The following is a 57,671-nucleotide window of genomic DNA, read 5'->3' as shown; positions in this document are numbered from 1 at the left end:
GCAGATTAGCGGCAAGGTCTTCGTTGTACAGCACCGATTCGCAAGAGGGACACTTTACCCAAAGTCCTTCGGGGACACGTTTGCTGACGGTTTCCTGTGCAGGAGCCTTGTTGATGCGAGGGGGAAGGAGCTTGCCAAGCCAGCTCATTTCGCATGCTCCGCAGATCTAGCCACATCCAATGCTTGGCGAATACCCGCCAACCAACCCGCTCCCGCATCAATCGCGGCCTGAGATTGTTGAGCCACAGGAAGACCTGCAGCGGCTTTGGTCATTGTATCGATCAGTTTGCTACCAATCACGACTGCATCAGCCACGAGACTGATACTCTGCGCACTTTTTGCGTCACTAATACCAAAACCCACACCGACTGGCAGAGCGACATGCTGGCGTATCCCCTTGAGGCGCATCGCCACATCCGCGGTATCAAGGTGACCCGCACCCGTCACGCCATTCAGTGAGACATAATAAACATAACCTCGCGCGATTTTGCCAACAGCGCGAATACGCGTCTCGGTCGAGGTCGGCGCCAACAAGAAAATCGGCGCGATATGGTGTTTGTTTAGCAAGCCCACAAAGTCATCAATTTCTTCGGGCGGGTAGTCCACCGTCAACAAGCCATCGACACCTACTTTTTCAGCCTGTTCGGCAAACGCTTGTTGGCCGATATTTTCGATCGGATTGGCATAACCCATCAACACAATCGGTGTGACTTGGTCTTGTTTGCGAAACTCTCCAACCATACCCAGCACATGCTTGAGTCCAATGCCTTGGGCGATTGCATGCTCTGCAGCGCGCTGGATCACGGGGCCATCGGCCATCGGGTCCGAAAAAGGAATACCGAGTTCGATGACATCGGCCCCCGCCTTGACCAACGCATGCATTAAAGGCACGGTGGTTTCGGGCAGTGGGTTACCCGCTGCAATATAAGGGATCAGCGCAGCGCGTTTCTGTTGCGTCGCGCGGGCAAACGCGGCGGCGATGCGATCTGTTTGTTGAGCCATATGATTTGAAAGCCTTTAAAACCTTAGAGCACCATGCCCGCACGTTGCGCGACTGTGTTGATATCCTTGTCACCACGTCCAGACAAGTTGACCAGAATGACTTGGTCCTTGGGCAGCGTGGGAGCGAGTTTGGCGGCATAGGCCAGCGCATGCGAAGTTTCAAGCGCGGGAATAATGCCTTCGATCAGGCAGCAATGATGAAAACTCGCCAAGGCTTCTTCGTCGGTCACACTCACATAGGATGCGCGTCCGGTATCTTTGAGCCAAGCGTGCTCAGGGCCGACGCCTGGATAATCCAGTCCCGCCGATACCGAGTGTGTCTCGGCAACCTGACCGTTTTCATCCTGCAAAACGTAGGTGCGGTTGCCATGCAACACGCCAACGCGCCCAGCAGTCAATGAAGCGGAGTGTTTGCCCGTTTCAACGCCCTCACCTGCGGCTTCGACGCCCACGAGCTTGGTGTTTTCATACGGAATATAAGGATGGAAAATACCCATGGCGTTTGAGCCACCGCCCACGCAAGCCAACACGTAGTCGGGTTGACGCCCGGCGTACAAAGGCATCTGCTCGATCGACTCTTGACCAATCACAGAATGAAAATTACGGACCATCATTGGATAGGGGTGCGGTCCTGCCACGGTGCCAATGATGTAAAACGTGTCATCGACGTTCGTGACCCAGTCACGCATCGCTTCGTTTAAAGCGTCCTTGAGGGTCTTGGAGCCAGACTCAACGGGCACAACCGTAGCACCGAGTAGTTTCATCCGAAAGACGTTGGGCGACTGACGCTTGACGTCCTCGCTACCCATATAAACCACGCATTCCATGCCGTAGCGCGCACACACTGTGGCTGTCGCGACTCCATGCTGCCCGGCGCCAGTTTCGGCAATGATGCGGCGCTTGCCCATCCGGCGTGCGAGCAGAGCCTGACCCAAGCTGTTGTTGATCTTGTGGGCACCCGTGTGGTTCAAGTCTTCGCGTTTGAACCAGATCTGCGCGCCACCAAGCTCTTCGGACCAGCGGCGCGCATGATAAACCGGCGTCGGGCGACCAACAAAGTGCTTGAGCTCGTATTCGAACTCCGCCAAGAAATCGGGATCGTTGCGGTATTTGTCATAGGACAAACGCAAATCCTCGATCGCCTGCATGAGGGTTTCTGCTGCGAACACACCACCGTAGGGACCAAAATGCCCTTTGGCATCGGGAAAGTCATAGGGTTTCAAGACCGGATCTCCAGATCAGACCGAGCTACACCGGCAACAATATGCCAAGCGCGTAAAGCTATCTAATACTTTGATTTTACCAGTGTGTCGCCAGAAAAGCCGAACCCAATCCCTCAATTCACGCGCTATTAACGCGCTTGGACTCGCAAAAGCTGGATGGTCAGGTTAAACGCCTTTCCGCAGTCAATACACCGCCTACCTCTCGCAACGCCAACAAAACACGCTGCAATTCACCGCCATCGCGGATTTCAACCGTGAAGGACATGTACGCCATCGATGCCTTACTGTGCGTATTGACCCCCACTACATTCAAACGGAGTCGGGCAAAGACCTCGGACAAATCCCTTAGCAAGCCGGCACGGTCCTGAGCTTGAACATATACGTCGACAGGATAAAGAGCGAGTGCCTCTGCTTGACCCCAAGTCACGTCAATCACACGCTCAGCTTGCCGGGCTTTTAGCGCCAAAAAGCTCGCGCAATCGGCTCGGTGAATCGACACTCCCCGCCCCCGCGTCACAAAACCCGAAATGGCATCGGGTGGCGCAGGTCGGCAGCACCTCGCCAACTGCGTCATCAGAGAATCAACGCCAACCACCAACACGCCACTTTTTGTACCCGCACCGCCACGCTCAGCCCTTGAGCCATGCACAATCAGCGACTCTAGGCTGGGCTCGGCCACAGCCGCGATCGGCTGAAACACGGCGTCGATTTGTCGCAAACTGAATTCTTCTTTGGCAACCGCAACATACAAATCGTCGGCCTGGGCAAAACCCAGCTGCTGTGCGAGATGCTCTAAATTGATGGCTGTTTTACCCAGACGCTGAAGCTCTTTTTCCACCAACATCTGACCTTGAGTGATACGTTGCTGCAGCTCAATGGCGTTGAACCATGCACGTACTTTGGCCCGAGACCTAGGACTGGCCAAAAAACCGAGCTGCGGATTGATCCAATCGCGCGAAGGACCTCCCGACTTGGTGGTGACGATCTCCACAGTCTGACCGGTTTGTAACTGCGTTTGCAAAGGCACCATCTGGCCATCGATGCGAGCACCGCGGCAGCGATGACCCAAATCCGTATGCAAGTAATAAGCGAAATCAACCGGCGTCGCGCCCGCGGGCAACTCAATCACGCGCGCCTGAGGCGACAAGACGTAAATACGCTCTTCGGCTGGTTTGGACACGGGCTCGAAAGAGTGCCTGTTAGTCGCGGCCCCACCTTCAGGTCGAGTGGCGGCTTCTGTATTCCAGGCTAACAACTGTCTCATCCACGCCAACTGGCGATCATATTGACCCGTCGCCGCGGTCGCCTCGTTCACGCCAGGGCGTGGACTTTCTTTGTATCGCCAATGGGCGGCCATCCCGAACTCTGCAAATTCATGCATGGCGCGTGTACGTATTTGTACTTCAAACGGTCGACCACTCTCATCCGCGACAACCGTATGCAGTGAGCGATAGCCGTTGGGCTTAGGACGCGAGATATAGTCATCGAATTCGTCAGCCATTGGCACCCAGAGCTCGTGAACCAGCCCTAACGCGCCATAACAGTCCCTCTCAGTTTGCACGATGATCCGCATCGCACGCACATCGAACAATTGACTAAAGTCGAGTTCTTTCTGACGCATCTTGTTGTAGATGCTGTAAATGTGTTTAGGTCGCCCCGTGATGTCAGCAACGATCTCCATTTTCTTGAGGGCGGCAGACAATTGACGCACTGTTTGCGCAATAAACTGCTCACGTTCTGTTCGCTTTTCCTCAAGCAACCCGGCAATTTCTTTGTAACGTACTGGTTCCGTAAAGCGGAACGCCAAATCTTCCATTTCCCACTTGATCTGCCAAATACCCAGACGGTTGGCCAAAGGCGTATAAAGATCCAACGTTTCCCGCGCAAAATCAGGCGTGCAAGGGACTTTGGCACTCGCATGCCAACGAAGTGTCTGAAGTCGTGAGGCGAGCCTCAACAGCACGATGCGCAAGTCAGCAGCCATCGCCAACAGCATTTTGCGCAACATTTCTTTTTGTAAAGGGGCGTCTTCAGAACCATCGCTCGCTCCACTCGCAATACCGCTGAGCCGCAACAATTCGCGGGCGCCTTGCACTAGACGACCAACTTCGGCGCCAAATTGCTCCTTGATAGGATCGGTATGTCGACCTCGATTCAAGTCGGGCTGCAAAATTTCAGAGGACGACACTAAGAGCGCAGCAGTGCGCGTCGCAGGATCAGTCTGTATCCCGGACAAAATACTGGCCGAACCAAGCGCATGATCCATCAGCCGCTCACCCGTGGGTGTGCACCGATCGCCAAGCGCCTGGCTGGCCCACTGTACCGCTCGGCGAAACAAAGCCTGATCGTCTTCTGTCATGTCGACGGTCAAGGTGTCTACATCAAATTTTTGCTCAGGCGATACCAAGTTTGCAGAATAAAAAGGGACGTGATTTAAACAGCGGCGGTCACGACGATTTCAACTTTATAGTCGGGACCGGCGAGACGCGCTTCGATCGTGGCGCGCGGTGGCGCATTGCCGGCAGGCACCCAAGCTTCCCACGCCTTGTTCATACCATCGTACTCGGCGATATTGGCAACAAATACTTGGGCCATCAAAATTCGGGTTTTATCCGTACCCGCTTCTGCGAGCAAAGCATCAATCGCAGCCAGCACTTGAGCCGTTTGTCCGGTCACGTCTTGCTTGGTATCGTTGGCAACCTGCCCAGCCAAATACGCCACGCCGTTGTAGACCGCCATGTCGGAAAGTCGCTTGCCTACATTTACACGCTTGATGTGACTCATTGTTTTTCCTTAAATTAAAAATGGCGCTTTGTGCACCAAAGGGTTGGACTGATTAGGCGGGCGGGAGTTCAAAGACCTGTCGTAAGTATGCAAGATAGGCTTTGTCATCACACATGGTTTTTTCAGGTGCGTCTGAAACTTTGGCTACGGGCTGTCCGTTACAGCGCACCATCTTCATCACAATCTGCAGCGGGTCATGACCTAAATCATTGGTCAAATTCGTACCAATACCAAACGCAGTTTTACAGCGCCCGGCAAAGCGACGGGTCAATTCAATCGCGCGTGGAAATGTTAACGCATCTGAAAAAATCAAGGTCTTGGTCCGGGGATCGACACGATTGACTTTGTAATGCGCGATCATGCGCTCGCCCCAATCGAACGGATCACCAGAGTCATGACGCGCACCGTCGAACAACTTGCAAAAATACATATCGAAATCGCGTAAAAATGCGGCTACACCATACACATCGGAGAGGGCGATCCCTAAGTCTCCCCGATACTCCTTGGCCCATGTATCCAAAGCAAATACCTGCGAATCACGCAACCGTGGGCCGAGTGCCTGACACGCCTGCAAATACTCATGCGCCATCGTACCCAAGGGGAGCACACCATGACGCATCGCGAACCAGACATTACTGGTACCGGCAAAATGCTTGCCCATCTGGGCTTTCATGGTGACAACGACCTCCTCGTGCCACTCGCGCGAAAACCGGCGTCGCGTGCCATACTCGGCTACCCTAAAATCATCGAGATCCGTCGCGTCGAGCACGAGCTTCATTTTTGTTTGAAGTCGCTGACGTCCTTCTTCCCAGTCTGGATTCGTACAAGTCCGGCGGAAATACACCTCATTGACAATCGCCAGTACCGGGATCTCAAATAAAATCGTGTGCAGCCAGGATCCTTTGACTTGAATGTCAATTTCTCCCGGTAAGGCACCCTCCGAGACTGTGATGCACTTTTCTGGCAAATGGAATAAACCCAGAAAGTCAATGAAATCGCTTTTGATAAAGCGCAATTCCCCAAGATAGACGAGCTCGTCTTCGCTAAAGCGCAGCTGACACAAGCGATGGATCTCCGAGCGAATTTCGTCTAGATAGGGGCGCAAATTGATCCCAGGTGTACGGCACTTGTAGCGATACTCGACCTGCGCCGCGGGGAAGTGGTGCAACACCACCTGCATCATGGTGAACTTGTAGAGGTCAGTATCCAGCAGGGATTTAATGATCATGGGGTATTTTTAGGAATTTTTTTGAACATTAGCACAGCCATCTCACATCCTAGGGGTATCCCGAACATGCGACATCGCTTTAGGTAAAATATAACCATCTTATTTGCACTCTGGTGAAACACATGACGCATGTTGTGACCGAAAACTGTATTAAATGTAAGTTCACAGACTGTGTGGACGTGTGTCCTGTAGATTGTTTTCGCGAAGGACCCAACTTTCTGGTTATCGACCCGGACGAATGCATCGACTGTGCCGTCTGTATTCCCGAATGCCCGGCCAATGCGATTTTTGCCGAAGAAGACGTGCCACAGGACCAAATGAAATTCATCGCCCTCAATGCCGAGCTTTCCCCAAGCTTCAAGAGTATCAGTCGCTCCAAAAAGCCTCTCGAAGACTCGGACAACTGGAACGGCATTCCCGACAAGCTCAAGTATCTCGAACGCTGAGTGCTTCTCCCGAGCGCATCGCCCCCCAATGACTGATCCAGTAACCAAGCCCAGCGAACCGCGCTATACGCTACAAACTCTTCTCGCCAAAACCCATTGGCTAGAGGACAAGCTGTTTTCCATCACCGTCACGCGCCCCTCGGGATTTGCATTTCTCCCCGGACAGTTTGCCCGCTTAGGCTTGTGTGTCGGCTCGACTGAATCAGTTGCCCCCGTCGCTACGCCCACACCGAACGAATGGCGCGCTTATTCGATGGTGTCTAAACCCGATGCAGACGAGCTTGAGTTTTTCTCAGTGGTCGTGCCTGACGGCAAGTTCAGCCCAGCTTTGGCACGCCTACTACCCGGCGATGCCCTTTGGATCGACAAGTCTGTTTTTGGTTTCTTAACGCTCGAACGTTTTGTCGATGGCGAGGATCTCTGGCTTGTGGCCACGGGTACCGGGCTCTCCGCCTACCTCTCCATGTTGCGGGACCCAGCCACATGGCATCGTTTTAAACGTATCATTTTGCTGCACGGCGTCAGAAAATCCGACGAACTCGCCTACCGCCAAGAACTCTTGGCGCTCGCAAACCTCACCGACCCTCAGCGGGCTCAATTGATTTACCTGCCCGTGACATCTCAGGAGGTCTTGAGTTGCGGGCTCTCCCCTTCGATCCGGCCTCATTGGCTGCACCCAGCCCGCCTCACCACACTATTGACCAACGGCGAACTCGAACAACGCGTAGGGGTTGCCCTTGAACCCACCCGCTCGCGCATCATGCTTTGCGGCAATCCCGCGATGGTGACGGAAATGCGTGGTTTGCTCGCCGAGCGTGGTTTTGCCCCCGGGCGACGCGGGGTTGCAGGCAATCTTGCCGTCGAAAACTACTGGTAAACCCTCGCGGGCGTGGCGACTAAACGACATTTTGCTGCGTCGCAACAAATAACCTGTACTCAGTCGCTCAATACGATTCAGATCGGGCGCATAATGCGTTATCACATGACCTTTTTGGAATGACGCATGCTCTATGACTTGCATGAAATGCACCGGGCCCTCATGTCGCCTCTTGCACACTTCACCGAAGTGGGTTCCAAACTCTTCTCTCACCCCGCTAGTCCTCTTGCCTACTCGCCCATGGCGCGACAAATGGCTGCTGGCTACGAGTTCATTCATCGCCTTGGAAAAAAGTACGAAAAGCCTGCTTGGGGCTTACCCTTGACTGAGGTCAACGGCAAACCCGTCATCGTCAGCGAAGAGATTGTGTGCGCCAAGCCTTTCTGCAATCTGATTTATTTCAAACGCGATATTTCTGAAAAGCTTCGCAAAGCGACACCTAAAATACTGATGATCGCACCGATGTCTGGTCACCACGCCACGCTGTTGCGAGACACCGTGCGCGCCTTACTGCCTGAGCACGAGGTCTATGTCACCGACTGGATCGATGCCCGCATGGTGCCTTTATCCGATGGCGCTTTCGATTTAAACGACTACGTACGTTACGTTCAGGACTTCATCCGCCACCTCGGCCCAGATGTGCACGTGATGTCCGTATGTCAGCCCACTGTACCCGCCCTCGCCGCGATCTCACTGATGGCAACCAACAAAGATCCCTGCTTGCCACGCAGTATGGTGATGATGGGCGGACCGATCGATCCACGCTGCTCCCCCACTCAGGTCAACCGACTGGCTACGACCAAGCCATTCGAATGGTTCGAAGAAAAGCTCATCCATACCGTTCCTGCCCAATACCCGGGAGCCGGTCGTCGCGTTTATCCTGGCTTTTTGCAACACGCCGGCTTTTTATCGATGAATCCGGATCGTCATCTCAAATCACACTACGATTTTTACTTGGACTTATTGCGTGGCGATGACGATGATGCCGAGGCGCATCGCCGTTTTTATAACGAGTACAACGCCGTACTCGATATGTCCGCCGATTTTTATCTTGATACGATTCGCGTTGTGTTTCAGGATTTTGATTTACCAAATGGCACTTGGGAAATCGATGGACAGATCGTTCGCCCAGCCGACATCAAAACTGTCGCCTTGTTCACCATCGAAGGTGAGCTCGACGACATCTCTGGCGAAGGTCAAACACGTGCGGCTCAAACCCTCTGCTCAGGGATTCCAGCCAAGCGCAAGCAACACTTCACTGCGCCTGACTGCGGTCATTACGGCATTTTTTCGGGACGCCGCTGGCGCACGATGATTTGCCCGCAAATTTCGGAATTTATCCGTCGGGTCTAATGCTGGCTGAACGTATCAATCTTCTGCTGCCGCAGACTCAGTGCACGAAATGTGGGTTTGAGGGCTGCGCGCCCTACGCGCGCGCCATCGCCGAGGGTAGCGCCCCGATCAATCGCTGCCCTCCTGGCGGCGACGCCGGGATCGCCGCGTTGGCTCAACTGCTTGAGCGCCCCATACTGCCTCTTGATGTAAATTGCGGCACCCATGTGCCCCTTCAGGTTGCTGTGATCGATGAGCAATTTTGTATTGGCTGCACACTTTGCATTCAGGCCTGCCCTGTCGATGCTATTTTAGGTGCGTCAAAAGTCATGCATACCATCATCGCGTCTGACTGCACAGGTTGTGATTTATGTGTCGCGCCTTGCCCGGTGGACTGCATTGACATGATCAATGTCGAGCCAACACGGGCTTGGACCCAAGACGATGCCGATCTGGCGCGCGCGCGCTATGAACGCCGCACAACAAGGCTCAACAAAACACCCGCCAGTTTAAGAAGCACGGAGCAGCCCCCCCTTCAGGCCGCTCCCATTGCCAATACGACCGAAGAAAAACGCACAGCCGCCCAAGCCGCGCTTGCGCGCGCACGCGCTCGCCGCAATGCCAGCACGCCATGAACCCACAAAAACGCAAAGAAATTTTTACCCGCCTGCGTGCGGCCAATCCTAACCCGACGACCGAACTGGAATACGGCAGCGATTTTCAGCTGCTGATCGCCGTTCTGCTCTCGGCACAAGCGACCGACAAAGCCGTCAATATCGCCACCCGCAAGTTTTTCCCTCGCTACGGCACGCCTAAAGCACTCTTGGCGCTCGGCGAAGAAAAACTCATGGAATACATCAAGACCATTGGCCTGTTTAAAACCAAGGCGAAAAACGCGATTGCCACATGCAAAATATTGCTCGAGCAACATGGGGGCAAGGTTCCCCAGTCGCGAGAAGCGCTCGAAGCACTCCCTGGTGTGGGTCGCAAAACGGCCAACGTGGTGCTGAACACGGCGTTTGGCCAACCAACCATCGCCGTCGACACCCACATTTTCAGGGTATCCAATCGGACCAAAATCGCCCCTGGCAAAGATGTCGTTGCCGTCGAAAAAGGGCTAGAAAAGTTCGTTGCTGACGAATTCAAACTTGATGTGCATCACTGGCTCATTTTGCATGGACGTTACATTTGTGTCGCGCGTACGCCAAAATGTCCTCAGTGCGGCATTTCTGATCTGTGTGAGTACACGAAAAAAACCAAGGGTTAACAACCCTCAGGCAAACCCTCATTGAGCTTTGACGCTGATTTACGCCATACTTCGTCATTAAATCTTAAATTATTTGGGCGGGTTACTGCATGCAAGACATCATTCTTGAGACTAAAGGGCTCACAAAAGAATTTCGTGGTTTTGTAGCGGTCAATGAAGTGTCTCTTCGCGTACAGCGTGGTCAGATCCATGCTCTGATTGGCCCCAATGGTGCCGGCAAGACTACGTGCTTTAACCTACTCACCAAGTTTTTAACGCCAACGCGTGGCAGCATTACCTTTAACGGCCTCGACATCACCCGTGACACCCCAGCGCACATTGCCCGTCGGGGCATTATTCGCTCCTTTCAGATATCCGCTGTCTTTCCTCATCTTTCTGTACTCGAAAATGTCAGGATTGGACTACAACGCGAAACCGGTCTTTCCTTCAACTTTTGGCAGAGCGATCAAAGATTGAACGCCCTGAACGAGCGCGGCCGAGCACTGCTCGAACAAGTCGATCTCGGCGATTTTGCAGACGAAATGACGGTCAACCTTCCTTATGGACGAAAACGCGCCCTCGAGATCGCCACCACGCTCGCGATGGAGCCCGAACTCATGCTGCTCGATGAACCCACACAAGGCATGGGTCATGAAGATGTTGATCGCGTGACACAACTCATTAAGCGCGTCAGTGTCGGCCGCACGATTTTGATGGTTGAACACAATATGAATGTCGTGTCTTCGATCGCCGACACGATTACGGTACTCGCGCGCGGCTCGGTATTGGCTGAGGGCAACTACGCCCACGTTTCAAAAGATCCCGCCGTAATGGAGGCCTACATGGGCACGACTGAAGGCGAACTTGAGGGAGCACATGGATGAGCACGAGCGCACTCGAAATTACTGATCTGCAAGCTTGGTATGGCGAGTCTCATATTTTGCATGGCGTCAACTTAACGGTGAATAAAGGCGAAGTCGTCACCCTCCTAGGTCGTAATGGCGCGGGTCGGACCACGACTTTGCGCGCGATCTTGGGTCTGACGGGCTCTCGCAAAGGATCCGTCCGTATTCATGGGCAAGAAGCGATCAACATGCCCACCTTCAAGATCGCACATCTCGGGATCGGATATTGCCCAGAAGAGCGTGGCATCTTTGCCAGCTTGTCATGTGAGGAAAATCTCCTATTACCTCCCCCTGTGGGCGTCCCTGGCGGTGGCATGACGCTTGTCGAAATTTATGAAATATTCCCAAATCTATTAGAGCGACGCCACTCTCCCGGCACTCGGCTGTCAGGTGGCGAACAACAAATGTTGGCGGTCGCGCGCATTTTGCGAACGGGTGCCAATCTGCTCTTGCTTGATGAAATTTCCGAAGGGCTTGCGCCAGTCATTGTGCAAGCGTTGAGTCGCATGATCAAAATGCTCAAAGACAAAGGCTACACCATCGTCATGGTTGAGCAAAATTTCCGCTTTGCCGCGCCCTTGGCGGATCGATTTTATGTCATGGAACATGGTCAAATCGTCGAGCATTTCGATGCCAGCGAACTCAAGGAAAAGCAATCTGTACTCAATGAATTACTCGGTGTCTAATAATAAAATTTTAATCGCAGCAACCCCCCCCAGGAGAAATACATGAAACTTCGTACCCTAAGCGCTTCGCTCATGATCGCGGGCCTCGGACTTGTTGGCCACACTGCACAAGCCAATGTTTCCGACAACGTCATTCGGATCGGTTTCGTCACCGATATGGCCAGCGTCTACTCTGACATTGATGGTGCAGGCGGCGTTGAGGCTGTTCGCATGGCGATTGCCGATGCAGGCGGTCAGATCAACGGAAAAAAGGTTGAGCTTTTATTTGCGGATCACCAAAACAAAGCGGACGTCGCAGCTGCGCGTGCGCGCGAATGGTTCGATCAGCAAAAGATCGACATGCTGATTGGTGGTACGAACTCCGGCGTTAACCTCGCCTTGGCTGGCATTGCCGCTGAAAAGAAAAAGCCCTTTTTCGCCATCGGCGCCGCAGCCTCGGATCTCACAGGCTCACAATGCACGCCCTATACCGTCCACTGGGCCTATGACACCGTTGCCTTAGCCCGTGGCACAGGCTCCGCCGTTGTAAAGGCGGGTGGCAAAACTTGGTACTTCTTGACGGCTGACTATGCCTTTGGTCATGCGCTTGAGCGTGATACCGCCAAGGTCGTCCGAGAAGCAGGTGGTGAAATCAAAGGTCAGGTGCGCGCGCCACTGAACTCCTCAGACTTCTCATCCTTTTTATTACAAGCCCAAAGCTCCAAGGCACAGATTTTAGGCTTGGCAAATGCGGGGGGTGACACCATCAACTCGATCAAAGCCGCCAACGAGTTTGGCATTGGCAAGACCATGAAAATGGCCGGCCTGCTGATTTTCATCAACGACATTCACTCGCTTGGTCTTCAGGCCACACAAGGCATGCAGTTCACCGACGGTTGGTATTGGGATCAAAATGATGAAACTCGTGCCTGGTCTAAAAAATTCGAAGCACGTGTCAAGCGCAAGCCTTCGATGATTCAGGCGGGTGATTATTCAGCCGTATCCTTCTATCTGAATGCTGTCAAAGCCACGAATAGTGATGATGGCGACACCGTCATGAAATGGATGAAGTCCAACAAGGTCAACGATATGTTCGCCAAGAACGGTTACGTCCGCGAAGACGGTCGTATGGTGCATGACATGTTCCTGATGGAAGTTAAAAAACCAAGCGAGTCCAAAGGACCTTGGGACTACTACAAGCAAATCGCAGTCCTACCAGGTGAAGAGGTGTTTACCAAACTCTCCGAATCCACTTGCAAACTCATCAAGAAGTAAGCAGGCCCACCCCCTGGCGACGCTTCAGTCTGCCGGGGGGGTACGACACAGTAAGAGTAATTGGTTTCATGAAGTAGGCAGACGATGATCACTATTTTTGGTATTCCCTTGCAAGCGTTTCTCGGTCAGCTTCTGCTTGGCTTGGTGAACGGCTCCTTCTATGCCATCTTGTCGCTGGGCTTGGCCGTTATTTTCGGTTTACTCAACGTCATTAATTTCGCGCACGGCGCACTCTACATGCTGGGTGCTTTTCTAGCCTGGATGGGTCTGCACTACCTCGGTCTCAATTACTGGGTGATGCTCCTTGTCGCGCCTATTTTGGTCGGCTTATTTGGCATTCTCATTGAAAAATTTCTGCTCAAACATCTTTACAAGCTTGATCACCTCTATGGTCTCTTATTGACCTTCGGAATTACGCTCTTGATCGAGGGTTTATTTCGCAGTTTTTATGGTGCCTCCGGGCAGCCGTATTCGACTCCTGAGGCCTTGCGTGGTGCCACAAACCTCGGTTTCATGATGCTCCCGAATTATCGGGCTTGGGTTGTCGTGGCTTCCCTTACGGTGTGTCTAATCACGTGGTTTGTCATCGAGCGTACAAAACTCGGTGCGCTTTTGCGCGCGGGTACTGAAAATCCCAGACTCGTCGAGGCCTTTGGGGTCAACGTTCCACTCATGATCACCTTGACCTATGGTTTCGGTGTCGCCTTGGCGGGTTTTGCGGGCGTGTTAGCGGCTCCGATTATCCAAGTCTCTCCACTCATGGGCTCTAACCTCATTATTGTCGTGTTTGCAGTAGTGGTAATTGGCGGAATGGGTTCGATCCTGGGTGCCATCGTCACCGGTCTCGGACTCGGTGTCATCGAGGGGCTCACCAAGGTCTTTTGGCCCGAAGCATCGAGCACGGTTGTGTTCATCATCATGGCGATCGTCTTGCTACTTCGCCCCGCCGGCTTGTTCGGAAAAGAAAAATGAATCGTCAGAATCTCGGATATCTTGTTGCGCTGGTCCTTCTGGCCCTTGTGCCGCTGACGGGGATTTATCCCGTCTTTGTCATGAAAATCATGTGCTATGCGCTCTTTGCCTGCGCCTTCAATCTTTTGCTGGGCTTCACAGGACTGCTTTCGTTTGGGCACGCCGCCTTTCTCGGAAGCGCGGCCTATGCCTCAGGGCATGCCATTAAATTGTGGGGATTCCCGACCGAGGTCGGCCTGGCCTTTGGCGTGTTAGTGGCTGGGGGACTTGGCTTAGCGATGGGTGCGCTGGCGATTCGTCGAAGCGGCATCTACTTTGCGATGATCACGCTGGCGCTTTCTCAGATGGTCTACTTCTTTTTTCTTCAGGCCAAATTTACGGGTGGCGAAGATGGCCTTCAGGGGGTTCCTCGCGGCACGCTGTTCGGTTTGATTGATTTAAAAAGCGACTTCAATCTCTATTATGTCGTGATGGCTATTTTTGTCTTTGGCTACTTCATTGTCTGGCGAACCGTACATTCCCCTTTCGGGCAAGTCCTCAAGGCCATTCGCGAAAACGAAGCACGGACCACCTCGCTCGGTTATGACGTCGACCGCTTCAAACTTTTGGCCTTTGTTCTTTCAGCCATGCTGGCGGGTCTTGCGGGCTCCACCAAGATGCTGATCTTTGTCTCGGCGACCTTGACGGATGCGACCTGGCAAATGTCAGGACTTGTCATTTTGATGACCCTGATCGGCGGTCTAGGTACGCTGGTGGGTCCTGTGATCGGCGCCTTTATTGTCGTCCTACTTGAAAACAAAGTAGGCGATCTAGGTGCGACCCTCACAAAATGGACGGGGATTGAGTGGTTTCAACGACTTGGCGAATCGGTCACTATCGTGATCGGACTCATTTTCGTGATCTGCGTCTTGGCATTCCGACGCGGAATCGTAGGCGAATTAAGCGCTTGGTTCGAGCGCCGCAAAGCGCTCAAATCACCTCATTCAACCCGAGGTTAAATCAAACCGAGTCGTCGCACACGCTGTGCGACGATACTCGCGACGAGCGCTTTTAGTAAGTCACCAGGTAAGAACACGATGACGGCCCAGGCAGCCTTGTTCAGCCCCATCCCGGTGACCGTGGCCAACCAAGGAATCCCAACGGCATAGACAACAAGCAAACCGCCGATGACGCTCGCGACCCAGCAGCGAAGCACCTGAGGCGCAACAGCTTTCCATCCCTGCTGTGAATGCGCAATCTGGCCGCGGGGTAAAGCACCCGCGAGCCATCCGGTGATGACAGCCCCTGGGATCATTCCCAGCAAAAACCCGCCTGTCGGGCCGGCCAAGACGGCCAGACCGGCACGTCCTCCCGGAAGTACAGGGATGCCCAGCATAGCGATCAACACATAGGTCAACACCACCAAGCCGCCCCGCCAAGGCCCCAAGATCAAGCCTGCCAACATCACCCCAAAGGTCTGTAAGGTGATCGGCACGGGCACCCAAGGAACCGGGACGGGTGGAATGAGTCCCAGAACAATAATCATCGCGGTAAACAGCGCGACTAAGACAAGATCTTTTGTTTTCAACATCTACGTTCCATTTATGGGTGAAAATAGGTCCGCATTGCGCATGAAGGCGTGACGGATCGCACGCGCCCTACTGTCTTGCATCTAACGCATCTGCAATGTCTTGCGCTCGTTTGAGCGTACGCAACAACATCGGCACACCCATTGTAAAAGGATTCGCTTTTAGGCCTCGGGCAGCCTGTGCTTCGCGAATTTCTTGCCACTGCACGGTCAACTCCGGAATCAAGCGCAGGGTGAGCCCAAACACAAGCGCGACACGTTCGCTATTGACCCAGCCAAGCTGATGAAAAGGCTTTAAGAACCAGATTAAAACCTCCATCATCTGTGCGATCGACGTGGTCATCGACACTAACAGTGCGCCGAGTAACAAGGCATAAATACGTAATCCGACCTCCAGCGCGACCAGAGGTGTTTGCGCAAACGCAGTGAAGAGAACGAGAATGACCACAAGCCAACTCAAGGTCTTGAGATGCAGTAAAACCTGCTGGATACGTGCGCCAGATTGCTGAACGAATAACAATACTCCTAGCAACACCAGCAGAAGGACGCGCCAATCGTGCACCCACATCAAGCCCGCACCCGCCAACATCAACAGTACGAGTTTCACGCCAGCGGCCGTTCGGTGCAACCAACTATCGCCAGGAAAATAAAAAGAGCCCATTAGCCGCAGTGCGTCCTATACCAGGCCGTCGCTTCGACGGGCGCGCCATCAAAGGCGAGTCGACCCTCAACAATCACCAGCACGCGGTCCATCGTGCTCATGAGCTCAAGGTCGTGGCTCACAATCAAGGCAGGCTGAGGCAAGGCCGAGAGGTGTTGTTCAAAACGGTTGCGCAGACGCAAGTCAAGTTGCGTCGTAGGCTCGTCAAACACTAAAATATCAGGCTTTGTCGCCAATACGCCTGCTAATGCGACCAGCTGCCTTTCACCCCCTGAAAGGGTATGAATTGAGCGATCCTGCAAATGCAGCACACCGAGTTGGTCTAAAGCCTCCTGCATGCGTTGGTAGCGCATACTGGCCTCAGGGATCCGCCGTTTGAGACCGAACTCGATATCCTCGCTCACAATTGGGAAAACGATCTGGTTATCAGGGTTTTGAAACACAAACCCCACTTTTCTGCGTATCTTTTCAACCTCGAGACGCGTATCGAGTCCATCGACGCAAATTTGCCCTCTTTTTGGGAGCAACAAACCATTAATCAAGCGAATAAAGGTACTCTTGCCCGAGCCGTTGGGACCCATGATCCCAATCCGACGCTCAGACAGTCTTAAACTCAGGTCGCCCAGTATTTGGCGGCCCTCGCGTTCGACAAAGATATTTTTAAACTCGATTAACATGATGAATGATTATGCATGAGAACTTTTTCTAAATCTGTCACTCCAAGTGAATATGTCAAAAATCAATAAAACCGAAGCTGAATGGAAAGCCCAACTTTCATCTGAACAATATTACGTTGCCCGCCAAAAAGGAACAGAACGCGCCTTTACGGGTCAGTATTGGGATCATCGCGAATATGGCATTTATCGCTGCGTAGGTTGCGGTACGGCGTTATTTGCCTCCGACACGAAGTTTGACGCGGGTTGTGGCTGGCCTAGCTATTTTGAACCCCTCGATCCGAAAAACGTCAAAGAAGAAACCGACATGTCGCATGGTATGGTGCGTACCGAAGTCATGTGCAATGTCTGTGATAGTCACCTCGGACATGTTTTTCCCGATGGCCCTGCGCCTACAGGACTGCGCTATTGCATCAATTCCCTGTCGCTGACGTTCGAACCTGTTAAGCCATGAAAAAATTCCTCTTTGATCTTTTTCCACTCATTCTGTTTTTTGTCGCCTACCGATTCGCAGATATTTATGTTGCGACCGCTGTAGCCATTGCTGCCGCTGTCCTACAGATCCTCTGGATCAAACTCACGCGCAAACCCATTGAAACGATGCACTGGATCAACTTCGCCGTCATCGTCTTTTTTGGCGGTGCGACGCTTTGGCTACAAAACGAAGCCTTTATCAAGTGGAAACCCACTGTACTGTATTGGTTGTTTGGTGTTGTTTTGCTGGTCAGCAAATATCTGCTAGGTAAAAATTTGATGCAAAAATTACTGGGCACAAAGGTTTCTATGCCGGACCTTGCCTGGAACAAACTGAACCTGAGCTGGGCACTATTTTTCATGATTGCAGGCGGGTTAAATCTCTTTGTTGCCTTTTCCGGACTCTTCACCGAGAGCCAATGGGTCAACTTCAAGGTCTTCGGTCTGATGGCCTTGCTGATTGTTTTTGTCATCGCACAGTCCATCTGGCTTGGTAAGCATATGCAGCAGGACGAGGCGTTAGATGTGCTGCCTAAAACAGACACCAAGGACAACAAGCCATGAGCGTCACGACTAATCCGCATTTAAGCTTGTTGCGCGAGCGTCTTGCACCGCTCAACGCCATAGAACTCGACATCGTCGATGAATCCCACCTTCATACCGGACATTCCGGCAACCCAGGCAATGCCAGTCATTTTCGTGCCACGATTGTGGCGCAATGTTTTAATAACCGACCGATGATTGCGCAACATCGGCTGGTGTATGATCTTTTGCGCGATTTAATCCCACACCCGATCCATGCGCTTGCGCTGACCACTCGGGCGCCCTCTAAAGGAAATTCATGAAACGTATCGTTATGCTCGCCGCCGCACTTGTGTTGGTTGCACCTCTTCATGCTCAAAACGTTGCCACCGTGAATGGCAAAGCAATTACTCAGGCGAACGTCGATCAGTTTGTAAAGCTCTTAGTTGCTCGCGGTGCGACGGACTCTGCAGAAATGCGCGATCAGATCAAGCAAGAACTGATCAATCGTCAGGTGATGGTTCAGGCCGCTGATGCAGCAGGTATCCCCAAGGACCCCGCCGTCGCGACCGAACTCGAGTTGGCTCGCCAAGGCATTTTGGTTCAAGCCCTGATGGCTGACTATCTGAAAAAGAATCCCATCACTGAGGCAGCGATTCAAGCTGAATACGACAAGCTGAAAAAGGCTGAGGCCGACAAGTTTGAATACAACGTTCGCCACATCTTGGTTGAGGACGAAAAGACGGCCAACGAGATTCAGGACAGTCTCAAGAAAAAATCAGCCAAATTCGAAGATCTCGCTAAACAATCCAAAGACACTGGCAGTGCTGCCAAAGGTGGAGAGCTCGGTTGGGCGCCTGACACAAACTATGTTGAGCCCTTTGGCAAAGCCGTGGCTGCCACTAAAAAAGGTCAGTTAGCAGACAAGCCCGTTCAGTCTCAGTTTGGCTGGCACGTGATCGAAGTCATGGATATTCGCCCTGTCGCGTTCCCACCTCTGGATCAAGTGCGCAAAGAACTTGACCAAATGATGCGTGAACAAGCACTTGCCGCTTACCAGGCAAAATTACGCAACGAAGCAAAGATCCAGTGATAAATCCTGTTGATTTGTCTTCGGCTACGGTAGTCGAAGACAATCAGCGACGGTGAAATATCCGCTTTACTCCGAGGCCTCAAGCAACGCTTTGAGGCCTTCTTCATTTAAAACAGCGACGCCAAGCTCCGTTGCTTTTTCTAGCTTGCTTCCCGCTTCTTCGCCCGCCACGACATACGTCGTTTTACGTGAAACTGATCCGCTCACTTTCCCACCCGCTGCGACAATCCGGCTTGAGGCTTCTTCGCGCGACCACGTCGGCAATGTGCCAGTCAGAACGAAAGTCTTACCCGCCAACCCTGCGCTGCGCGGCGCCTCAGGTGCCTGAGGCTCTACACCCTGCTCGCGCAAGGCCCTGACCACTTCCTGATTATGCGGCTCGGCAAAAAAACGAGCGATTGAGCCTGCCACCACAGGCCCCACCTCCGGGACAGTTAAAAGCGCATCCAGAGACGCGTGCATCAGTGACTCGATCGAAGTGAAATGCAGCGCTAAATCGCGCGCGGTTGTCTCTCCTACATGACGAATACCCAGCGCAAAAATTAAGCGATTGAGCTGTGGTCGCTTAGCCTGAGCAATCGCTTCAATCAGGTTTTCTGCGGACTTGAGACCCATGCGGTCATATTCGGCGAGCTCACCCACGCCAAGGGTGTAGAGCTCAGCCAAAGAATGAATACGTCCGCGGTCCACCAGTTGCTCAACTAACTTCTCCCCTAGCCCTTCGATATCCAAGGCCTTGCGGCCTGCGGCATGGATCAAACTCTGTTTACGCTGCGCAGCGCAAAATAATCCGCCCGTACAACGCGCGATGGCCTCGTCTTCGACCCGCTCAATGGCCGAACCACAGACGGGACATGCGCTTGGCATGACAAAAGACATCGCGAAAATAGGGCGTTGAGCCAAGACCGGACCTACCACTTCGGGGATAACATCGCCTGCGCGACGCACAATCACCGTATCGCCAACGCGTACATCTTTGCGCAGGATTTCAGTCTCGTTGTGCAAGGTCGCATTGGTCACCGTCACGCCGCCGACAAAAACGGGAGATAGACGCGCAACAGGCGTGATGGCACCTGTGCGACCCACTTGGACCTCGATGTCCAATAATGTGGTTGTAGCTTCTTGAGCGGGGAATTTGTGCGCAATCGCAAAACGCGGTGCACGGGCAACAAAACCCAATACACGCTGAGCGCTTAAATCATCGACTTTGTACACGACACCGTCTATATCATAGGGAAGCTGCGCACGACGCGCTCCAACCTCGGCATAGAACTGCAGCAACTGCTCGGCACCCTGCGCCAGCACATGCTGTTTCTCATTGATGGGCAACCCTAGTTGCTGCAACCAATCCAGCATTGCACTATGGCGAGGCAACTGAAAACCGCCCAAATCACCCCAACCATAAGCAAAAAAACTTAGGGGTCGCTGCGCTGTGACGCGTGAATCCAGTTGACGCAAGCTCCCTGCTGCAGCGTTACGAGGATTGACAAAGATTTTCTCACTGCGAGACTCTTGCGCAACGTTTAGACGCTCAAAGTCTGCGAGATTCATAAAGACCTCGCCACGCACTTCAAGAATCTCAGGGATTTCTTGTTCGGACCCGTTGAGCTTGAGAGGAATAGCCTTGATGGTGCGAACATTCATGGTGACATCCTCACCGGTCTGTCCGTCACCACGCGTTGCCGCCTGCACCAGTAAGCCGCGCTCATAGCGCAAACTGATGGCCAGACCATCAAGTTTTAATTCACAAAAATAAGAAACTTCTTCGGCCGTAGAAAGTTTGCCTGCTGCACGCAACATGTCGGCGACGCGCTTATCAAACGCACGCACGTCCGAATCCTCGAAGGCATTGCCCAAGGACAGCATAGGAACGGTGTGCGTCACGCTACCAAAAGCCCCCAAGGGGGATGCCCCCACACGCTGTGTCGGCGAATCTATCGTGACGAGGTGGGGATGTGTTGCTTCGAGCGACTCAAGCTCGCGCATCAAAGTATCGTATTGCGCGTCACTCACTACCGGTGCATCGTGCACATAGTAGGCTTGGTTGTGTCTTTCGATCTCACCGCGCAGCGAAGTCAAACGTTTGACGATCAAGTCCTGCGAATCCATGCTCACGCGCCCACTTCAAGCAAAGACGCGTCTTGCACGAGGGCTGCCTGCAGCAAAGCCCGCTATTTCAAGTTGCGAATACAAAGTCTTTAGTTTTTCATCGATGGCTACATCCGCACCTGGTTGAAGTGGTCGCAGTTGATCATCGACCAACTCCCCACCAATTCGACGGGCTAACTCGAAACCAACTTCGGCCATTTTTCCAAATGCTCTCGTATCGACAGGACTGCAGGGCACATCCAGGAGCATGGTCAAACGATCCACACTGGCCATCCCTGCATCGATAGACTCAGCATCGGCACGCGACAAACTAAAACACACTAAACCGTAATCGCCCAGCCAGGCGAGCACACCGTCAACAGGCACAAAACCCATGGTCTTAGCGGCCATCGTGACTTCAGAAACCGGGCGCATACTACCCAAAAGTAGCGTCAGACCTACTTGAGTATCCAAAGCGGCGCAGGCATCGTCCAAACGCGAGGCTGCTTCAAGCACGTACTGTTGATCTGGCCCTTCGATGCCGGACTCCAATTGATCGGCTAAACCCTGCGCGCGATTCCAAATTTGTGACCATTCAATTGCAGTCAAAGGACCGCTACGGTTGGCAAGCAAAACCGCTAAGTGTACCGACACATACTGGCCATCCAGACGCAAACGCGCATCAAGTTGGCCCTCGATATCCTGAGCAAAAATACGAACTGCTTTACGACCCGCAGAGCGCAATGGTTGCAGGAGAGGCACGAGATCTTCACCCAACATCGGCCCTTGAAAGGTGAGTTCAATCACGACCTCAGTCGAAGGGTCCGGACCCAGTTGATCCAAGGCTGCCTCAGGATGATCCTGCGTATCGTTCAACGCAGAAACACCACCCATGTCACTGGAGACGCTTATACCGCCTAGCCCAGGCTCGCGCCTAGTCCCCCCGGAGGCCAAGGTATCACCTAGCAAAGGATCTTGTTCGATCACAGGCATTTGCGCCTGCATCCGGCGTCTGACGCGTAGATCCTGAAACCAGTTAAAGCCCAACAGCAGCACAATGATGGCTGCTCCGATGACAATCAGGTAGATCTGCAATTCACTCATGTATTGTCTCAATGATCACGCAGCATCGGCAGCAAGCTGTAATGCGGATTCGATATCAACGGCCACAATACGCGACACGCCTTGCTCTTGCATCGTCACGCCAACCAACTGACGTGCCATTTGCATGGCGATCTTGTTATGCGAGATAAACAAAAACTGTGTGTGGTCGGCCATACTACTCACGAGATTGGTATAACGCTCAGTATTCGCATCATCGAGCGGCGCATCCACCTCGTCAAGCAAACAAAACGGAGCAGGATTGAGCTTAAACAGCGCAAAGACCAATGCGGTTGCTGTTAAAGCCTTTTCTCCGCCGGACAGTAAATGAATCGAGGTATTGCGCTTGCCGGGGGGCTGGGCCATCACCTGAACACCCGCATCCAAAATCTCATCGCCTGTCATGATCAAACGCGCTTCACCGCCCCCAAATAACTTGGGGAACAACTCGCCAAAATGACCATTGACCTCATTAAACGTGGTTTGCAATAAGTCGCGGGTTTCGCGATCGATCTTACGAATCGCATCCTCCAGCGTATCGATCGCGGTCTGCAAGTCTAAATACTGTGCATCAAGATAATTCTTACGTTCACGCGATGCCGTCAATTCATCAAGCGCGGCCAAGTTCACGGAGCCCAGACTCTCGATCTTTTTGGTGATGCGCTGAACTTCGGACTGTAACCACGCGGGACGCTGCCACTCTTCGGGCTGTTCTGTCAGGGACGCTTGCACTGCAGCACGATCGACTTGTCGCTCATTGAGCTGTTCAGCGAACTGCTCTGTCGCTAACCGCGCAGCCTGCTCCTGCAACTGGAGTTGCATGATGCGTTCACGATGAGGCTCTAACGAGCGTTCGATGGTCATGCGTTCTTCGTCGGCCTCGCGCAGTTGCGCAGCCAAGGTATCCATTTCGATCCGCGCGCGACCCAGCGTTTCCTCACGCTCGGCTCGGAATTCAAGCGCCTCTTGCAACCCTGCTTCGGCAGCGGCAGCATCTAAGGTCGAGAGCTCCGACTCGAGCGATAACAACTCCTGCTGTGCACGCGTTGCTTGCTCAGTCGCAAGTTGCAAGTTACGTTGTAACTCGGCAATGCGGGCACGAATACCACGCTCGGCAAACTCCGCCTCTTGAGCGCCACGCTCCTGATCACGCAAACGATTGCGCGCCGTTTCGGCTTCTTCGGAGAGCGCTTCGCCCGCCATTTCCGCTTCGGAATAGGCCTCCTGCTGAACTCCGAGCTCGGCGTCTAATTCTTCAAAGCGGGTTTCTGCTTCGAGTTTGGCCGCGGTGAGTTCCTCTTGTTGAGAAATAACCTCGGCGATATCTTGCTCAAGACGTCCAGAACGCTCGCGAGTTTGCTCGACTTGCTGTTGCAAGCGCGTATGTTCGAGTTGCAAATCATGCAAGCGTCTTGTGATTTCTGCGACACGTTGACGCGCAGGAGGCAACGCCTGCGAGATCTGCTGCCAAGCTGACTCCGCCTGCGCGACTGCGGAACGCGAATGATCCGCGATAAGTTGATGTGCTTTGATTTCGCGTTGGAGGTTTTCGATTTCCTGCTGACGCGCCAGCAAACCTGCCTGCTCTGAGTCTGGTGCGTAAAAGCGGACACTGTTCGCATCGATCAAGTGACCACCTTGCACGACCAACATGGTGCCAGCGGGCAAGGTCGAGCGGGCTGCGAGCGCCTCGGTGACATCTTTTGCGATATAGACATTACCCAACCAACCTTGCAGCAAAGTACGCAACTCAGGATCGGCGATGCGCAGTACTGAGACCAAGGGATTCAGTCCAGCAGGCGCGGGAGCCACTGGCGCAGCGGAGGGCAACTGATAAAACGCTAAACGCGCGGGCGGGGCATCACTTGCAAACGCGCGCACCCAATCTAGGTTACGCACCTCAAGGCCTGTCATGCGCTCATTGAGCACCGCCTCCAGTGCGGTTTCCCAACCTGGTTCGACATGCAGCTTTTGCCAGAGACGCGCCAACGACGTTAACTCGTGCTTGGCGAGCCACGGCTCGAGTGTGCCTTTTTTCTGCACGTCCTCTTGCAAGCGCACCAACGCTGTCAGACGCGCGTCTAACCGGGCGAGCGACTCCGCCTCGACTTGCGCTTGTTGTTGGGCTTTCGTGCGCCGCGCATCAGCCTCAGGTAATTTGTCTTCGAGCTCGGCGAGTGCGCCCTGTGCCTCCTCGAGTGACTCTTCGGAGACAAGTTTGTCGCCAGTTAGTCGCTCAAGCGCTTCAACATCGGGGGTTTCTACACCTTTCAATTCTTGATTAAGTCGTTCACCACGCAATTCAAGCGTCTGTAATTGACGATCCGAATCCCGCTGCGTCTGCGCCACCAAGGCCAGGCTCTGCTCCACGCGCGCCAGTGTCGCGCGCATTTCCTCGCGCCGGGTCGCAGCCTGGCGCACACGCGCCTCGATATCGGGCAACCCCTCTTGTGCGGCCAGCGCCAACTCGCGCGCCTGTTCGGAACGCGCGGCACTCGTCATCAATTCTTCTTCACCCTCTTGAATTTGCAAAACACAGTGTTCTTTTTGCGAATCCCACTCGGTCATCTGGACTTGTAATTGCGCGCGTCGCGTATGCACACGATTGCGCGACTCAACGACATGACGAATTTCTGCCTCGAGGCTACTGACTTTGGCATTGGACTCGTAAAGCAAGCCTTGAGCGGCGTGCACCGCATCACCCGCTGCGTAATGCGCCTGACGGCGCGCCTCAAGCGCGGCCTCGCTGGCGCGCAAACGAGCCATCGAAGCCTCAAGCTCAGTCTGTGCCCTTTCGATATCTTGTTGCGTACGGGCACGTTCTTCGTGGGCGGCGGCTTCCTTGAGGAACCACAGCGCATGTTGCTTGCCCTCGCCCTCGGCTTGCAAGGCGCGATACTCGCGCGCCACTTCGGCTTGAGACTCAAGCTTTTCAAGTTGAGAGGTAAGTTCGCGCATGATATCGTCCACGCGCACGAGGTTTTCGCGTGTATCGGACAACCTGTTTTCCGTTTCACGGCGTCGCTCTTTGTAGCGCGAAACACCTGCAGCTTCTTCGAGGTAAACACGAAGTTCTTCGGGCTTTGCTTCGATCAAGCGATTGATCATGCCCTGACCAATAATGGCGTAACCGCGCGCGCCTAAACCTGTACCTAGAAAAATATCGTTAACGTCGCGACGGCGGACTTGCTGGTTATTAATGAAATAGCTGCTCGTGCCATCACGGGTCAACACACGACGGACCGCAATCTCAGCGTAGGTCGCCCACTGACCGATCGCGCGACCATCACTGTTGTCGAACACCAGCTCGACCGAAGCACGCGCCGAGGGCTTGCGCTGCCCAGAACCACTAAAAATCACGTCTTGCATGGACTCGCCACGCAGTTCGGACGCTCGACTTTCGCCCATCACCCAGCGCACGGCATCGATAATGTTGGATTTACCGCAGCCATTCGGTCCCACGACCCCCACGAGCTGACTTGGGGTCGGAATCACGGTCGGATCGACGAAGGATTTAAATCCGGCTAGTTTGATCTGGGTCAGACGCACAATATATAAGCACTATCTCGAATGGTATCCCTGAGATCATAACGCAGCCTGAGCGAAAATCAGCCTGATGACACCTTCCACATGCTGTCTTGGACACACTTTAAATGGGTAAAACTGCGGGGAATCCCTCATTCTTTTATTATGCGGAATGCCGCATTGTGGCGTGCGTTCATTTTTTCGGGAAATCATCTTGAATCGAGGCTTTTTTACCGTCATGGCTGCGCAGGCTCTGTCCTCGCTGGCGGATAATGCATTGTTTATCGCTGCAATCGCACTGATTATGGAGCTTCACGGCCCAGACTGGATGGCACCGATGATGAAATGGTGGTTTGCCGCCTCTTATGTCTTGCTAGCAGCCTTCGTAGGCGCTTTTGCAGACTCGTTCCCAAAGGGCCGGGTGATGTTTTTCACTAACGCCATCAAAGTCAGCGGCTGTTTACTCATGTTTTCTTATGCCATGTTCGGATTGTCAGAAGAAGGCCAGGTCGCACTGATTTGCGCCGCCTATGCGCTAGTCGGCATCGGCGCGGCCGCCTACTCACCCGCTAAATACGGCATTGTCACAGAGATGCTTCACCCTCTGCAGCTGGTCAAAGGAAATAGCTGGATCGAGGGCTTGACCATTTTGTCCATCATTATGGGTACCGTGGTGGGGGGCGTCTTGGTATCGCCCACCGTATCTGCCTGGCTGCTGAGCCATGATTGGGTGAGCAACTTGGTGGACACACCAGCCGAAGCCGCCATTTTGATGATCGCTTTTGTTTATATCGCTGCAGCGCTCTGCAATTTGATGATTCCGAGCACGAATGTCGTTTATCCAAAGCAAAACAAAAATCCATTCAAACTGGTCAAAACCTTCGCTGGTTACGTTCGTATTCTGTGGCAAGACAAACTTGGTCAAATTTCTCTTGGTGTCACGACACTTTTTTGGGGTGCCGGCGCGACATTGCAGCTGATCGTGATCGAGTGGGGTAAAAACCACCTCGGCTACCGTTTGGACCAAGCCTCTATTTTGATGGGCATTACCGCGCTCGGAACGATCGCGGGATCTATTCTTGCTGGAAGAATTCCCCTGCCAAAAGCGTTAAAAGTGCTGCCCTTGGGTATCGCGATGGGCTTTATCGTCATGCTGATGCCCTTTGTCAACAGCTCAATGAGTATCAACGTCATGGGCACACAGTTACCCTGGGTGGCCTATGTGCTGCTGATTCTGATTGGCCTGACCTCGGGTCTATTTGTCGTGCCGATGAATGCACTGCTACAACATCGCGGCCATGTGCTGTTGTCGGCGGGACACTCGATTGCGGTCCAAAATTTCAACGAACAACTCAATATCTTGGTGATGGTGGCCGTCTACACCCTGTTGTTGTGGACCGATTTGTCGATCAATGTGATTATCTGGATTTTTGGTGGGCTCGTGGCTTCGCTCATGGTGGTCATGCTGCGGTGGAACCGCAGCAATCTCAACAAAAACCCGCATCTGCTTGATGAAATTGGCCAAGAAGGGCACGGTAAAGCGCTGTGACACTTTAATGCTATCGAGTCGCTTGGAAACCTCAGGTCACAGACCTGAAACGGTCTTGAGAAGCTGCAAGTCCTGCCAGGCCGCAGCCTTGTCCCCGGGGTGGCTCAACAGGTGAAAGGGATGATAGGTGGCGATCAAAGGGATTTTTTGCCCAGCCACCATCAACCCATGTGTCACTTGGCGCAGATTTGCAAGAGGCTCCTCCGACTCTAGCAATGACTGCGCCGCCCGACCGACAGCCAAAATACTAAAAGGGCGGACAAGCTCAATCTGCCGCAATAAAAATGGCTTGCATGCCTCGAGCTCGGCGGCCTTGGGATTGCGATTTCCGGGCGGACGACACTTGACGATATTGCTGACGAACACTTGATGCGTCCGACTGCTTTGAATCGCCGAAAGCATGTTATCAAGCATCAGTCCAGGGCGATCCACAAAAGGTCTCCCCTCACGGTCTTCGAAAACTCCCGGTGCCTCTCCGATTACCATGATGGCGGGCGACATGATGCCCTCACCAGGAACCGCCTGTTGGCGTTCACGGCACAGCCCGCATGCTTCGCAGGCACGGACCGTTGCCGCCAAAGACGCTAAGTCATGCGCCGCGGCAGCCATGGCAAGCGTATCAACCTGAGTCTCTAAAACAGGTCTTATCGCGGGGGCGACGATACGAGAAGGCGTAGCCTTCACAAGACGTTTCGGTTGAGGAACAACCGCCGCGACCGTGCTCTGCACATTGATTTTTTTCGGCGCGGGCTGCTCGTGGGGCAACCAAGGCTTTTCGATGCCGAGCTCTTGCAACCACGCGAGCTGCAAGGCTGAATATTGGGGTGCGCTTGGCTGGGATACGGTCATAAACTGTCAAAACTCTTTTTAAGAATCAGGGCGTCTTCTCGCTGACCCTTTCCTGCAGGATAATAATCCCGCCTGAGACCAATCTGTACAAAACCCTCAACATGATAAAAGTCCTGTGCCGCTTGGTTGGACGGTCGAACTTCCAAGACAATGCCTTCGGTACCCGCAGCACGCGCCAAATGCGTGACATGTGCAAGCAACTGCCTGCCAACACCGCGCCGTTGCACGTCCTTTGCCACGGCGATCACCAATAAATGCGCAACATCGGGCGCCACCATCGTCACGGAAAAACCCTGCAGCCCTTTCTCGGTGCGAAGCACCCAAGCTTCATAACCTGCTTGAAGCGCATCCTCAAAGTTTTTAAAGGTCCAGGGAAAAGACTGAACAGCAGCCTCCAACGCGACGACCTCACGCAAGTCCGACCGCAACATGGGCAGCAGCGCCGCTGAGCCTGGGGCCTTGGCGCGTGGATTACCCCCCTCTCCGCGGGCGCGCTCCAAGCTTGTAAAAGCAACCTTATCACGCAAATAAAGAGGGCTCGCTTGCTCAGGTGATAGCGTTAAACCAGCTTTTAGAGCTTGCAAAGCGAGCCTGGCAACGGCCTGGGCCTCGGGTCGTGCCTGCAGATTATCCAAGACCCAAGCTGCAGGCCAGCTGCAAGCCGTTAAACACGACTCAACCACCGACCACCCCTCCCCGACAAGCGTCACAGACCGAAAATCGGGAACACGCTCTTGCCAAAATTGCTGACGCTGGGAAATAAACAATAGAACGTCCGCGCCCGCTAACAAAACGGGGGGTTGAATCGCGATGAGCTCATCTGTCACTGAGCGCACGTACACACCAAAATAAACCTCGTCCATCCGCGCATCGAGCGCCACATACAGCAGCGCTTCTGGATGTCGGGGTAAAGCCTGCGCGGCAACAGCCGGCAACGCACCCACCTGAAGCAAAGGAATATCGAGCGCCAGCGCGATGCCTTGTGCCACACCACAGGCGACGCGCACACCGGTAAACGCTCCGGGGCCTTGGCCAAACGCAACGGCAGTCACATCTTTTTGTGTGAGATTGTGCTCGGCTAAAATAGAGTACGCCAGCGGGAGTATCGCTGAGGCATGCCCCGTTGTTCCCTCGATCGTGCGCTGGGTCACCGAGAGGGTTGAGCCTTGCTCCGACAGTAACGCAACGGTACCGGTCGAGGTTGAAGTTTCAAATGCCAGAATTCGTGTCATGAGGGGATTGTAATGAACCTCGGGCGTGCGTCGGTGAAGCCCTCTTATTGAAACACTTTGTTACATGATATTAACCATCTGTCAGCCTTTGTAAAACCTTGTGAGATTCCTGCCCGTCCAACCGCGACCACGGTTACATTTTTGCCTATGAATACTTTAAATACCCATTGCATACGAAAAATTCTTGTTGTTGACGATGACCCTAGACTAAGAGACTTGTTGCGCAGATATCTCACTGAGCAAGGCTTTCATGTGCTCACAGCCGAAGACGCCAGAGAGATGAACAAAATCTGGCAGCGCGAGTACGTTGATTTACTCGTTCTAGACCTGATGTTACCGGGCGAGGACGGTCTGTCCGTATGCCGTCGCTTGCGCGCCACTCTGGATAAAACCCCAATCATCATGCTCACAGCTAGAGCCGAAGAGATCGACCGGATCATTGGGCTCGAAATGGGGGCCGACGACTATTTGTCTAAACCGTTCAATCCTCGCGAACTTCTCGCGCGCATCAACGCGGTCCTACGCCGTCGCACCAGCGACGAGCACCCAGGCGCACCCGGGCAAGACAATGAAACGATCAGCTTCGGCCCGTATTCGCTCAACTTGGCGACGCGTTGCCTATCGCGCGATCACCAGATTGTTCCCATCACAACGGGGGAGTTTTCTGTTTTAAAAGTCTTTGCGCGCCACCCCAAGATTCCACTCTCTCGCGACAAGCTCATGGAGCTCGCCCGCGGCCGTGAATACGAAGCCTTTGATCGAAGTCTGGACGTCCAAATATCACGTCTGCGCAAACTCATTGAAATCAACCCGGCAAAGCCTACCTTTATCCAGACTGTCTGGGGTATGGGCTATGTCTTTGTGCCGGATGGGCGAAATTAGCGCCTTCAGGCAACAGCTTCGTCAGTTGCTTGTGCAATCCTTGAAACATTGGACTGTTGCCATACGACAAGGCTGTGCGTGGTTCACGCATACGCTCTCGCAAGTCGATCTTTTTACACGCAGTTTTTTACTGCTTTCAACGCTGATGCTTGCCAGTTTAGGCGCCTGGGTACTGATATTTTTTAGTCTTGAAATGGGACCGCGCGCGGCGCAGATGAGCCAGCGCATCGCAACCTCGGTCACCCTGACGCTCTCAACGCTTGCTTACACGCCAGAAGCGGATCGTCTCACGCTCTTGCGGACCTTGTCTCTTCGCGAAGGGCTGGACGTTGCCGCGCGCAGGGGTCTAGATGTCATCGAACCGCTCCCTCCAGGCAGATATTGGCAGCGCGTCGCCAAGCTCGTGCGTGCACAACTTGGCGAAGAAACAATGCTTGCTTGGTCCGTCAATGATGTTCCTGGGTTTTGGGTCAGCTTTCGTCTCGATAATGAAAAATACTGGCTTTCTTTTGAGCGCCACGAAATCAGACTGACAGGCGGCATTGAGTGGCTGAGCTGGGGTGCGGCGGCGCTCTTGTTGTCTCTCCTCGGCGCGGCCATTGGCGTGTCCTATATCAATCGTCCACTCTCGCGCCTAGCGCGTTCGGTACAGCTTCTCTCAAAAGGGGTCTCTCCACCTGCTTTGCCCGAAACCGGGGCACGCGAACTGCGTACACTTAACAGCAGCTTCAATAGAATGGCGCGCGAACTCCACCAAACCAACGCCGACCGGGCATTAATGTTGGCCGGCATCTCCCATGACCTGCGCACACCCTTGACCCGTATGCGCTTGGAGGTCGAATTAAGCGCCATGAACGAAGCGGGCAAGATCGCCATTGATCAGGATTTGGCTCAAATTGATCATTCGCTGGCTCAACTGATGGACTATGCACGCCCCGCAAATCTTGAGTCACCTCGCACCACCAATATTTCGACTCTGCTGACCGAGCTCACTGACCGAGAGCGTTGCCTCACCAAGCATGTTGGCGGCACGCTCAAGACCACTATCCAAGCGGGCATCCGAGCGCGCGTTTCCGCCACGGACTTAAGACGTATTTTGACGAACCTGATCGAAAACGCACGACGTTATGGACATAAGGATGACGAGCCCCCTGAGCTCGTTGTCGCCCTCGAAGGAAGTAGTCATTCCTTCAAAATCAAAATCTCGGATCGAGGACCAGGCATTTCCGTTCGCGACATCGCACGTGTGCGCAAGCCGTTTTGGAGAGGCAATATGGCGCGCACGGGCGCCTCTGGCACAGGATTAGGACTTGCGATTGTTGATCGCCTATTGCAACACATGGAGGGCGAACTCAGCTTTTACGCAAGAACGGGAGGAGGCCTGACCGCTCAAGTTGAAATTTTTACCGCGTATAGCGATGGTTAGTTACGATGGTGAGTGCTTGCGCAATAAAACTACAGCGTTCGCCGCAATACCTTCTTGACGGCCCAGGTGTCCAAGACCTTCGTTGGTTTTTGCTTTGATATTGACCTCGGTGGGTGAAACACCTAAATCGCTTGCGATATTGGCGACCATGGCTGCGCAATGGGGTCCGATTTTTGGCGCCTGCGCGTGAATCGTTGCATCCAGATTGACCAACTGCCACCCAGAGGCCTTTACGCGACGATAGGCTTCGCGCAACAACACACGGCTATCGGCGCCTTTAAATTGAGGATCTGTATCAGGAAACAAGCGTCCGATATCGCCGAGCCCAGCCGCACCGAGCAGGGCATCTGTCATCGCATGCAATAAAGCATCCGCGTCGGAGTGCCCCAGCAAACCATGGGTGTGCGCAATCGTCACACCACCCAGAATCAAGGGGCGCCCCTCGACCAGCGCGTGCACATCAAAACCCTGACCAATCCGCAAGGCAAAATCACTCATAGCCACGACTCCACCCATTTAAAGTCTTCGGGCCAGGTGATTTTACTGTTTCGACCTGATCCCCGCACCAAAATCGGTGCATAGCCCATTGCCTCCATGGCCTGAGCTTCATCTGTTGGAGCCTGCGCTTCCAAAGGCGTGTTCATTGCCCGTGTGAGGGCTTGGAGCAACAAACCCGCGCGAAACATCTGCGGCGTTTGGGCCTGCCAGAGCCCTTCGCGAGGCACTGTACGGGCAACCTGTGCCGTTTGTGGCTGTGCCATTTTGAGAGTGTCGGCCGCCGGCATCGCCAGCAATCCACCGACACCGTCCGCCAGGCAGGCATCAATCAGGCGCGCCAAGGCCTCTAGAGGCAAACCTGGGCGCGCAGCGTCATGCACCAAGACCCAGTCCTCAGTAGCCAACTGAGCCTCGTTTAACGCATTTAAAACGGTTTGCGCGCGCGTGGTGCCGCCACAAGGCGAACATTGTGTTCTTGGTAAGCCAGCCAAGACAGTCTGAGCTTCATTGTCGCCGGGCGCTACGGCAACCCGGACTTCTTGAATCCTTGGGTCCGCCAACAGAGCTTGAACCGAGTGTCTAAGCATCGCTTGCCCAGCCAACAGGCGATATTGTTTGGGTGTTTGTACTTGATCAGCACTGAGCGCGCGCGCGCCAATACCCGCCGCAGGAACGATGGCGACGATGCGAAAAGGAACATCAAAAGGGGGCTTAGGAGGCATCATATGCGCTTGATTTTATAATCAATGTTTTAGTCGGTGTTATAAACACCGCCCCGTCGCGCATTACTTGCGCTTTTTCATGCGCGATCACTCCTGCGATTCACTGTCAATGTCGGCTGCTTCTCCTTCTGTTTCTACCCTGCTCGCCTCGCTCAAGCCCGGTCTGCGCTTTGCTCAACCCACTCCCGCCGGCTCCGGCGACGCATGGCTCTTGACCGAACTTGCCCGCGCAAGTGGCAAGACGCTTGTCATACTGACGGCTGAGCCGCTCGAGGCGCAGCGCTTGGCCGAGGAAATTCCGATCTTTGCCCCGACCCTGAGGGTCCGTCCCTTGCCGGACTGGGAAACACTGCCTTATGACAGCTTTTCCCCACACCAGGATTTAATTTCTGAGCGCCTGCGCACGCTGCACGCTTTGATGCTCGGCGAAGTCGACATCCTGACCGTTCCCATTACCACGGCACTGTATCGCCTCTCCCCTCCAAGCTTTCTCGCAGCCTATACGTTTTCCTTTAAACAAAAGGATAAGCTCGACGAAAACGCCCTACGCCAGCAATTGACGCTCGCCAACTATGCACATGTCTCCCAGGTCACTGCTCCGGGCGAATTTTGCGTTCGGGGCAGTCTGATCGACCTCTTCCCCATGGGGTCGGTCGTGCCCTACCGCATTGATTTGTTTGACGACGAGATTGAGTCGATCCGGGCCTTTGATATCGACACACAACGCAGCCTCTACCCCGTCGGCGAAGTCCAGCTCCTGCCTGGGCGCGAATTTCCGATGGACGAAACCGCGCGCAATCATTTTCGGGCGACTTTTCGTGAGGTTTTCGAAGGCGACCCTTCGCGCGCCTTGCCTTATCGCGATATGGGCAATGGAATCCCGTTTGCAGGGGTTGAATACTACCTGCCCCTGTTTTTTGAACAGACCGCCACGCTCTTTGATTATTTAAAAACCGAAACCCTCATCGTGACGCTTGGCGATATCGACGATGCCATGCGACGTTTTACCCAGGACACGGCAACACGCTACAACTTTTTAAAAAGCGATCGAGAGCGTCCAGTTCTTCCCCCAGAGGCGCTGTTTTTACAAAATGAAACTCTGTTCGAGCATCTCAAAGCCTTTCCCAGACTCGCACTCACCGCAGACCATACACACCCTGATTTTGCTGCCGCACCCGATGTAGGGATCTCTAGGCGAGCCGAAGATCCTCTGGCCAAACTTCGCGAACTGCTGACGCGCTCCCCGCGTTCAAGCGACGTCCAAGGCGGCGACCATGCCAGACGCATTGTGTTGTGCACGGACTCCCATGGACGACGTGAAACGATCGTGCAAATGCTGGCAGAGCATGGCCTTGCTCCCGATGCTCAAACTGAGTCAGTCGCACTTTTTCTCGAGGGGGATGCTCACTTTGGCATTACGGTCGCGCCACTGGCGACGGGATTCGCCGTCTCGGCTCAAGGTCTGTTGTTTTTAACCGAAAACGATCTGTACCCGGGCCACGGCGGCACAGCCAGACGAGGCAAACGCGATCAAGAGCGGGCCAGTAACGTCGAAGCGATGGTGCGGGATCTTTCCGAACTTCGCGAGGGCGATCCCGTCGTTCATGCGCAGCACGGTATCGGTCGTTATCACGGCCTGGTCAATCTGGACATGGGCGAAGGCGAGATGGAGTTCCTCTTTCTCGAATACGCTAATAAGACCACCCTCTACGTTCCTGTCTCGCAGCTCCATGTGATCGCACGCTACAGTGGCACCGATTCCGAGTCGGCCCCCCTACATCTGCTGGGCTCCGGCCAATGGGACAAGGCACGACGCAAGGCCGCCCAACAAGTGCGCGACACCGCGGCCGAGTTACTAGACCTCTACGCCAAACGCGCGGCACGCCAAGGCTTTGCCTTCAAACTGCCGCTTTCTGATTACGATTTATTCGCCGAAGGGTTTGGCTTTGACGAGACCGCCGATCAAGCGGCCGCGATCCAATGCGTCATCGAAGACATGACCTCAGGTCGCCCGATGGATCGTTTGGTCTGTGGCGATGTCGGCTTTGGTAAAACCGAAGTCGCCTTGCGCGCGGCTTTCCTCGCCATAGCGAATGGCAAGCAAGTCGCACTGCTCTGCCCCACCACGCTGCTTGCCGAACAACATGCCCAGACATTCGCAGATCGTTTCGCGGACTGGCCCGTCAAGGTCGTCGAACTGTCACGCTTTCGTTCTGCCAAAGAAATCAAAAGTGCGATCGAAGGCATCACGGACGGCACCGTGGATATCGTCATTGGCACCCACAAAATTCTGTCCAAAGATGTACAGTTCAAACGCCTGGGCCTGGTCATCATCGACGAGGAGCACCGCTTTGGAGTGCGACAAAAAGAAGCACTCAAGTCCTTGCGCGCCGAGGTTGATGTATTGACGCTCACCGCGACCCCAATCCCTCGTACCCTGGGGATGTCTCTCGAAGGCATACGTGACTTTTCTGTCATTGCCACCGCACCACAAAAACGCCTCGCGATTAAAACCTTCGTGCGTCGTGAAGACAACAGCACGATGCGCGAAGCGTTACTGCGCGAACTGAAGCGTGGTGGACAGGCGTATTTCTTGCACAACGAAGTTGAAACGATTCATAACCGACGCGCCCGACTCGAAGAACTCGTTCCCGAAGCCCGCATTGCTGTCGCACACGGCCAAATGGGCGAACGCGACCTCGAGCAAGTCATGAAGGGTTTTTATCAAAAACGTTTCAACGTTCTGCTTTGCACCACGATTATTGAAACAGGCATCGATGTCCCGAGCGCCAACACCATTATTATTCACAGGGCCGACCGTTTCGGACTCGCGCAACTACACCAGCTTCGAGGCCGTGTTGGGCGCTCGCATCATCAAGCTTATGCCTATCTGATGACGCCTGGCGAAGACGCAATCACGAAAAACGCCAAGAAACGACTCGAGGCCATCCAGGCTATGGAAGAACTCGGCTCTGGTTTCTTTCTCGCCATGCATGATCTCGAAATTCGCGGCACAGGCGAAGTCCTCGGCGAATCTCAATCTGGCAATATCCAGGAAATTGGTTTCTCAATGTACAACGACATGCTCAACGAGGCGGTACGCGCTTTGAAAGCCGGTGTCGAGCCCGATCTAGATGCCCCTTTTAGCGCAGGCTGCGAAGTCAACCTGCATGCGCCCGCCTTGTTACCAGCCGACTATTGCGGCGATGTGCACGCGCGCCTGTCCATTTACAAGCGTTTGTCGAACACCAAGAACGACGACGACCTCATTGCCATCCAAGAAGAACTGATTGATCGCTTTGGCAAACTTCCTGAGCCCACCCGTACGTTGATTTCAACACATAAACTTAGACTACTGGGTCTGCCACTAGGATTGCAAAAAATCGATGCGAGCGAAACACAAATCGTGCTGCATTTCAAACAAAATACCCCAGTAGATCCGCTTAAACTGATTGAACTCGTTCAAAAACAGCGCCATATTCGCTTTTCAGGACAGGACAAACTACGTATTGAAATTAAAGCGTCCGATGTTACTGAGCGCTTCGACGCAACGCGTGGCATTCTTAGGGCGTTACATTAGAGCGCGAGATAAAAGCGATAGATTTTTATAGCCTCACCTTCATGACCCATCATCCATCACAACTTCTATGACCACTCAAAACCTTGTCATACAGTCGCCAGCCCTCTCTGGGGATTTGATCGAACACGCTGCGGCGATTGCAGAAGCCTCAGGCGTTCAACGTCTCGGTACAACGGCCGCACGCATTTTAGGTGTGAACGGTGAGACCTCTATCCGCGAAGAAGTACGACTCTGGGGCGAACGCGTCAATGTCGATTGCGCCTATGTCGCAGCGGGCGCACGACTGACCGACTGTAAAGTATTGGCGATGGATATGGATTCCACCTTGATCAACATTGAATGCATCGATGAAATCGCTGCCTTTGGTGGTGTCAAAGAGCAAGTTGCCAGCATCACCGAAGCCGCGATGCGCGGAGAGATCAAGGACTTCTCCGAAAGTCTCATTCGTCGCGTCGCCTTTTTAAAAGGTCTGTCTACCGAGGTTTTGCAGGCCGTGTACGAACAAAAACTTCGCTTAAACCCTGGCGCCGAGCTGCTTGTTAAAACTGCACATCAAGCCGGTTTGAAAGTCTTACTCGTTTCTGGTGGTTTTACGTTTTTTACCGAAAAACTTAAAAGCCTCCTTAACCTGGATGCTGCTCACTCTAATGTTCTCGAAGAGAGAGGCGGCACCCTAACGGGTCAGGTCACAGGCAGGATTTTGGATGCGCAAGGCAAGGCCGATACGTTGCAAGCCTTCGCGCATGCGCTCGGCGCCAAGCCTGAGCAAATCATCGCGATCGGCGATGGTGCGAACGACCTCAAAATGCTGGGTTTGGCCGGATATTCGGTCGCATATCGGGCCAAGCCCGTTGTTCGCGCGCAAGCACGCTATGCGCTCAATGTCGCGGGACTCGATGGCGTATTAAATTGGTTTGAGAATTAAGCCTGTCATTCCTAATTGCGCTTGAGCAGATAGCGCAACACAAAGCCAGGAAAGGCCAAGACAACAAATAAACTCAGCGCCGTGACGTAAAACTCCCAGCGCTGATTAAAACTATTGCCAATCATGCGTTCAAACAGCATGCCAAGCAATCCGATGACACCATACCAAACTAAAAACTCAAACACGCGCACCCAAAAAGGCTTGATGCCATTCGCAAATTGTTTGATCGGAAATACGGCAAACAATCTTTCATTAATGAAAGGTAAATTTGCTGCGACACACGCCAAAACAATCAACAACCAGATTGCCGCCGTTTGATTCATCCTTCATGACCTCTTTGGAGACCCACAAGCATGCACAGCATGCCAGGGGCCTCAATAAGAAAGCGTAATGTGCATCACCTGCAGACACAAGGCGATCAGCGCGCCTGGCATCAAACCAAGAATCAGCACCAACAAACCATTGATAAGTAACAACCCGTTTGGCACCAAACCCATCACGGGCACAGGCGTCACCGGTTCAGCAGGATCATCGAAATACACCACCTTGATGACGCGCAAGTAATAAAAGGCACCGATCAGCGAAAACAACACCGCCACCACTGCGAGCCAGAGTCGATCCGACTGCAATAAAGCCTGCAAAATCAGGAGCTTGGCATCAAAGCCCACCAATGGCGGCAATCCGGCCAACGAACACATAAGGATGAGCACCATGGCGGCGAGCCAAGGACTCCGACGGTTCAAACCCTTGAGGTCATTGATGTTTTCACATTCGAAGCCTTCGCGGGACAGATACATCATCAAGCCAAAGCTGGCCAGTGTCGTTAACACATAGGTCATCATGTAAAACAAAGCCGAGCCATAGGCGGACGTATCGGCCTGAATATCACCATCCAGCGACCCAGAGGCCAAGCCAAGCATCACAAAACCCATATGAGCAATGGTCGAATACGCCAACATACGCTTAAGGTTGGTCTGCATAATCGCGGTCAAATTACCAATCGCGAGAGACAACACCGCCAAGATCAGCAGCATGGGTTGCCAATGCACTGCCAAATCAGCGAAGGCCACGATCAGCGTACGCACAACGATTGCAAACACCGCAAGCTTGGGCGCTGCAGCCAACACGAGTGTGACCGCTGTCGGTGCGCCCTGATAGACATCGGGCACCCACATGTGAAAGGGAACAGCGCCTAATTTGAACGCTAATCCAGCCACCAAAAATACAACTCCAAAAGCCAAAGGTAAGAATTCGATTTGACCTGAACCCACTGCATCCGCAATGTTGCGAAGATCCAGATTGCCCGTTGCACCGTACATCATGGACATGCCGTAAAGCATAAAGCCGGATGCTAGCGAACCAAGTACGAAATATTTCATCGCAGCTTCTGTGGACTGCGCATGGTCGCGACGCATAGCCACCAGCGCATATAAAGCGAGCGACATCAGTTCCAGACCCAGATAAATCGTCAGGAAATTACCTGCCGAAATCATCACCATCTGACCGAGCAAGGCAAACAGCACCAAAACGTAAAACTCTCCACCTCGCAAGATATCGCGCGACTGAATGTACTCACGTCCGTAGATGAGCGTCAGCGCTACAGCAATGTAAGAAGCAATTTTAAGAATATGGGCAAACGGATCTGCCACGTAGAGACCGGAGAACGTCTCACCGACCATGCCGGCAGCAAGTTGAAACAAAGAAACGGCAGTCAACACCGCGAGCGTCAGAAGTGACAACCCGTATGCCAGTGTGCGGCGCGGTGCTTGGCTAAACGCATCCAGGATCAGGATGACCATACCCAACACCAGCAAAATAATTTCTGGTGCGGCCAGGGCGAAATCGAATTGGGATTGCATCATGGCGAGGCTTACAGTTTTGAAATAGACACGTGTTGCAACAGGGCTTCAACCGAAACGTGCATCACGTCGGTAAAGGGCTTGGGATAAACACCCATAAAAATCACTGCGATCGCCATGATGCTGAGCATCACGAACTCGCGAGAGGACAAGTCTTGCAATTCTTTAACATGGTCATTCGCAACCTCGCCGAAGGCCACGCGCTTGACCATCCACAGCGAATAGGCCGCACCAAGAATCAACGCCGTCGCAGCTAACAAGCCAATCCAGAAGTTGTATTCCACCGCACCCATGATGACCATGAACTCACCCACGAAACCGCTTGTCGCAGGTAATCCAGCATTCGCCATCGAAAACAAAACAAAGAAAGTGACAAATTTGGGCATGGTATTGACAACGCCACCGTAATCAGCGATCTGTCGACTATGTACCCGGTCATACAGCACACCGATACACAAGAACATCGCGGCTGACACAAAACCGTGGGACACCATCTGAACGATCGCACCCTCAACGCCTGCGGTGTTGAAAATAAACAAACCGAGTGTCACAAAACCCATGTGGGCGATAGACGAGTAAGCCACCAGCTTTTTCATATCGTCTTGCACAAGCGCGACCAGACCGATATAAATCACAGCGATCAAGGACAGGGCAATGATCAAACCCGCCATACTTGCAGCGGCATCGGGCACAATCGGCAAGGACAAGCGAAGGAAACCATAGGCGCCGAGTTTGAGCATGATGGCTGCCAGCACCACCGAACCACCCGTTGGCGCCTCCACGTGGGCATCAGGCAACCAAGTGTGAACAGGCCACATTGGTATCTTGACCGCAAAAGCCGCCAGGAAGGCAAAGAAAATGAAGAGTTGTGGCGTCGACTCCAAAGGCAGCGTGTGCCAAGTCAGGATATCGAACGAACCACCCGAAGCATTCCAGAGATACAGGAAAGCAACCAAGGTCAGCAGCGACCCCATCAAGGTGTACAAGAAAAACTTGAACGCGGCGTAGACACGATTTGGTCCACCCCAAACGCCCACAATGATGTACATCGGAATCAGCGTGGCTTCGAAGAAGATGTAGAACAGCAAACCATCGAGAGCAACAAACACACCAATCATCAGTCCTGACAAAATCAGGAAGGCTGCCATGTATTGCGAGACGCGCGAGGTAATCACCTCCCAGCCGGCTACCACCACAATGATCGTAATAAAGGCCGTCAGCAATACAAACCACAAGGAGATGCCATCAACACCCAAGTGGTAATACACAGCGAAGGCTTCGATCCAGATCGATTTTTCAACAAACTGCATCGCCGCCGTCGAGCTATCAAAACCAAGATATAAAGGGATCGTGACCAGAAAACTGACAATAGCGCCGATCAAAGAAAGACTACGCGTCAAACCAGGACGATCATCCCGACCCAGTGCCAGCACAATCAAACCGCAAACGATCGGAACAAAAATCGAAAGCGTGAGCCAAGGGGTAGAAAAAGAAGCCATCTCGCTCGCCATCATTTGATACCAAAGATAATGTAGGTGATCGCCGCCATCAGGCCGATGATCATCGCGAATGCATAATGGTAGATAAACCCAGTCTGCAAGCGTCGGGTAACTGCCGCAATCGCGCCAACCACCTTTGCCGAACCATTCACCAGCAAACCATCGATCAAACCACGATCGGCACGTTGCCAGAGACCCTGACCCAACACGCGAGAACCACGCGCAATGACTTGCTCATAGAACCAGTCAAAAAAGTACTTGTTTTCCAGAATGCAATTGATGAACTTGAGCTTGCTCTGGATCGCCGCAGGTACTTTCGGATTAATCAAGTAGCAGTACCAGGCCACAACAGCACCCGCGATCATGAGCCAGAACGGGACCGTCACGAAAGCATGCAGACCGTAGGCGAGCCAACCATGCCAGGTTTTAGCAACTGTTGCCATAGCGGGGTGCTGCGCCAACACAACGATCGTGTCTTTGAAGTAACCACCAAAGAGCAGAGCATCGCACAACCATGCTCCGGCAACCACAGAAGGAATCGCCAGTAGAACGAGTGGCAAGGTCACGACCCACGGAGATTCGTGCGGGACACCACCATGATGCCCATGCGCATCGGCGTGATCATCATGACCGTGGGCAGCATGTCCTGCGTGTGCGGCATGGTCATGCCCTCCCGAAGTATCAAAGCGTTCTTTGCCGTGGAACACCAAGAAATAAACTCGGAACGAATACAGGGAAGTCACAAACACACCGATCAAGACTGCATATTGTGCAAAAGTAGAGCCCCAAACTGTCGAAGCCGCAGCCGCTTCGATAATGTGTTCTTTGGAGTAGAAGCCAGAAAAGAAGGGGGTACCGACAAGCGCCAAGGTACCAATCAAGAACGTGATCCACGTAATCGGCATGTACTTGCGCAGACCGCCCATATTGCGGATATCTTGATCATGATGCATCCCGATGATGACCGAGCCCGCCCCCAAGAACAGCAGCGCCTTGAAAAATGCGTGCGTCATGAGGTGGAAAATCGCAACCGAATATGCAGAGGCGCCCAGAGCGACCGTCATATAACCCAACTGCGAGAGCGTGGAATACGCCACGACACGTTTGATATCGTTTTGAATGATGCCCAGGATGCCTAAGAACAGCGCACCAATCGCACCGACGATGATAATCATCGACAAGGCCACATCCGACAGCTCAAACAGTGGTGAAAAGCGTGCCACCATAAAGATACCAGCAGTCACCATGGTCGCCGCGTGAATCAATGCGGAAATCGGTGTAGGACCTTCCATGGAGTCTGGCAACCATGCGTGCAGAGGTACCTGCGCGGACTTACCCATCGCGCCAATGAACAGGCAGATACAAGCCACCGTCAGCAACATCCAGTCCGTGCCAGGCAAGGTGTTCTTTGCTAGATCATCGGCCTGTTTGAAGAGGTCGCCGTAGTGCATCGTGCCAGCATAAGCAAAAAGCAGAGCAATGCCCAAGACAAAACCGAAGTCACCCACTCGATTCACCAAGAAGGCCTTCATGTTTGCGAAAATCGCAGTAGGTTTTGTGTACCAAAAGCCAATCAACAAATAAGACACTAAGCCTACGGCTTCCCAACCGAAGAACAGCTGCACCATATTGTTGGCCATCACCAGCATCAGCATGGAGAAGGTGAACAAAGAAATGTAGGAGAAGAATCTCTGGTAGCCAGGGTCTTCTGACATATAACCGATCGTATAGATATGCACCATGAGCGAGACCGAAGTCACAACCACCATCATGAGTGCTGACAACGGGTCAATCAAAAAGCCGATTTCAAGCTTGGCCTGACCGAGCATCATCCAAGTGTAGACGGTGCCGTCGTAACGCAAACCGTTGAGCACATCCAAGAGCACCAGCACCGAACCCACAGCGGCGAAAGCGACAAGTGCGATGGTGATCATGTGGGAAGTGCGTCGGCCCACTTGACGGCCGAGAAACCCTGTCCCGAACAGACCCGCCAAGACAGCGCCCAGCAAAGGAGCCAGCGCGATGGCTAAATAGAGATTAGGTGAGCTAAACATATTCTTCTATATCCCGATTAGCCCTTTAGGCGGTCAAGTTCGTCAACATTGATTGTGTTGAGATTGCGGAACAGCAATACCAAGATTGCCAAACCAATCGCAGCCTCGGCTGCAGCCACCGTCAGGATGAAAAACACAAAGACCTGGCCCGCCTCGTCGCCCATCCAAGTGGAAAACGCAACGAAATTCATATTGACCGCCAATAACATCAGCTCAACCGACATCAATAGGACAATCAAATTGCGACGGTTTAAAAAGATTCCGAATACGCCAATGGCAAACAGAATGGCGCCCAGCACCAAAAAATGGGGCAATGTCAACGTCATCATGCTTTGTCTCCCGATTTAGCGTTGACGGCTTCCTGACTGGGTAGGTCAACGAGCCGAACGCGATCGGCCGCACGGACTCGCACAGCGGCGGCGGGATCGTTGTATTTCACATCGCGGCGCTTACGCAAGGTCAGGGAAATCGCGGCGATCATCCCGACCAACAGCAAGACAGCGCCGACTTCAACGGCGTAGGCATACTCGGTATACATCAACTCGCCAAGCGCACGTGAGTTGTTGTAATCATCGCCCATTTCCGCAGCAGGTCCGACCTGACCCCAGGAGGTCGCGAGAACAAAAGACATCTCGACCACCATAATCAAGCCAACAATCAAACCCATCGGCAAGTATGTTTTGATCTGAGTACGCAACTCTTCCATTTTGACGTCAAGCATCATCACCACAAACAGGAACAACACCATCACCGCACCGACATAGACAAGCACGAGCAACAGTCCGAGAAACTCGGCACCCAGCAACATCCAGATCATCGCGGCATTGGCAAAAGCCAAAATCAAATGCAAGACAGCCGTCACGGGGCTTGAAGCCGTGATGACGCGAAACGCCGCAATCACCAAGATAATCGCCAGGACGTAGAACAAAATAGTAATAAACATGATTTCTTTTAGCCTCGGCGATCAGCGATAAGGCGCATCGATGGCGCGATTGCGAGCGATTTCGTCTTCGTAACGATCTCCCACGGCCAACAACATGTCTTTAGTGAAGTACAAGTCACCACGCTTCTCGCCGTGGTACTCATGTATGTGTGTTTCAACAATCGAATCAACCGGACAGCTTTCTTCGCAAAAGCCACAGAAAATACATTTTGTCAGATCGATGTCATAGCGTGTCGTGCGACGCGTGCCATCCTCGCGCATCTCCGACTCAATCGTGATCGCCATCGCGGGACACACCGCCTCGCAAAGTTTGCAGGCAATGCAGCGCTCTTCGCCATTGGGGTAACGACGTAGCGCATGCAGTCCACGGAAACGTGGAGACATCGGGGTCTTTTCTTGTGGATAACGCAAGGTAATCTTACGCTTGAAAAAATACTTGCCGGTCAACTTCATGCCCTTGAGTAACTCAAGCAGCAAGAGGCTACCGAAAAAATCCTTGATCGCTTCCATAAATGCCTTATTTTCCGTCTTATCGCGCCGAATCGCGTTCAGTTCCAGATGTTCCAAGGTGTTTGCATCCAGATCGCCACCACGACCAGCCACACACCCGTCAGAGGGATAAAAATTTTCCAGCCCAACCGCATAATTTGGTCATAGCGGTAACGCGGAAATGAAGCGCGGAACCAGATAAACAGGGATACGACACAGAAAGTCTTGAGACCGAGCCAAATCCAACCAGGGATCCAAGTCAAGGGCGCGTACTCAAACGGAGCAGCCCATCCACCGAGGAACATGATGGCCGCCATGCAGGACAAGAAAATCATGTTGGCGTATTCGCCTAGGAAAAACAGCGCGAAGGCCATGCCCGAGTACTCAACCATGTGACCCGCAACAATCTCTGACTCACCTTCGACCACATCGAAGGGGTGTCGGTTGGTTTCAGCGACTGCCGAGATCACATAAATCACGAACAAGGGGAACAGGGGCAACCAGTTCCAGGACATGAAATTCACGCCCATATCGGCAAACCAACCGCGTGTCTGAACGTTGACGATTTCCGTCATATTCAAACTACCCGACACGAGCAACACCGTCACAAGCACAAAACCAATCGCCAGTTCATACGACAGCATTTGGGCCGATGCACGCATCGCCGCCAGAAAAGCGTATTTAGAGTTGGATGCCCAGCCTGCAACGATCACACCGTATACACCAATCGAGGTGATCGCCATCACATACATCAGACCGGCATTGACATCCGCCAAGACGAGCTCGGGACCAAACGGAATCACCGCCCATGCTGCCAAGGCAGGCATGAGTGTCACGACGGGTGCCAAGATAAACAGAATCTTATTCGCCTGGCTCGGCACGACCACTTCTTTGGTCAGCAGCTTGAAGACGTCGGCGAAAGGCTGTAGTAAACCGCGAAAACCGACGCGGTTAGGTCCAAGACGAGTGTGCATAAAGCCAATCATCTTGCGTTCCCAATACGTCAGGTAAGCCACGCACAAAATAATCGGCACAGCGATCACCAGGATCTTGACGAGCGTCCAAACCACGTACCAAGGTGTTGGACCGATCAAGCCTGCACCGAAAGTTTCAAGGACGTTTAGCCACTCCATCAGGCACGCTCCACTTGAAGTTGACCGAAAGCACTACCCAAAGCGGCCGTTTGATCAAACGCAGCAGCGACACGCACCGCACCAGGCACCAGCGTGTTATCCAGTTCAGCCGATAAACTCACCTGTCCTGTCAATGATTTGACACGCACGTGGTCACCAGTCTTGAGGCCCAAGCTATCAAGCGTTTGTTGATGCATTCTTGCAACCGGCGCACGCGAGGCCGCAGTGGCCTGCAACGCAGGCGCGCGACGCACCATGGCATCGCTGCGATAGATCGGCACATCTGTGACACGCTGCAAACCTTGCGTCGACATAGGACTCAGACCAGGCTCAGCCTGAAGCTGATTAGACAAGCGTCCTTGCGACCCATCAGCCATGACGGCATCGCGAACTGTTTCCGAGGACTCATCATCAAAACCAGCCAAATGAAGCACATTACCCAAGACGCGCAACACTTTCCAAGCGGGGCGACTTTGCCCACGAGGCGATGCCGTGCCTTTAAAGCTTTGTGCTGTGCCTTGCGCATTGACAAAAGTACCCGAGGTCTCTGTAAATGGCGCAATCGGTAACATCACGTTCGCCCATTCGCGCGCACCAGAGGCATAAGGCGTCAAGGCAACAACGAACTCAGCGGATTTCAGCGTAGCCAACGCCTGGGCACCATTGTCGGCATCCAGTAATGGCTCGGCATGCAAAACAATGTAAGCCTTGAGTGGTTGGGACAACATCGCTGCTGCACCTTTACCGCCCTTAACAGGAACTGCGCCTGCAAGATAGCCACCTACCGTATTCGCGCCTGAAGTCAGGAAACCAAACTTAGCGCCTGATAACTGGGCGATCAACTGAGCATTTGCCGCAATCATCGTTGCTGTCGGTGCATTCACAGCCGAATTACCCAACAAAATCGCCACCCGCTCACCGCTCGCGAGACTTTGAGCAATCGTTTGAGCGACGGCATCAGGTTCAACAGCGGACAAAGACGCAGGGACTGCTTGTGCTTTGAGCTTGGCGAGCGCGACCGCAACTTGAGCGACCGTGTGCGCCAAGGCATCGGGCAATACCGTCGCACGCGCAGTCAGCTTGAGCAAAGGATCATCACCCGCAATATCAATCGCAGAGATCTGTGTGCCGCGCTTCGCAGACTGACGCAAACGCTGCGTCATCAAAGGATGATCTTTGCGCAAGAACGAGCCAATCACAAGCACCCGATCCAAGGTATCGAGTTCGGCAACAGGGAAACCCAACCATGGAGCACCTGTCAAGGCAGAATCCAGCGAGGCATCGGTCTGACGCAGACGGAAATCAATATTCTCTGATCCCAGTCCGCGGGTCACGCGACCCAACAAGGCAAGCTCTTCGAGGGTTGAATATTCGCTCGCCAACGCACCAATCTGCGCACTACCCGAGGCATCGCGCACATCCATCAGACCATGAGCGACGATCTGAAGCGCGTCAGACCAGGTGGCTTCTTTCCACAACCCATCCTCGCCCTTGATCATCGGAGCCGTCAAGCGGTCCTCGTTCAGTCCCTCGTAGGAAAAACGATCGCGATCACTAATCCAGCATTCATTCAACGCATCGTTTTCAAAAGGCACCACACGAATCACCTCCTCGCCCTTGACCTGCACGACGAGATTGGCGCCCATGCTGTCATGAGGCGAAACCGAACGACGACGCGCCAGCTCCCAAGTACGTGCCTGATAACGGAAAGGCTTGGAGGTCAACGCACCAACCGGGCACAAATCAATCATATTGCCCGACAGTTCGGAGTCAACGGAGCGACCCACAAACGTTGTGATTTCTGAGTGCTCACCACGCCCGACCATGCCGAGCTCCATGATGCCCGCGACTTCCTGACCAAAGCGAACGCAACGCGTGCAATGAATGCAGCGGGACATTTCCTCTGCGGACACGAGTGGGCCGAGCTCTTTGTGAAAAACAACGCGCTTTTCTTCGTTGTAGCGGGAGCTCGAGCCACCGTAACCAACCGCCAAGTCCTGCAACTGGCATTCGCCACCCTGATCACAGATCGGGCAGTCCAAGGGGTGATTAATGAGCAAAAATTCCATCACGCTCTTTTGCGCGGCCACGGCGCGCTCTGAGCAAGTATGGACCACCATGCCATTTGTTGCAGGTGTTGCGCACGCAGGCATGGCCTTCGGTGCTTTCTCAACCTCAACCAGGCACATGCGACAGTTCGCTGCGATGGATAATTTCTTGTGGTAGCAAAAATGCGGCACATACACACCGAGCTTATGCGCGGCGTGCATGACCATGCTGCCTTCTTGCACTTCGACTTTCTTGCCGTCGATGGTTAACTCAACCATAACTTTGTCCAGACCTTAGAGATAGGGGGCTACGACACATCGCTTGTGCTCGATGTGGTGTGCAAATTCGTCGCGATAATGCTTTAGGAAACCACGTACTGGCATCGCGGCAGCATCACCCAGGGCACAAATCGTGCGCCCCATGATGTTGCCCGCGACTGAATCCAGCAAATCGAGATCTTCAGGGCGACCCTGACCGTGCTCGATACGATTGACCATGCGGTAGAGCCAACCCGTGCCTTCACGGCAAGGTGTGCACTGACCACAGCTTTCTTCGAAATAAAAATAAGACAAGCGCAAGAGTGACTTGACCATACAACGCGTGTCATTCATCACGATCACTGCGCCTGAGCCAAGCATCGAGCCGGCTTTGGCGATGGCGTCGTAATCCATCGTCGTGTCCATCATGATGCTGCCAGGAATCACCGGCGCGCTCGAACCACCAGGAATCACGGCCTTCAGTGCTGAACCGCCACGCATGCCACCCGCAAGCTCAAGCAACTTGGAAAAAGGTGTCCCCAGCGGGATTTCATAATTGCCTGGCCGCTCGACGTCACCGGTGATAGAAAAGAGCTTGGTCCCACCATTGTTGGGCTTGCCAACTTCGAGATAAGCCTGTCCACCATTACGGATAATCCATGGCACGGCGGCGAAGGTCTCGGTGTTGTTAATCGTGGTGGGCTTGCCGTAAAGTCCAAAGCTGGCTGGAAACGGTGGCTTAAAGCGTGGTTGACCTTTTTTACCTTCGAGCGACTCGAGCAACGCGGTTTCTTCGCCACAGATGTAGGCACCATAACCATGAAAAGCATGCAGCTCAAAATTAAAATTTGAACCTAGAATATTGTCACCGAGGAAGCCCGCCTGTCGTGCCTCATCCAGGGCCTCTTCGAAGCGCTTGTAGACCTCGAAAATCTCGCCATGGATGTAGTTGTAACCAACTGAAATACCCATGGCGTAGGCGGCGATCGCCATCCCCTCAATCACGATGTGTGGATTGAGGCGCAAAATGTCACGGTCTTTGAAGGTACCTGGCTCACCTTCGTCTGAGTTGCAGACGAGATACTTTTGACCAGGAAAGCTGCGGGGCATAAAGCTCCACTTCAGACCCGTCGGAAAACCTGCACCACCTCGACCACGTAAACCAGAGGCCTTGACCTCGGCGATCACATCTTCTTGGCTCATGCCTTGGGTCAAAATTTTGCGCAAGGCTTCGTAACCACCGCGCTTGACGTAATCGGCGAGGCCCCAGTTTTTGCCATCCAAATCCGCCATGATCTGCGCACCTAGATGACGGCCATGGAGTCCCATCGAATCTATGCCGGGCGCAGCATCGAGGCCCTGCGAATACTTGGATAGAATTGCGGCGCTCATGCTGCGCCTCCCTTGGCGGCTGCAGACAGCTCGCTAATCATCGAATCAATCTTTTCACGTTCCATACGCACACACATGTGATTGTTGTTGACCAACAATACGGGCGAATCACCGCAAGCACCCATGCACTCCCCTTCCATCAGGGTGAACGCACCATCAGGCGTCGTTTCGCGGAAACCAATGCCGAGTTTCTTTTTGAGATAGTCTGCAGTCATTTCGCCATCACGTAGCGCGCAAGGCAAATTGGTACAGACTGTGATTTTGAATTGACCGACAGGACGCACATTAAACATGTTGTAGAACGTTGCGTTTTCCTGCACCGCAATCGCTGGCTGACCAAGGTAATCTGCGATGTCTTGAATCACCTCAGGCGATACCCAGCCCTTTTCTTCTTGGGCGATACCAAGAGACGCCATAATGGCAGATTGCTTTTGATCTGGCGGATACTTGGCGATCTCGCGATCAATTCTTTTGTAGGCCTGTTCAGAGAGCAGCATGATCTAAATCCGATGGTAGCGAAGTCAAAACGCAGTTAAAACAATTAGCGGTCAATCTCGCCAAAAACAATATCTTGAGTACCTATAATCGTGACGGCATCGGCAATCATGTGGCCACGTGACATTTCGTCAAGCGCCTGCAGATGCACAAAACCGGGAGCACGAATCTTGAGTCGATAGGGCTTGTTGGCCCCGTCAGACACCATGTAAATACCAAATTCACCTTTGGGATGTTCGACAGCGGCATAAGCCTCGCCTGCTGGAACATGAAAGCCTTCGGTAAAGAGTTTGAAATGGTGAATCAACTCTTCCATATTGGACTTCATGCCCGTGCGGTGGGGTGGTGAAACCTTGTGGTTGTCAATCATGACTGGGCCGGGATTGTTACGAAGCCACTGCACACACTGCGCGATGATGCGATTGCTTTCGCGCATTTCGGCGATACGCACCAAGTAACGGTCGTAAGAGTCACCATTCACACCGACGGGGATATCAAACTGCATGCGATCGTACACCTCGTAAGGCTGCATCTTGCGCAGATCCCAAGCCACACCTGAGCCACGCAGCATTGGACCCGTAAAGCCAAGTGCCTTGGCACGCTCAGGACCCACCACACCAATGCCGACCAAACGCTGTTTCCAGATACGGTTATCGGTCAGCAAGGTCTCGTACTCATCCACACACGCTGGAAAGCGGTTGGTGAAATCCTCGATGAAGTCCAACAATGAGCCCGAACGCGCATCATTCATCGCCTTGAGATCTTTGGCGGAACGGTATTGGCTCGATTTACCATACTGAGGCATGGCATCGGGCAAGTCGCGATAGACACCGCCTGGGCGATAGTAAGCCGCATGCAACCGCGCACCTGACACGGCCTCGTAGCAGTCCATCAAGTCTTCTCGCTCGCGAAAAGCGTACAGAAATACAGCCATCGCCCCCACATCAAGAGCGTGCGAACCCAAGGACATCAGGTGATTGAGTAGGCGGGTGATTTCGTCAAACATCACACGGATGTACTGAGCACGCAAGGGCACTGTCACGCCCATCATTTTTTCGATCGACATCACATAGGCGTGCTCGTTACACATCATCGACACATAGTCGAGACGATCCATGTAAGGCAAGGCCTGGAGATATGTGCGATGCTCGGCAAGCTTTTCAGTACCACGATGCAACAAACCGATATGTGGATCTGCGCGCTGGATGACCTCGCCATCTAGCTCAAGCACTAAACGCAACACACCATGCGCCGCAGGGTGCTGGGGGCCAAAGTTCAGCGTGTAGTTTTTAATTTCTGCCATGATTAGCGTCCTACTCCATAGCCGTCTTCGCGAATCACGCGCGGAATCACCTCGCGCGGCTCAATCGTGACAGGCTGATACACCACGCGACCTTGCTCGGGGTCATAGCGCATTTCGACGTTGCCATAGACTGGAAAGTCTTTGCGGAAAGGATGACCGATAAAACCATAGTCCGTCAAAATACGACGAAGATCAGGATGGCCTTCGAACACAATACCAAACAAGTCAAACGCCTCGCGCTCAAACCAGTTCACCGAAGGCCAGACCTCGACAAGAGAATCCAGCACGGGAAACTCGGCACTCGTCGCAAAAGTACGCACACGCAAACGCCAGTTGTGCTTGAGGGACAGCAAATGCGCGACGACCGCAAAACGCGCCTGAGGCACCACGGAGTCCGAGGGTGTTTCACCAACACGACCCGCTCCATAGGTGGAGTAATCCAAGCCGCACAAATCGATACAGGTTTCAAAATTTAAACCCGACTCATCACGCAAACGCTGACAAGCGGACTGCCACTGCTCGGGCGCGATCTCGAGCGTGATCTCATCGGTGGAGAGTTTGATCTTGGCCTGTTCACCGAACAGGGTGATCAATTGTTGTTGCAGGTTTTCTAGCCTGGACATGTCTTAAGCCTGAGTAAACCGCTGAGCACACGCGAATGGCGCACCCAACGACTTGGATTTAACGAGCAATCGTATTGGTCTGACGGATTTTGTTTTGCATCTGCAGGAGGCCATACACCAGGGCCTCAGCCGTAGGTGGGCAACCCGGGACATAAACATCCACCGGCACGATTCGATCACAACCGCGCACAACGGAGTAGGAGTAGTGATAGTAGCCACCACCATTGGCGCACGAACCCATTGAAACTACCCAACGTGGCTCTGGCATCTGATCGTAAACTTTGCGCAGCGCAGGAGCCATTTTGTTGCACAAGGTGCCGGCAACAATCATCAAATCGGACTGACGCGGACTCGGTCGAAAAATAATGCCAAACTGATCCAGGTCGTAACGGGCCGCACCCGCGTGCATCATCTCGACCGCGCAACAAGCCAGACCAAAGGTCATCGGCCACATCGAACCTGTTTTAGCCCAGTTGATGAATTTGTCAGCACTCGTGGTGACAAAGCCTTGTTTCAAAATACCGTCAATTGCCATAGGTGTCTCATTGCCGCGATGGGATTACTCCCAGTCAAGCGCGCCTTTTTTCCATTCGTAGATGAAACCAACGGTCAGCACAGCTAAAAAAATCATGACTGTGACAAAACCAACCATCCCAACCGTACCGTTTGCAATCGCCCAAGGGAACAAAAAGGCAATTTCAAGATCGAACAGGATGAAGAGAATCGCGACTAGGTAATAGCGCACATCGAATTTCATACGCGCGTCGCCAAAGGCCTCAAAACCGCACTCATAGGGCGAGAGCTTTTGCGCGTCAGGTCGGTTAGGACCAATCAATGAGCCTGCCGTAATCAGCGCAAAGCCGATCGCCGTGCCCACCACAATAAATAACAAAACGGGAAAGTATTGTTCCAGATTCATTGAACATTTCCGGCTGTTGTACAAAACTTTAAGATTGTATCATCCTGCACGGCCATTTCAGCGAAAAAGACCCGCTAAAAAATAAGCAAGCCACTCATAAAGAGTGGCTTGCTTTTTACTTTTTTACTCGTAGCAACTTAACCGGAGCTAAGCTGCCATTCTAAGCGGTTGCTTAGAACTGGTGACGCAGACCGACACCAACCAAGGTGCTCTTGAGTGTGTCAACTGTACCAACGTTATCCATGTAACCGAACATTGCGTACAGGTTTGTGCGCTTTGTAAAGTCATATGCGTAAGCGATGTTGTACGCTGTCTGGTTCTGAGCGTTCCAACCGCCTTGATTTACAGGAGCTTTCATGTTGGAGTTAGGTGACAGCATTGTCCATGACAACAAAACGCGTGAAACTGGGTTCACTGGAATTGTTGCACCAACGATGTAGCTGTTTGTACCAATGGCTGGTGCGAAAATCAGTTCGCCAGATGTTCCGGAGTTACTGAATGCACCTGCACCGCTAATACCCGAACCTTGACCTAAGATAGCGCCGTCACGTGTCTGACCGTAGCCAGCAGCGATCTTGACCACTTTAAAGTCATACGTACCAGCGATGTTCCATGAGCCGATCGACGCGTCACGATTCTTAGCTGTAGCCACATCAGCGTAAACCCGATCATAAGATGCTGCGACATAGATTGGGCCGTTGGCGTATTTAGCACCAAGTGTCAGTTGACGATTGTTGTTGTTGGTAACAAAGTTGTAGGTGGAGCTGCTTGTACCAGCGGCGCCAGTGGCGGCAGTGTAGCCAGCTGTGTTACCTGTGGCGAACGAGTAACCAACACCTGCTTGGAAGCCGGACATGATAGGTGTCTGGTATTTGATGGCGTTACTGATACGGTCTGTGTTAGCAACACCGAAGGCAGTACCCATGTTCAACTGACCGAAGCCTGTGCCGAACGGATCAACTGGGATACCAACATATTCTGTTGCGAAGTTAGTTTGACGACCGATGCGGACATAGCCCCATGAGTTGCTCTCAACGCCCAACCAAGCTTGACGACCGAACAAACGACCGCCTTGCTGCAATGTGCCGTTACCGAACTCAAAACCGTTTTCGAGTTGGAATGTGACGCGATTGCCGCCACCGATGTCCTCGACGCCACGGAAACCGAAACGGTTACCGGACTGTTGACCATAGGCCATGCCGAAGCTGGAAGCGCCATCGTTGTTCTGAAGGCTAACTTTGTTGTAACGCAGACCACCGTCAACAACACCATACAAAGTTACTGATGACTGGGCCGAAGCGGCACCAGCAAAGCCGGCAAGCAGGGCGGCGGCGAGCAGAGTCTTTTTCATTTAAGAAATCTCCAAGTATTTGAGTGACAAGAGCAACAAACAACCATTTGTCTGCCGCCCCCCTAACTCCGCTAGGGAAGTTGAAGCTATTGCATCAAAATTCGGAGGCTGTGGCTATGCATTCAAGTAGAAAAGCGTCTGAAAGCATACTTTCTGTTGGGTAAGTGCAACATTACAGGCAAAAGCGAGTCTTTTATAGAGGGTTTACCCTTGGTCTCATGTCGCATGATGACAACAGCAGAAATCACTCCAAAATCATCTCTTATAAATAAAAGCGAGCCGGAAACAAATATTTTCCGACTCGCTTTTGCCTGCCACTTTTTCTACCGCCAACACCCTTGTTGACGGTAGAAATGTTTATTTCACGAGCACAACGGGCTGTTTGGCTTGCGTCAATACGCGCTGAGCCACAGAGCCCAACAACATATCAGCAATGGCGCTACGTCCCTTAGAGCCCAGCACGATCATGTCGTACTTCCCTTTTTGACCCTGAGCGACGATCTCCTGGGCTGCGTTACCCACCAACATCGCCATATCGTGCTTGATGCCTTGATCATTGAGCACTTTCATTGCGGGCTTGAGTTCTTTTTCGCTCAGTTCGCGTAAATAATCAGCAACCGCTTCTTTACCCACGAAGGCCTTGGCGTGACGCAAGCCAGCGTCGTCATGTACGCTGATGAGCGTGATGCTTTTTGTCTTGTCTGCGGAATTTTTAAGAAGGTCAGCGGCATATTTAACTGCGCGCAAGGCATTTTTGGAGCCATCTGTCGCGACGAGAATTTTCATGATTTCAGTCCTTCTTGGTTTGTAATAAGTGATTGTTACGTCAGGGATTTTTCTACGAGCCTATACACTCGGCACAATATACTCAAAAGTGATGCTCCGACGTAAAACTCAAAATAAAAAGCTTGAGCTAAATCAAACGAGATGAATTGAAATCGAAAGGAATGAGATGTGATTTCGAGCAGGAAGAGAGTGCGGGAAAGGAATGCAGGAAGGAATATTTTGATGGTGCCGACGGCGAGACTCGAACTCGCACAGCTTTCGCCACTACCCCCTCAAGATAGCGTGTCTACCAATTTCACCACGTCGGCTTTTAATGTGGTCTTGAATAGCCAAAGATTGTAGCACGTAGCCGCAATCTTTGACTTGAGGCACAGAGCCTTTACACCGTACCTTTATTTAGCTGCAGGAGCAGCAGGCACCGCAGGTACAGGCGCTGCAGGAATGCCAGGAACTGCATTCAGAGGAACCGCGGGTACTGCGGGCGAAACCGGAGCTGTCGGGGCAACGCCCGGCACAGCAGAGCCCGCAGGTGGCGCAACAGGTGCAGTCTGCGTGAAGTTTTGCATGATGCCCGTGTCTTGGCCCACATTGCCGCGATTTGCCACATAGGCCAGGCCTACTGTGGAAATAAAGAACACGACAGCCGCCCATTTGGTCGCACGAGACATGAAGTTTGCAGCACCAGTGGCGCCAAACAAACTACCTGCTGAGCCGCTACCAAAAGCGGAGCCCATATCCGCTCCCTTGCCCTGCTGGAGCAAGACGAGAGAAATGATTGAAAGTGAAGACAGGATCTGCACAACGAGCAGAAGATTAAACATCCAAGACATTGAAACGCTCCGAAAACTAAATAGCGAGGAAAAATATCAAGCAAATGCTGCCATTTAGGCTGCGATCGCAAGAAACTCCTTGGCAACTAAAGATGCCCCACCCACCAACGCACCGTCGATATCAGGCATCGCAAACAAACTCGCGGCATTCGCCGCTTTGACACTACCACCGTACAAAATCTGAACTTGCGCAGCACCGATACCTTGCAGTGCTGAGCGGATCGCCGAATGCACTTCTTGGGCTTGCTCGGGCGAAGCCGTGCGGCCTGTGCCGATCGCCCAAACGGGCTCGTAGGCAACGACCATTTTTTTTACCGCCTCGGCGCCAAGCGCCAAGATCGGGGCCAACTGGCGAGCAATCACGGCAACCGCTTGACCCGCATCACGCTCAGCCAAGGACTCTCCCACACACACAACAGGTATTAGGTCAGCAGACAACGCAGCACGCGCCTTGTCTGCGACAAGCTGATCCGTCTCCGCATGCAACGCACGTCGCTCAGAATGACCCACCAACACAAAGCGACACGAAAAATCATTGAGCATCCCACCAGACACTTCGCCTGTGAAGGCGCCTTGGGCTTGAGTGCTGATGTCTTGTGCGCCCCAAGCGATGGCCGAGCCTTTCAGGACATGTGCAGTCTGAGCCAGATAAGGAAATGGTACGCAAACACCCATTTGCGTGGCAGAGGAAGCTCTGGGAGCCACTAAAAGCGCTGTCAGCAACTCGGCGTTATCAGCCAGATTGCCATGCATTTTCCAATTACCAAGGACAAGTCGGGTACGCATTGCGGTCATTTGTTGTATTGAATGAAGAGCAGCAAACCCAGAATTGTATCCTGTTGCCCACGCTAAAGGGGCTTGTCAGGTCGATCGGAGGAAATATCTCTGCAAATCGTTTATGATTCAGCCCTTCATGATGGAAGCGTGGCCGAGCGGTTTAAGGCACCGGTCTTGAAAACCGGCGAGGGTTCACGCCCTCCGTGAGTTCGAATCTCACCGCTTCCGCCAATTGTCAAGTATTTACTGGGTTTTTCAGCCTCTAGCTTCAAATTCCCCCAATTTTCCCCACAAGAAAGTTTTCCCTGCAACCCTCCTCTAACTAAATCGAAGAGTTAGGATCGGCGTGGCAGGCAATATAAAAAACTTCTGGAATCTCAATCGCCTGAGCAGATACCCCCCACCCCTTTACGATTTCAGCCAACAGACACCCCACTGTACCCCCACCCCCCTAAACAGCCCGTCATCTTTGGCTAAAGCTACGCACAGTATTATGCTCAAATGATGCCGTTCGGGCTTCGCCCCCGGGGGTATCAAAACGGTCGGGAACTGGTCAGACAGCGTTTAGGGAAATACCCCCCCTTCGTTTTCTGTTGAAAAAGGGTGGGGGTATATATTTTTTTCTGTTTTGTACACTGCTCTGGCATTTGATGCGGGCGTTAAAAAGCCACCCGAAGGTGGCTAGTACCCACGTGGGTATGGGTTTGCTGTCTGCAATAGCTAGAGGTAGGGTCGCTGATGGGGTTACTAGGGATCTAGAAGGGAGCATGAAAGAACGGCCATCTTTGTTGACAACTACCGCCATAAAGTAATACTGTCTCCTATGGTTTTTTAGTTTTCTGAAGATAACACCTACGCGTTCGGCAAACTCCAGCACTTTCTATAGTTTTTCCGTTTAAACACTAAACTTTACCCTTTAGGTGAGCCACTATTCAAGACAAAGATGAAATCCCTCACGCTCCAACTGTCCAGTCCCCGCATGCACGGCGCCTGCCCTACACCCCGCCATCCATTACCATCCTACTTTCTCCCTTGCATAGATATACCGGTGGTGGCCCATATCTCTCCTATAACGAGAATTTTGGTGGTGCTGTCTCATCGTGAGCGCAAAGCCCCCCCAAGGTCACATTACTGAAGATTTTTTACGCCTACCCCATCCGTGAAACTTTATTGACGCCATGCATAGCGTGAGTCACTTCGTTTTTCGCTTACACGGAAATTTGCTCCCCTAAGGGATGTCTCACACATGCTGCATGAGCCTGTAACTCGACGTTTGCCTTGAGTTGCTGCCACGCTTAAGACGACAGAGATGTAATCGCATTTGTCAGATTCAGTGCCATAGTGTCTGTGAATTATCTTTCTTCACCAAACCGCCAGAACTTTACACAGAGTTATTTACAGCCTCTACCTTTCATGTAAGAACCACCTTAATCCTACATCTCTGTAGCGCCCTCATTCTTTTATTCAATGTTCTGCACTCCACAGACTGTAGTACCCTAGGTCAGTCGAGCAATATCTCTGTACTCAGATAACGCTCCCCGTTGGCCACTTCAAACTCCCCCACCTTTGGCCGGTCAAACTCCCCCAGG

54 protein-coding genes and 2 tRNA genes (1 of these 56 running past the window's edge) are annotated in these 57,671 nt (G+C 53.0%); 20 read left to right on the top strand and 36 right to left on the bottom strand.

Going from position 1 to position 57,671, the window contains the following annotated elements:
• The 6 genes from accD to pncB all read right to left on the bottom strand — a co-directional run.
• Positions 1–148 carry the beginning of an acetyl-CoA carboxylase, carboxyltransferase subunit beta gene (gene accD, locus AC8GE9_RS16870; RefSeq protein WP_506678335.1) on the bottom strand. It extends 734 nt beyond the left edge of the window, so the window shows 148 of its 882 coding nt (coding positions 1–148); its start codon is at positions 146–148; the stop codon falls past the left edge of the window.
• Positions 145–1,002 (bottom strand): tryptophan synthase subunit alpha, encoded by an 858-nt coding sequence (gene trpA / locus AC8GE9_RS16865; protein WP_506678334.1) that lies wholly within the window; start codon positions 1,000–1,002, stop codon positions 145–147. The genes accD and trpA overlap by 4 nt, the downstream gene beginning before the upstream one ends.
• A gap of 23 nt (positions 1,003–1,025) precedes the next feature.
• Entirely contained in the window at positions 1,026–2,225 is a 1,200-nt protein-coding gene (gene trpB, locus AC8GE9_RS16860) for a tryptophan synthase subunit beta (protein WP_506678333.1), read from the bottom strand.
• Between the two features lie 160 nt (positions 2,226–2,385).
• Positions 2,386–4,584: a RelA/SpoT family protein gene (locus AC8GE9_RS16855; RefSeq protein ID WP_506678332.1), complete on the bottom strand. Its 2,199-nt coding sequence runs from the start codon at positions 4,582–4,584 to the stop codon at positions 2,386–2,388.
• A 74-nt stretch (positions 4,585–4,658) separates the two neighbouring features.
• On the bottom strand, positions 4,659–5,009 hold the full coding sequence (locus AC8GE9_RS16850) for a RidA family protein (protein WP_506678331.1): 351 nt from the start codon (positions 5,007–5,009) through the stop codon (positions 4,659–4,661).
• Between the two features lie 52 nt (positions 5,010–5,061).
• Positions 5,062–6,237 (bottom strand): nicotinate phosphoribosyltransferase, encoded by a 1,176-nt coding sequence (gene pncB, locus AC8GE9_RS16845; protein ID WP_506678330.1) that lies wholly within the window; start codon positions 6,235–6,237, stop codon positions 5,062–5,064.
• Between the two features lie 122 nt (positions 6,238–6,359).
• Between pncB and fdxA the strand changes: the two genes are divergently transcribed.
• From fdxA to AC8GE9_RS16795, 10 genes are all read left to right on the top strand, one after another.
• Positions 6,360–6,683 (top strand): ferredoxin FdxA, encoded by a 324-nt coding sequence (gene fdxA / locus AC8GE9_RS16840; RefSeq protein WP_506678328.1) that lies wholly within the window; start codon positions 6,360–6,362, stop codon positions 6,681–6,683.
• Positions 6,684–6,711: 28 nt separating this feature from the next.
• The gene (locus tag AC8GE9_RS16835; protein ID WP_506678326.1) at positions 6,712–7,560 is read left to right on the top strand and encodes a ferredoxin--NADP reductase; all 849 of its coding nucleotides are present in this window, start codon (positions 6,712–6,714) and stop codon (positions 7,558–7,560) included.
• A 126-nt stretch (positions 7,561–7,686) separates the two neighbouring features.
• Positions 7,687–8,913, top strand: a complete 1,227-nt coding sequence (locus AC8GE9_RS16830; RefSeq protein WP_506678324.1) for a polyhydroxyalkanoate depolymerase — start codon at positions 7,687–7,689, stop codon at positions 8,911–8,913.
• Entirely contained in the window at positions 8,913–9,527 is a 615-nt protein-coding gene (locus AC8GE9_RS16825) for an RnfABCDGE type electron transport complex subunit B (RefSeq protein ID WP_506678323.1), read from the top strand. The genes AC8GE9_RS16830 and AC8GE9_RS16825 overlap by 1 nt, the downstream gene beginning before the upstream one ends.
• Entirely contained in the window at positions 9,524–10,159 is a 636-nt protein-coding gene (nth, locus tag AC8GE9_RS16820; protein WP_506678322.1) for an endonuclease III, read from the top strand. The genes AC8GE9_RS16825 and nth overlap by 4 nt, the downstream gene beginning before the upstream one ends.
• An 89-nt stretch (positions 10,160–10,248) precedes the next feature.
• A complete protein-coding gene (locus AC8GE9_RS16815; protein ID WP_506678320.1) occupies positions 10,249–11,022 on the top strand; it encodes an ABC transporter ATP-binding protein in 774 nt (257 codons plus the stop codon).
• Positions 11,019–11,729, top strand: coding sequence for an ABC transporter ATP-binding protein (locus tag AC8GE9_RS16810; RefSeq protein ID WP_506678319.1), 711 nt, complete (start codon positions 11,019–11,021; stop codon positions 11,727–11,729). Before AC8GE9_RS16815 ends, AC8GE9_RS16810 begins: the two co-directional genes overlap by 4 nt.
• A gap of 42 nt (positions 11,730–11,771) precedes the next feature.
• A complete protein-coding gene (locus AC8GE9_RS16805; RefSeq protein WP_506678318.1) occupies positions 11,772–12,983 on the top strand; it encodes an ABC transporter substrate-binding protein in 1,212 nt (403 codons plus the stop codon).
• 84 nt (positions 12,984–13,067) lie between these two features.
• Positions 13,068–13,955, top strand: a complete 888-nt coding sequence (locus tag AC8GE9_RS16800; protein WP_506678317.1) for a branched-chain amino acid ABC transporter permease — start codon at positions 13,068–13,070, stop codon at positions 13,953–13,955.
• On the top strand, positions 13,952–14,953 hold the full coding sequence (locus AC8GE9_RS16795; protein WP_506678316.1) for a branched-chain amino acid ABC transporter permease: 1,002 nt from the start codon (positions 13,952–13,954) through the stop codon (positions 14,951–14,953). The genes AC8GE9_RS16800 and AC8GE9_RS16795 overlap by 4 nt, the downstream gene beginning before the upstream one ends.
• Here the strand turns inward: AC8GE9_RS16795 and AC8GE9_RS16790 are convergent.
• From AC8GE9_RS16790 to AC8GE9_RS16780, 3 genes are all read right to left on the bottom strand, one after another.
• Entirely contained in the window at positions 14,950–15,522 is a 573-nt protein-coding gene (locus AC8GE9_RS16790) for a biotin transporter BioY (RefSeq protein ID WP_506678434.1), read from the bottom strand. The genes AC8GE9_RS16795 and AC8GE9_RS16790 overlap by 4 nt on opposite strands.
• A 70-nt stretch (positions 15,523–15,592) precedes the next feature.
• Positions 15,593–16,183 (bottom strand): energy-coupling factor transporter transmembrane component T family protein, encoded by a 591-nt coding sequence (locus AC8GE9_RS16785; RefSeq protein WP_506678315.1) that lies wholly within the window; start codon positions 16,181–16,183, stop codon positions 15,593–15,595.
• Entirely contained in the window at positions 16,183–16,860 is a 678-nt protein-coding gene (locus AC8GE9_RS16780; RefSeq protein WP_506678314.1) for an energy-coupling factor ABC transporter ATP-binding protein, read from the bottom strand. Before AC8GE9_RS16780 ends, AC8GE9_RS16785 begins: the two co-directional genes overlap by 1 nt.
• A gap of 52 nt (positions 16,861–16,912) precedes the next feature.
• Between AC8GE9_RS16780 and msrB the strand changes: the two genes are divergently transcribed.
• Genes msrB through AC8GE9_RS16760 form a run of 4 tightly spaced genes read left to right on the top strand, consistent with a single transcriptional unit; the run spans position 16,913 to position 18,946 of the window.
• Positions 16,913–17,311 (top strand): peptide-methionine (R)-S-oxide reductase MsrB, encoded by a 399-nt coding sequence (gene msrB, locus AC8GE9_RS16775; protein ID WP_506678313.1) that lies wholly within the window; start codon positions 16,913–16,915, stop codon positions 17,309–17,311.
• Entirely contained in the window at positions 17,308–17,895 is a 588-nt protein-coding gene (locus tag AC8GE9_RS16770) for a septation protein A (protein ID WP_506678312.1), read from the top strand. Before msrB ends, AC8GE9_RS16770 begins: the two co-directional genes overlap by 4 nt.
• Positions 17,892–18,176, top strand: coding sequence for a BolA family protein (locus tag AC8GE9_RS16765; RefSeq protein WP_506678311.1), 285 nt, complete (start codon positions 17,892–17,894; stop codon positions 18,174–18,176). Before AC8GE9_RS16770 ends, AC8GE9_RS16765 begins: the two co-directional genes overlap by 4 nt.
• Positions 18,173–18,946: a peptidylprolyl isomerase gene (locus tag AC8GE9_RS16760; protein ID WP_506678310.1), complete on the top strand. Its 774-nt coding sequence runs from the start codon at positions 18,173–18,175 to the stop codon at positions 18,944–18,946. The genes AC8GE9_RS16765 and AC8GE9_RS16760 overlap by 4 nt, the downstream gene beginning before the upstream one ends.
• Positions 18,947–19,012: 66 nt before the next feature.
• Here AC8GE9_RS16760 and ligA read toward each other — a convergent pair whose 3' ends face one another.
• The 3 genes from ligA to smc are packed head-to-tail and all read right to left on the bottom strand — an operon-like array spanning position 19,013 to position 25,684.
• Entirely contained in the window at positions 19,013–21,055 is a 2,043-nt protein-coding gene (gene ligA, locus AC8GE9_RS16755) for an NAD-dependent DNA ligase LigA (protein ID WP_506678309.1), read from the bottom strand.
• Positions 21,056–21,070: 15 nt separating this feature from the next.
• Positions 21,071–22,138: a cell division protein ZipA C-terminal FtsZ-binding domain-containing protein gene (locus AC8GE9_RS16750; protein ID WP_506678308.1), complete on the bottom strand. Its 1,068-nt coding sequence runs from the start codon at positions 22,136–22,138 to the stop codon at positions 21,071–21,073.
• Positions 22,139–22,153: 15 nt separating this feature from the next.
• The gene (smc, locus tag AC8GE9_RS16745; RefSeq protein ID WP_506678307.1) at positions 22,154–25,684 is read right to left on the bottom strand and encodes a chromosome segregation protein SMC; all 3,531 of its coding nucleotides are present in this window, start codon (positions 25,682–25,684) and stop codon (positions 22,154–22,156) included.
• A gap of 190 nt (positions 25,685–25,874) precedes the next feature.
• On the opposite strand from smc, the gene lplT reads away from it, so the two are divergent.
• A complete protein-coding gene (gene lplT, locus AC8GE9_RS16740; RefSeq protein ID WP_506678306.1) occupies positions 25,875–27,209 on the top strand; it encodes a lysophospholipid transporter LplT in 1,335 nt (444 codons plus the stop codon).
• 36 nt (positions 27,210–27,245) lie between these two features.
• Here the strand turns inward: lplT and AC8GE9_RS16735 are convergent, their stop codons facing one another.
• Together AC8GE9_RS16735 and tsaB are read right to left on the bottom strand one after the other, a co-directional pair.
• Positions 27,246–28,058, bottom strand: coding sequence for a uracil-DNA glycosylase (locus AC8GE9_RS16735; RefSeq protein WP_506678305.1), 813 nt, complete (start codon positions 28,056–28,058; stop codon positions 27,246–27,248).
• Complete coding sequence (gene tsaB, locus AC8GE9_RS16730; protein ID WP_506678304.1) at positions 28,055–29,290, bottom strand: tRNA (adenosine(37)-N6)-threonylcarbamoyltransferase complex dimerization subunit type 1 TsaB; 1,236 nt, start codon at positions 29,288–29,290, stop codon at positions 28,055–28,057. The genes AC8GE9_RS16735 and tsaB overlap by 4 nt, the downstream gene beginning before the upstream one ends.
• A gap of 147 nt (positions 29,291–29,437) precedes the next feature.
• Between tsaB and ompR the strand changes: the two genes are divergently transcribed.
• The gene (ompR, locus tag AC8GE9_RS16725) at positions 29,438–30,172 is read left to right on the top strand and encodes an osmolarity response regulator transcription factor OmpR (RefSeq protein ID WP_506678303.1); all 735 of its coding nucleotides are present in this window, start codon (positions 29,438–29,440) and stop codon (positions 30,170–30,172) included.
• On the top strand, positions 30,159–31,598 hold the full coding sequence (locus AC8GE9_RS16720) for an ATP-binding protein (protein ID WP_506678302.1): 1,440 nt from the start codon (positions 30,159–30,161) through the stop codon (positions 31,596–31,598). Before ompR ends, AC8GE9_RS16720 begins: the two co-directional genes overlap by 14 nt.
• On the opposite strand, the gene ispF is transcribed toward AC8GE9_RS16720, so the two are convergent.
• Together ispF and ispD are read right to left on the bottom strand one after the other, a co-directional pair.
• Positions 31,599–32,096 (bottom strand): 2-C-methyl-D-erythritol 2,4-cyclodiphosphate synthase, encoded by a 498-nt coding sequence (gene ispF, locus AC8GE9_RS16715; RefSeq protein WP_506678301.1) that lies wholly within the window; start codon positions 32,094–32,096, stop codon positions 31,599–31,601.
• A complete protein-coding gene (ispD, locus tag AC8GE9_RS16710) occupies positions 32,093–32,818 on the bottom strand; it encodes a 2-C-methyl-D-erythritol 4-phosphate cytidylyltransferase (RefSeq protein ID WP_506678300.1) in 726 nt (241 codons plus the stop codon). The genes ispF and ispD overlap by 4 nt, the downstream gene beginning before the upstream one ends.
• Positions 32,819–32,927: 109 nt before the next feature.
• On the opposite strand from ispD, the gene mfd reads away from it, so the two are divergent.
• On the top strand, positions 32,928–36,398 hold the full coding sequence (gene mfd / locus AC8GE9_RS16705) for a transcription-repair coupling factor (protein WP_506678433.1): 3,471 nt from the start codon (positions 32,928–32,930) through the stop codon (positions 36,396–36,398).
• A gap of 67 nt (positions 36,399–36,465) precedes the next feature.
• A complete protein-coding gene (gene serB, locus AC8GE9_RS16700; RefSeq protein ID WP_506678299.1) occupies positions 36,466–37,323 on the top strand; it encodes a phosphoserine phosphatase SerB in 858 nt (285 codons plus the stop codon).
• An 11-nt stretch (positions 37,324–37,334) separates the two neighbouring features.
• Here the strand turns inward: serB and AC8GE9_RS16695 are convergent, their stop codons facing one another.
• The 20 genes from AC8GE9_RS16695 to tpiA all read right to left on the bottom strand — a co-directional run bounded on the left by AC8GE9_RS16695 (position 37,335) and on the right by tpiA (position 56,100).
• Positions 37,335–37,646: a DUF2818 family protein gene (locus AC8GE9_RS16695; protein WP_028816914.1), complete on the bottom strand. Its 312-nt coding sequence runs from the start codon at positions 37,644–37,646 to the stop codon at positions 37,335–37,337.
• A 51-nt stretch (positions 37,647–37,697) separates the two neighbouring features.
• The gene (gene nuoN, locus AC8GE9_RS16690; protein WP_506678298.1) at positions 37,698–39,185 is read right to left on the bottom strand and encodes an NADH-quinone oxidoreductase subunit NuoN; all 1,488 of its coding nucleotides are present in this window, start codon (positions 39,183–39,185) and stop codon (positions 37,698–37,700) included.
• A gap of 8 nt (positions 39,186–39,193) precedes the next feature.
• Complete coding sequence (locus tag AC8GE9_RS16685; RefSeq protein WP_506678297.1) at positions 39,194–40,696, bottom strand: NADH-quinone oxidoreductase subunit M; 1,503 nt, start codon at positions 40,694–40,696, stop codon at positions 39,194–39,196.
• Positions 40,693–42,735, bottom strand: coding sequence for an NADH-quinone oxidoreductase subunit L (gene nuoL / locus AC8GE9_RS16680; RefSeq protein ID WP_506678296.1), 2,043 nt, complete (start codon positions 42,733–42,735; stop codon positions 40,693–40,695). Before nuoL ends, AC8GE9_RS16685 begins: the two co-directional genes overlap by 4 nt.
• A gap of 17 nt (positions 42,736–42,752) precedes the next feature.
• Positions 42,753–43,061 (bottom strand): NADH-quinone oxidoreductase subunit NuoK, encoded by a 309-nt coding sequence (gene nuoK / locus AC8GE9_RS16675; RefSeq protein WP_028816910.1) that lies wholly within the window; start codon positions 43,059–43,061, stop codon positions 42,753–42,755.
• Positions 43,061–43,681, bottom strand: a complete 621-nt coding sequence (locus tag AC8GE9_RS16670; protein ID WP_028816909.1) for an NADH-quinone oxidoreductase subunit J — start codon at positions 43,679–43,681, stop codon at positions 43,061–43,063. Before AC8GE9_RS16670 ends, nuoK begins: the two co-directional genes overlap by 1 nt.
• 18 nt (positions 43,682–43,699) lie before the next feature.
• Entirely contained in the window at positions 43,700–44,188 is a 489-nt protein-coding gene (gene nuoI / locus AC8GE9_RS16665) for an NADH-quinone oxidoreductase subunit NuoI (RefSeq protein ID WP_028816908.1), read from the bottom strand.
• A 38-nt stretch (positions 44,189–44,226) separates the two neighbouring features.
• Positions 44,227–45,300, bottom strand: coding sequence for an NADH-quinone oxidoreductase subunit NuoH (nuoH, locus tag AC8GE9_RS16660; RefSeq protein WP_506678295.1), 1,074 nt, complete (start codon positions 45,298–45,300; stop codon positions 44,227–44,229).
• Entirely contained in the window at positions 45,300–47,627 is a 2,328-nt protein-coding gene (gene nuoG, locus AC8GE9_RS16655; RefSeq protein ID WP_506678294.1) for an NADH-quinone oxidoreductase subunit NuoG, read from the bottom strand. Before nuoG ends, nuoH begins: the two co-directional genes overlap by 1 nt.
• A gap of 15 nt (positions 47,628–47,642) precedes the next feature.
• Positions 47,643–48,998 carry an NADH-quinone oxidoreductase subunit NuoF gene (gene nuoF / locus AC8GE9_RS16650; RefSeq protein WP_506678293.1) on the bottom strand — a complete coding sequence of 452 codons (1,356 nt, stop codon included), beginning with the start codon at positions 48,996–48,998 and terminating at the stop codon, positions 47,643–47,645.
• Positions 48,995–49,495 (bottom strand): NADH-quinone oxidoreductase subunit NuoE, encoded by a 501-nt coding sequence (gene nuoE / locus AC8GE9_RS16645; RefSeq protein WP_028816904.1) that lies wholly within the window; start codon positions 49,493–49,495, stop codon positions 48,995–48,997. Before nuoE ends, nuoF begins: the two co-directional genes overlap by 4 nt.
• Before the next feature lie 44 nt (positions 49,496–49,539).
• Positions 49,540–50,796, bottom strand: coding sequence for an NADH-quinone oxidoreductase subunit D (locus AC8GE9_RS16640; RefSeq protein WP_506678292.1), 1,257 nt, complete (start codon positions 50,794–50,796; stop codon positions 49,540–49,542).
• A 2-nt stretch (positions 50,797–50,798) separates the two neighbouring features.
• Positions 50,799–51,419, bottom strand: a complete 621-nt coding sequence (locus tag AC8GE9_RS16635) for an NADH-quinone oxidoreductase subunit C (RefSeq protein ID WP_506678291.1) — start codon at positions 51,417–51,419, stop codon at positions 50,799–50,801.
• Between the two features lie 58 nt (positions 51,420–51,477).
• Complete coding sequence (locus tag AC8GE9_RS16630) at positions 51,478–51,954, bottom strand: NuoB/complex I 20 kDa subunit family protein (RefSeq protein WP_028816901.1); 477 nt, start codon at positions 51,952–51,954, stop codon at positions 51,478–51,480.
• Between the two features lie 24 nt (positions 51,955–51,978).
• Positions 51,979–52,338: an NADH-quinone oxidoreductase subunit A gene (locus tag AC8GE9_RS16625; RefSeq protein WP_506678290.1), complete on the bottom strand. Its 360-nt coding sequence runs from the start codon at positions 52,336–52,338 to the stop codon at positions 51,979–51,981.
• A 172-nt stretch (positions 52,339–52,510) separates the two neighbouring features.
• The gene (locus tag AC8GE9_RS16620) at positions 52,511–53,689 is read right to left on the bottom strand and encodes a porin (RefSeq protein WP_506678289.1); all 1,179 of its coding nucleotides are present in this window, start codon (positions 53,687–53,689) and stop codon (positions 52,511–52,513) included.
• A gap of 357 nt (positions 53,690–54,046) precedes the next feature.
• Positions 54,047–54,475 (bottom strand): universal stress protein, encoded by a 429-nt coding sequence (locus AC8GE9_RS16615; RefSeq protein WP_506678288.1) that lies wholly within the window; start codon positions 54,473–54,475, stop codon positions 54,047–54,049.
• Positions 54,476–54,698: 223 nt separating this feature from the next.
• A tRNA-Leu gene (locus AC8GE9_RS16610) sits at positions 54,699–54,783 on the bottom strand.
• Between the two features lie 84 nt (positions 54,784–54,867).
• On the bottom strand, positions 54,868–55,305 hold the full coding sequence (gene secG / locus AC8GE9_RS16605; RefSeq protein ID WP_506678287.1) for a preprotein translocase subunit SecG: 438 nt from the start codon (positions 55,303–55,305) through the stop codon (positions 54,868–54,870).
• 54 nt (positions 55,306–55,359) lie between these two features.
• Positions 55,360–56,100 carry a triose-phosphate isomerase gene (gene tpiA / locus AC8GE9_RS16600; protein WP_506678286.1) on the bottom strand — a complete coding sequence of 247 codons (741 nt, stop codon included), beginning with the start codon at positions 56,098–56,100 and terminating at the stop codon, positions 55,360–55,362.
• A gap of 123 nt (positions 56,101–56,223) precedes the next feature.
• Here tpiA and AC8GE9_RS16595 point away from each other — a divergent pair.
• Positions 56,224–56,313, top strand: a tRNA-Ser gene (locus tag AC8GE9_RS16595).
• Positions 56,314–57,671: the final 1,358 nt, after the last annotated feature.

Source organism: Zwartia lucis (genome assembly GCF_965234455.1).
Lineage (GTDB): Bacteria > Pseudomonadota > Gammaproteobacteria > Burkholderiales > Burkholderiaceae_B > Zwartia > Zwartia lucis.
Note: the sequence above shows the minus strand (reverse complement) of the source record. Positions and strands in the feature narration are given on the sequence as shown.

Bases quoted from the DNA above. Each gene is read 5' to 3' on its own strand.
- trpA (WP_506678334.1), bottom strand. From the start codon at position 1,002: ATGGCTCAACAAACAGATCGCATCGCCGCCGCGTTTGCCCGCGCGACG.
- AC8GE9_RS16855 (WP_506678332.1), bottom strand. From the start codon at position 4,584: ATGACAGAAGACGATCAGGCTTTGTTTCGCCGAGCGGTACAGTGGGCC.
- AC8GE9_RS16850 (WP_506678331.1), bottom strand. From the start codon at position 5,009: ATGAGTCACATCAAGCGTGTAAATGTAGGCAAGCGACTTTCCGACATG.
- pncB (WP_506678330.1), bottom strand. From the start codon at position 6,237: ATGATCATTAAATCCCTGCTGGATACTGACCTCTACAAGTTCACCATG.
- fdxA (WP_506678328.1), top strand. From the start codon at position 6,360: ATGACGCATGTTGTGACCGAAAACTGTATTAAATGTAAGTTCACAGAC.
- AC8GE9_RS16835 (WP_506678326.1), top strand. From the start codon at position 6,712: ATGACTGATCCAGTAACCAAGCCCAGCGAACCGCGCTATACGCTACAA.
- AC8GE9_RS16830 (WP_506678324.1), top strand. From the start codon at position 7,687: ATGCTCTATGACTTGCATGAAATGCACCGGGCCCTCATGTCGCCTCTT.
- AC8GE9_RS16825 (WP_506678323.1), top strand. From the start codon at position 8,913: ATGCTGGCTGAACGTATCAATCTTCTGCTGCCGCAGACTCAGTGCACG.
- nth (WP_506678322.1), top strand. From the start codon at position 9,524: ATGAACCCACAAAAACGCAAAGAAATTTTTACCCGCCTGCGTGCGGCC.
- AC8GE9_RS16815 (WP_506678320.1), top strand. From the start codon at position 10,249: ATGCAAGACATCATTCTTGAGACTAAAGGGCTCACAAAAGAATTTCGT.
- AC8GE9_RS16810 (WP_506678319.1), top strand. From the start codon at position 11,019: ATGAGCACGAGCGCACTCGAAATTACTGATCTGCAAGCTTGGTATGGC.
- AC8GE9_RS16805 (WP_506678318.1), top strand. From the start codon at position 11,772: ATGAAACTTCGTACCCTAAGCGCTTCGCTCATGATCGCGGGCCTCGGA.
- AC8GE9_RS16800 (WP_506678317.1), top strand. From the start codon at position 13,068: ATGATCACTATTTTTGGTATTCCCTTGCAAGCGTTTCTCGGTCAGCTT.
- AC8GE9_RS16795 (WP_506678316.1), top strand. From the start codon at position 13,952: ATGAATCGTCAGAATCTCGGATATCTTGTTGCGCTGGTCCTTCTGGCC.
- AC8GE9_RS16785 (WP_506678315.1), bottom strand. From the start codon at position 16,183: ATGGGCTCTTTTTATTTTCCTGGCGATAGTTGGTTGCACCGAACGGCC.
- AC8GE9_RS16780 (WP_506678314.1), bottom strand. From the start codon at position 16,860: ATGTTAATCGAGTTTAAAAATATCTTTGTCGAACGCGAGGGCCGCCAA.
- msrB (WP_506678313.1), top strand. From the start codon at position 16,913: ATGTCAAAAATCAATAAAACCGAAGCTGAATGGAAAGCCCAACTTTCA.
- AC8GE9_RS16770 (WP_506678312.1), top strand. From the start codon at position 17,308: ATGAAAAAATTCCTCTTTGATCTTTTTCCACTCATTCTGTTTTTTGTC.
- AC8GE9_RS16765 (WP_506678311.1), top strand. From the start codon at position 17,892: ATGAGCGTCACGACTAATCCGCATTTAAGCTTGTTGCGCGAGCGTCTT.
- AC8GE9_RS16760 (WP_506678310.1), top strand. From the start codon at position 18,173: ATGAAACGTATCGTTATGCTCGCCGCCGCACTTGTGTTGGTTGCACCT.
- ligA (WP_506678309.1), bottom strand. From the start codon at position 21,055: ATGGATTCGCAGGACTTGATCGTCAAACGTTTGACTTCGCTGCGCGGT.
- AC8GE9_RS16750 (WP_506678308.1), bottom strand. From the start codon at position 22,138: ATGAGTGAATTGCAGATCTACCTGATTGTCATCGGAGCAGCCATCATT.
- AC8GE9_RS16735 (WP_506678305.1), bottom strand. From the start codon at position 28,058: ATGACCGTATCCCAGCCAAGCGCACCCCAATATTCAGCCTTGCAGCTC.
- tsaB (WP_506678304.1), bottom strand. From the start codon at position 29,290: ATGACACGAATTCTGGCATTTGAAACTTCAACCTCGACCGGTACCGTT.
- ompR (WP_506678303.1), top strand. From the start codon at position 29,438: ATGAATACTTTAAATACCCATTGCATACGAAAAATTCTTGTTGTTGAC.
- AC8GE9_RS16720 (WP_506678302.1), top strand. From the start codon at position 30,159: ATGGGCGAAATTAGCGCCTTCAGGCAACAGCTTCGTCAGTTGCTTGTG.
- ispF (WP_506678301.1), bottom strand. From the start codon at position 32,096: ATGAGTGATTTTGCCTTGCGGATTGGTCAGGGTTTTGATGTGCACGCG.
- ispD (WP_506678300.1), bottom strand. From the start codon at position 32,818: ATGCCTCCTAAGCCCCCTTTTGATGTTCCTTTTCGCATCGTCGCCATC.
- mfd (WP_506678433.1), top strand. From the start codon at position 32,928: ATGTCGGCTGCTTCTCCTTCTGTTTCTACCCTGCTCGCCTCGCTCAAG.
- serB (WP_506678299.1), top strand. From the start codon at position 36,466: ATGACCACTCAAAACCTTGTCATACAGTCGCCAGCCCTCTCTGGGGAT.
- AC8GE9_RS16695 (WP_028816914.1), bottom strand. From the start codon at position 37,646: ATGAATCAAACGGCGGCAATCTGGTTGTTGATTGTTTTGGCGTGTGTC.
- nuoN (WP_506678298.1), bottom strand. From the start codon at position 39,185: ATGATGCAATCCCAATTCGATTTCGCCCTGGCCGCACCAGAAATTATT.
- AC8GE9_RS16685 (WP_506678297.1), bottom strand. From the start codon at position 40,696: ATGATGGCGAGCGAGATGGCTTCTTTTTCTACCCCTTGGCTCACGCTT.
- nuoL (WP_506678296.1), bottom strand. From the start codon at position 42,735: ATGTTTAGCTCACCTAATCTCTATTTAGCCATCGCGCTGGCTCCTTTG.
- nuoK (WP_028816910.1), bottom strand. From the start codon at position 43,061: ATGACGTTGACATTGCCCCATTTTTTGGTGCTGGGCGCCATTCTGTTT.
- nuoI (WP_028816908.1), bottom strand. From the start codon at position 44,188: ATGGAAGCGATCAAGGATTTTTTCGGTAGCCTCTTGCTGCTTGAGTTA.
- nuoH (WP_506678295.1), bottom strand. From the start codon at position 45,300: ATGGAGTGGCTAAACGTCCTTGAAACTTTCGGTGCAGGCTTGATCGGT.
- nuoG (WP_506678294.1), bottom strand. From the start codon at position 47,627: ATGGTTGAGTTAACCATCGACGGCAAGAAAGTCGAAGTGCAAGAAGGC.
- nuoF (WP_506678293.1), bottom strand. From the start codon at position 48,998: ATGAGCGCCGCAATTCTATCCAAGTATTCGCAGGGCCTCGATGCTGCG.
- nuoE (WP_028816904.1), bottom strand. From the start codon at position 49,495: ATGCTGCTCTCTGAACAGGCCTACAAAAGAATTGATCGCGAGATCGCC.
- AC8GE9_RS16640 (WP_506678292.1), bottom strand. From the start codon at position 50,796: ATGGCAGAAATTAAAAACTACACGCTGAACTTTGGCCCCCAGCACCCT.
- AC8GE9_RS16635 (WP_506678291.1), bottom strand. From the start codon at position 51,419: ATGTCCAGGCTAGAAAACCTGCAACAACAATTGATCACCCTGTTCGGT.
- AC8GE9_RS16630 (WP_028816901.1), bottom strand. From the start codon at position 51,954: ATGGCAATTGACGGTATTTTGAAACAAGGCTTTGTCACCACGAGTGCT.
- AC8GE9_RS16625 (WP_506678290.1), bottom strand. From the start codon at position 52,338: ATGAATCTGGAACAATACTTTCCCGTTTTGTTATTTATTGTGGTGGGC.
- AC8GE9_RS16620 (WP_506678289.1), bottom strand. From the start codon at position 53,689: ATGAAAAAGACTCTGCTCGCCGCCGCCCTGCTTGCCGGCTTTGCTGGT.
- AC8GE9_RS16615 (WP_506678288.1), bottom strand. From the start codon at position 54,475: ATGAAAATTCTCGTCGCGACAGATGGCTCCAAAAATGCCTTGCGCGCA.
- secG (WP_506678287.1), bottom strand. From the start codon at position 55,305: ATGTCTTGGATGTTTAATCTTCTGCTCGTTGTGCAGATCCTGTCTTCA.
- tpiA (WP_506678286.1), bottom strand. From the start codon at position 56,100: ATGACCGCAATGCGTACCCGACTTGTCCTTGGTAATTGGAAAATGCAT.